The 46301-nt window shown below is 42.4% G+C and carries 49 protein-coding genes, 5 tRNA genes and 1 rRNA gene (1 of these 55 running past the window's edge); 42 read left to right on the forward strand and 13 right to left on the reverse strand.

The annotated features are described in order from the left end of the window. Together H9649_RS04850 and H9649_RS04855 are read left to right on the forward strand one after the other, a co-directional pair. Positions 1–438 carry the final stretch of a heavy metal translocating P-type ATPase gene (locus H9649_RS04850; protein WP_191693590.1) on the forward strand. Its footprint begins 1662 nt before the window's first position, so the window shows 438 of its 2100 coding nt (coding positions 1663–2100); the start codon falls outside the window, past its left edge; it ends in the stop codon at positions 436–438. A 28-nt stretch (positions 439–466) separates the two neighbouring features. After that, the gene (locus H9649_RS04855) at positions 467–1576 is read left to right on the forward strand and encodes a GNAT family N-acetyltransferase (RefSeq protein ID WP_191693591.1); all 1110 of its coding nucleotides are present in this window, start codon (positions 467–469) and stop codon (positions 1574–1576) included. A gap of 103 nt (positions 1577–1679) precedes the next feature. Here the strand turns inward: H9649_RS04855 and H9649_RS04860 are convergent, their stop codons facing one another. After that, positions 1680–1835 carry a lmo0937 family membrane protein gene (locus H9649_RS04860; RefSeq protein WP_191693592.1) on the reverse strand — a complete coding sequence of 52 codons (156 nt, stop codon included), beginning with the start codon at positions 1833–1835 and terminating at the stop codon, positions 1680–1682. Positions 1836–1951: 116 nt separating this feature from the next. Here H9649_RS04860 and mntR point away from each other — a divergent pair, with 116 nt between their 5' ends. The 5 genes from mntR to H9649_RS04885 all read left to right on the forward strand — a co-directional run bounded on the left by mntR (position 1952) and on the right by H9649_RS04885 (position 5435). After that, positions 1952–2362, forward strand: coding sequence for a transcriptional regulator MntR (gene mntR / locus H9649_RS04865; RefSeq protein WP_191693593.1), 411 nt, complete (start codon positions 1952–1954; stop codon positions 2360–2362). Between the two features lie 18 nt (positions 2363–2380). Then, the gene (locus H9649_RS04870) at positions 2381–3241 is read left to right on the forward strand and encodes a CvfB family protein (RefSeq protein ID WP_191693594.1); all 861 of its coding nucleotides are present in this window, start codon (positions 2381–2383) and stop codon (positions 3239–3241) included. An 87-nt stretch (positions 3242–3328) separates the two neighbouring features. Beyond that, on the forward strand, positions 3329–4216 hold the full coding sequence (locus tag H9649_RS04875) for a DUF1002 domain-containing protein (protein ID WP_191693595.1): 888 nt from the start codon (positions 3329–3331) through the stop codon (positions 4214–4216). A gap of 45 nt (positions 4217–4261) precedes the next feature. Continuing rightward, positions 4262–4543, forward strand: a complete 282-nt coding sequence (locus tag H9649_RS04880; RefSeq protein ID WP_191693596.1) for a GNAT family N-acetyltransferase — start codon at positions 4262–4264, stop codon at positions 4541–4543. A gap of 418 nt (positions 4544–4961) precedes the next feature. Beyond that, positions 4962–5435 carry a DUF4064 domain-containing protein gene (locus tag H9649_RS04885; RefSeq protein WP_191693597.1) on the forward strand — a complete coding sequence of 158 codons (474 nt, stop codon included), beginning with the start codon at positions 4962–4964 and terminating at the stop codon, positions 5433–5435. 53 nt (positions 5436–5488) lie between these two features. Here the strand turns inward: H9649_RS04885 and H9649_RS04890 are convergent, their stop codons facing one another. Continuing rightward, the gene (locus tag H9649_RS04890) at positions 5489–5989 is read right to left on the reverse strand and encodes a GNAT family N-acetyltransferase (protein ID WP_191693598.1); all 501 of its coding nucleotides are present in this window, start codon (positions 5987–5989) and stop codon (positions 5489–5491) included. A gap of 313 nt (positions 5990–6302) precedes the next feature. Here H9649_RS04890 and H9649_RS04895 point away from each other — a divergent pair, with 313 nt between their 5' ends. From H9649_RS04895 to H9649_RS04905, 3 genes are all read left to right on the forward strand, one after another. Continuing rightward, positions 6303–6701, forward strand: a complete 399-nt coding sequence (locus tag H9649_RS04895; RefSeq protein ID WP_191693599.1) for a hypothetical protein — start codon at positions 6303–6305, stop codon at positions 6699–6701. A gap of 200 nt (positions 6702–6901) precedes the next feature. Continuing rightward, positions 6902–7693, forward strand: a complete 792-nt coding sequence (yidC, locus tag H9649_RS04900; protein ID WP_225229668.1) for a membrane protein insertase YidC — start codon at positions 6902–6904, stop codon at positions 7691–7693. Positions 7694–7759: 66 nt separating this feature from the next. Beyond that, positions 7760–8008, forward strand: coding sequence for a hypothetical protein (locus tag H9649_RS04905; RefSeq protein ID WP_191693600.1), 249 nt, complete (start codon positions 7760–7762; stop codon positions 8006–8008). Positions 8009–8064: 56 nt separating this feature from the next. On the opposite strand, the gene H9649_RS04910 is transcribed toward H9649_RS04905, so the two are convergent. Continuing rightward, positions 8065–9219, reverse strand: coding sequence for an MFS transporter (locus H9649_RS04910; RefSeq protein WP_191693601.1), 1155 nt, complete (start codon positions 9217–9219; stop codon positions 8065–8067). Between the two features lie 152 nt (positions 9220–9371). Between H9649_RS04910 and H9649_RS04915 the strand changes: the two genes are divergently transcribed. Then, positions 9372–10361 (forward strand): M15 family metallopeptidase, encoded by a 990-nt coding sequence (locus H9649_RS04915; RefSeq protein WP_225229669.1) that lies wholly within the window; start codon positions 9372–9374, stop codon positions 10359–10361. A 270-nt stretch (positions 10362–10631) separates the two neighbouring features. On the opposite strand, the gene cls is transcribed toward H9649_RS04915, so the two are convergent. After that, a complete protein-coding gene (gene cls / locus H9649_RS04920) occupies positions 10632–12083 on the reverse strand; it encodes a cardiolipin synthase (RefSeq protein ID WP_191693602.1) in 1452 nt (483 codons plus the stop codon). Between the two features lie 155 nt (positions 12084–12238). Between cls and H9649_RS04925 the strand changes: the two genes are divergently transcribed. Further along, a complete protein-coding gene (locus tag H9649_RS04925; RefSeq protein ID WP_191693603.1) occupies positions 12239–13633 on the forward strand; it encodes an L-cystine transporter in 1395 nt (464 codons plus the stop codon). Positions 13634–13673: 40 nt separating this feature from the next. On the opposite strand, the gene H9649_RS04930 is transcribed toward H9649_RS04925, so the two are convergent. Next, positions 13674–14906, reverse strand: coding sequence for a helix-turn-helix transcriptional regulator (locus H9649_RS04930; protein WP_191693604.1), 1233 nt, complete (start codon positions 14904–14906; stop codon positions 13674–13676). Positions 14907–15018: 112 nt separating this feature from the next. Here H9649_RS04930 and H9649_RS04935 point away from each other — a divergent pair, with 112 nt between their 5' ends. Next, positions 15019–16326 carry an MFS transporter gene (locus tag H9649_RS04935; RefSeq protein WP_404828703.1) on the forward strand — a complete coding sequence of 436 codons (1308 nt, stop codon included), beginning with the start codon at positions 15019–15021 and terminating at the stop codon, positions 16324–16326. A gap of 18 nt (positions 16327–16344) precedes the next feature. Further along, positions 16345–17613: a S41 family peptidase gene (locus H9649_RS04940; RefSeq protein WP_191693606.1), complete on the forward strand. Its 1269-nt coding sequence runs from the start codon at positions 16345–16347 to the stop codon at positions 17611–17613. Positions 17614–17668: 55 nt separating this feature from the next. Here the strand turns inward: H9649_RS04940 and H9649_RS04945 are convergent, their stop codons facing one another. The 5 genes from H9649_RS04945 to H9649_RS04965 all read right to left on the reverse strand — a co-directional run bounded on the left by H9649_RS04945 (position 17669) and on the right by H9649_RS04965 (position 22550). Beyond that, positions 17669–18829: an MFS transporter gene (locus H9649_RS04945; RefSeq protein WP_191693607.1), complete on the reverse strand. Its 1161-nt coding sequence runs from the start codon at positions 18827–18829 to the stop codon at positions 17669–17671. A gap of 105 nt (positions 18830–18934) precedes the next feature. Then, the gene (locus H9649_RS04950) at positions 18935–19279 is read right to left on the reverse strand and encodes a DUF6176 family protein (protein WP_191693608.1); all 345 of its coding nucleotides are present in this window, start codon (positions 19277–19279) and stop codon (positions 18935–18937) included. Positions 19280–19516: 237 nt separating this feature from the next. Next, positions 19517–21916, reverse strand: coding sequence for a heavy metal translocating P-type ATPase (locus tag H9649_RS04955; protein WP_191693609.1), 2400 nt, complete (start codon positions 21914–21916; stop codon positions 19517–19519). A 75-nt stretch (positions 21917–21991) separates the two neighbouring features. Then, positions 21992–22201 carry a copper chaperone CopZ gene (gene copZ, locus H9649_RS04960; protein WP_191693610.1) on the reverse strand — a complete coding sequence of 70 codons (210 nt, stop codon included), beginning with the start codon at positions 22199–22201 and terminating at the stop codon, positions 21992–21994. Positions 22202–22214: 13 nt separating this feature from the next. Next, entirely contained in the window at positions 22215–22550 is a 336-nt protein-coding gene (locus tag H9649_RS04965) for a metal-sensitive transcriptional regulator (RefSeq protein WP_318241647.1), read from the reverse strand. A gap of 365 nt (positions 22551–22915) precedes the next feature. Here H9649_RS04965 and H9649_RS04970 point away from each other — a divergent pair, with 365 nt between their 5' ends. Continuing rightward, entirely contained in the window at positions 22916–23056 is a 141-nt protein-coding gene (locus tag H9649_RS04970) for an Lmo0850 family protein (protein WP_191693611.1), read from the forward strand. Positions 23057–23089: 33 nt separating this feature from the next. Here H9649_RS04970 and H9649_RS04975 read toward each other — a convergent pair whose 3' ends face one another. After that, on the reverse strand, positions 23090–24271 hold the full coding sequence (locus H9649_RS04975) for an FtsW/RodA/SpoVE family cell cycle protein (RefSeq protein ID WP_191693612.1): 1182 nt from the start codon (positions 24269–24271) through the stop codon (positions 23090–23092). A 342-nt stretch (positions 24272–24613) separates the two neighbouring features. After that, entirely contained in the window at positions 24614–25804 is a 1191-nt protein-coding gene (locus tag H9649_RS04980; RefSeq protein ID WP_225229670.1) for an FtsW/RodA/SpoVE family cell cycle protein, read from the reverse strand. Positions 25805–25987: 183 nt separating this feature from the next. On the opposite strand from H9649_RS04980, the gene H9649_RS04985 reads away from it, so the two are divergent. From H9649_RS04985 to H9649_RS05010, 6 genes are all read left to right on the forward strand, one after another. Continuing rightward, positions 25988–27052, forward strand: a complete 1065-nt coding sequence (locus H9649_RS04985; RefSeq protein WP_191693614.1) for a D-alanine--D-alanine ligase — start codon at positions 25988–25990, stop codon at positions 27050–27052. Between the two features lie 12 nt (positions 27053–27064). Further along, the gene (locus H9649_RS04990) at positions 27065–28438 is read left to right on the forward strand and encodes a UDP-N-acetylmuramoyl-tripeptide--D-alanyl-D-alanine ligase (protein WP_191693615.1); all 1374 of its coding nucleotides are present in this window, start codon (positions 27065–27067) and stop codon (positions 28436–28438) included. Further along, positions 28435–29127 carry an alpha/beta hydrolase gene (locus H9649_RS04995; protein ID WP_191693616.1) on the forward strand — a complete coding sequence of 231 codons (693 nt, stop codon included), beginning with the start codon at positions 28435–28437 and terminating at the stop codon, positions 29125–29127. The genes H9649_RS04990 and H9649_RS04995 overlap by 4 nt, the downstream gene beginning before the upstream one ends. Positions 29128–29499: 372 nt before the next feature. After that, positions 29500–31017, forward strand: coding sequence for a DEAD/DEAH box helicase (locus H9649_RS05000; RefSeq protein WP_191693617.1), 1518 nt, complete (start codon positions 29500–29502; stop codon positions 31015–31017). A gap of 106 nt (positions 31018–31123) precedes the next feature. Beyond that, positions 31124–31603, forward strand: a complete 480-nt coding sequence (locus H9649_RS05005; RefSeq protein ID WP_191693618.1) for a PH domain-containing protein — start codon at positions 31124–31126, stop codon at positions 31601–31603. Next, entirely contained in the window at positions 31596–33140 is a 1545-nt protein-coding gene (locus H9649_RS05010; protein ID WP_318241648.1) for a PH domain-containing protein, read from the forward strand. The genes H9649_RS05005 and H9649_RS05010 overlap by 8 nt, the downstream gene beginning before the upstream one ends. A gap of 52 nt (positions 33141–33192) precedes the next feature. Here H9649_RS05010 and H9649_RS05015 read toward each other — a convergent pair whose 3' ends face one another. Further along, positions 33193–33801 carry a rhomboid family intramembrane serine protease gene (locus tag H9649_RS05015; RefSeq protein ID WP_191693620.1) on the reverse strand — a complete coding sequence of 203 codons (609 nt, stop codon included), beginning with the start codon at positions 33799–33801 and terminating at the stop codon, positions 33193–33195. Between the two features lie 83 nt (positions 33802–33884). On the opposite strand from H9649_RS05015, the gene acpS reads away from it, so the two are divergent. The 21 genes from acpS to H9649_RS05120 form a co-directional block, all read left to right on the forward strand. Beyond that, positions 33885–34238, forward strand: a complete 354-nt coding sequence (gene acpS / locus H9649_RS05020) for a holo-ACP synthase (RefSeq protein ID WP_191693621.1) — start codon at positions 33885–33887, stop codon at positions 34236–34238. Positions 34239–34324: 86 nt separating this feature from the next. Then, complete coding sequence (locus tag H9649_RS05025) at positions 34325–35332, forward strand: LolA family protein (protein ID WP_191693622.1); 1008 nt, start codon at positions 34325–34327, stop codon at positions 35330–35332. Positions 35333–35400: 68 nt separating this feature from the next. Continuing rightward, positions 35401–36531 carry an alanine racemase gene (gene alr, locus H9649_RS05030; protein WP_191693623.1) on the forward strand — a complete coding sequence of 377 codons (1131 nt, stop codon included), beginning with the start codon at positions 35401–35403 and terminating at the stop codon, positions 36529–36531. 135 nt (positions 36532–36666) lie between these two features. Next, on the forward strand, positions 36667–36954 hold the full coding sequence (locus H9649_RS05035) for a transcriptional regulator (RefSeq protein ID WP_318241649.1): 288 nt from the start codon (positions 36667–36669) through the stop codon (positions 36952–36954). A 4-nt stretch (positions 36955–36958) separates the two neighbouring features. After that, on the forward strand, positions 36959–37309 hold the full coding sequence (locus H9649_RS05040) for a type II toxin-antitoxin system PemK/MazF family toxin (RefSeq protein WP_191693624.1): 351 nt from the start codon (positions 36959–36961) through the stop codon (positions 37307–37309). A 143-nt stretch (positions 37310–37452) separates the two neighbouring features. Continuing rightward, complete coding sequence (locus H9649_RS05045; RefSeq protein ID WP_191693625.1) at positions 37453–38283, forward strand: RsbT co-antagonist protein RsbRA; 831 nt, start codon at positions 37453–37455, stop codon at positions 38281–38283. Continuing rightward, positions 38280–38642, forward strand: a complete 363-nt coding sequence (locus H9649_RS05050) for an STAS domain-containing protein (protein ID WP_191693626.1) — start codon at positions 38280–38282, stop codon at positions 38640–38642. The genes H9649_RS05045 and H9649_RS05050 overlap by 4 nt, the downstream gene beginning before the upstream one ends. Positions 38643–38644: 2 nt before the next feature. After that, positions 38645–39046 (forward strand): anti-sigma regulatory factor, encoded by a 402-nt coding sequence (locus H9649_RS05055; protein ID WP_191693627.1) that lies wholly within the window; start codon positions 38645–38647, stop codon positions 39044–39046. Positions 39047–39061: 15 nt separating this feature from the next. Continuing rightward, entirely contained in the window at positions 39062–40066 is a 1005-nt protein-coding gene (locus tag H9649_RS05060) for a PP2C family protein-serine/threonine phosphatase (protein WP_191693628.1), read from the forward strand. Positions 40067–40145: 79 nt separating this feature from the next. Then, positions 40146–40487, forward strand: a complete 342-nt coding sequence (locus H9649_RS05065; RefSeq protein WP_191693629.1) for an anti-sigma factor antagonist — start codon at positions 40146–40148, stop codon at positions 40485–40487. Beyond that, complete coding sequence (gene rsbW, locus H9649_RS05070) at positions 40474–40950, forward strand: anti-sigma B factor RsbW (protein ID WP_191693630.1); 477 nt, start codon at positions 40474–40476, stop codon at positions 40948–40950. Before H9649_RS05065 ends, rsbW begins: the two co-directional genes overlap by 14 nt. Further along, positions 40925–41710: an RNA polymerase sigma factor SigB gene (gene sigB, locus H9649_RS05075; RefSeq protein ID WP_191693631.1), complete on the forward strand. Its 786-nt coding sequence runs from the start codon at positions 40925–40927 to the stop codon at positions 41708–41710. The genes rsbW and sigB overlap by 26 nt, the downstream gene beginning before the upstream one ends. Then, the gene (locus H9649_RS05080; RefSeq protein WP_191693632.1) at positions 41710–42306 is read left to right on the forward strand and encodes a PP2C family serine/threonine-protein phosphatase; all 597 of its coding nucleotides are present in this window, start codon (positions 41710–41712) and stop codon (positions 42304–42306) included. Before sigB ends, H9649_RS05080 begins: the two co-directional genes overlap by 1 nt. 132 nt (positions 42307–42438) lie before the next feature. Further along, the gene (locus H9649_RS05085; RefSeq protein WP_191693633.1) at positions 42439–44598 is read left to right on the forward strand and encodes a Tex family protein; all 2160 of its coding nucleotides are present in this window, start codon (positions 42439–42441) and stop codon (positions 44596–44598) included. Between the two features lie 11 nt (positions 44599–44609). After that, on the forward strand, positions 44610–45062 hold the full coding sequence (locus H9649_RS05090) for a SprT family protein (RefSeq protein WP_191693634.1): 453 nt from the start codon (positions 44610–44612) through the stop codon (positions 45060–45062). Positions 45063–45223: 161 nt separating this feature from the next. After that, positions 45224–45298: transfer RNA gene (locus H9649_RS05095), tRNA-Glu, on the forward strand. A gap of 111 nt (positions 45299–45409) precedes the next feature. Then, a tRNA-Gln gene (locus H9649_RS05100) sits at positions 45410–45484 on the forward strand. A gap of 161 nt (positions 45485–45645) precedes the next feature. Beyond that, positions 45646–45721, forward strand: a tRNA-Lys gene (locus H9649_RS05105). Positions 45722–45787: 66 nt separating this feature from the next. Next, a tRNA-Leu gene (locus H9649_RS05110) sits at positions 45788–45874 on the forward strand. 56 nt (positions 45875–45930) lie between these two features. Further along, a tRNA-Gly gene (locus H9649_RS05115) sits at positions 45931–46004 on the forward strand. A 221-nt stretch (positions 46005–46225) separates the two neighbouring features. Continuing rightward, positions 46226–46301 (forward strand): 16S ribosomal RNA (locus H9649_RS05120); the annotation flags it as partial.

The following is a 46301-nucleotide window of genomic DNA, read 5'->3' on the forward strand; positions in this document are numbered from 1 at the left end:
GCGATCGCCAGACAAGTAGGTGTGACGGATGTTCGTGCAGGTCTCATGCCTGAAGATAAGTTGACAGCCGTTAAAGGGCTCATCGGCCAATATGGTCGTGTCGCAATGGTTGGGGACGGCATTAACGATGCTCCAGCACTTGCTGCTTCTTCCATTGGAATTGCGATGGGTGGAGCTGGAACGGATGCAGCACTTGAAACGGCGGATATCGCTTTAATGGCAGATGATCTAAGACAATTGCCTTATACAATGAAATTAAGTCGAAAAACGTTGCAGATTATTAAAGAAAATATTATGTTTGCATTAGGAATAAAAATTGTGGCGCTGCTGTTGATCATCCCGGGATGGTTAACATTATGGATTGCGATTTTCGCGGATATGGGCGCAACATTGCTAGTCGTGTTGAATTCATTGCGGTTAATGCGCATTCATAAATGAATGAGGTAGCTCGAACGGGGGAAAAATAATGAAGTTACGTGAATGGACAATGGAAGAGCAGGAACAGCTAATTCACTTTTTGACGACAAATACATGGCCGTTCCACGGGAATTCAAACCCGGAACGTGCCTTGCTTGAGAAGACGATTGAAGAAGGCGGCTATGAATCGGACGAAGTGAAAACGTTCTGGGTGCAAAATGAAGAGGAAGAAATCGTCGGTATCGTAAAAATTTACGATCTGCAGGATGAAATTCCGCTCTTCGATTTGCGTATCGCAGACGAATATAGAGGATTCGGATATGGCCCAAAAGCTTTAAAACTCATTACAGAGTTCGTGTTCGGATTGCCAGAAGGTAAAATCCGCTTGGAAGGCCATACACGTCAAGACAACTTGGCAATGCGTAAGACATTTGAACGCGCTGGTTTTGTCAAGGAAGGTCATATGCGGAATGCATGGTTTTCACCGAAAGAGAACTCTTACTATGATGCCGTCACGTATGGAATGACACGTGAGGATTTCTTGGCAGGCACTACGACACCTGTCATATGGGAAGATGCAAGTTACGGAGGGAAACCGAAGAAAAAACGCATCCCGAACTTCCCTACTCAATTTGAATCAGAGCGGCTTATTATACGTATGCCTGAAATGGGTGACGCGCTTGATGTGTTTGAAGCACTTCGCAATTCATTGCCTGCTTTAAAGCCTTGGTTGCCATTTGCACAAGAAGAACCGGAACTTTACAAGACGGAAGACAACCTTCGTGAATCAATCGCAGATTTCATTACTAGGAAAGACCTTAGACTCCATATTTTCTTAAAGGAAACAGGTGAATTCATAGGTTCCACCGGTCTCCATCGCATCAATTGGACGATTCCTAAATTTGAAATCGGTTATTGGCTAGATACGAAATTTGAAGGGAACGGCTACATGACAGAAGCTGTCCAGAGATTGACACGCTTCACGTTCGAAGAGCTCGGAGCAAACCGGGTAGAAATACGCTGTGATGAAGAAAATGGAAAAAGTCGGGCCATTCCTGTGAAATTAGGATTTGAACTTGAAGGTATTTTGAAATTGGATTCTCTATCAGGGGATGGAAAACATTTACGGAATACGTGTGTATATGCGAAAATAAAGTAAGGACGACATAAAAAGGGTGCCATGTAGGAATGGCACCCTTTCAAAGCGTATTGGTTTAACTGAATTTAACTAGCGTAAATAATGTTGTAAGTGTCAAATTCAGTTAAACCGATCGTCTTCCCGTCAAGAGCTGGATGACGAAAACGATACCTGCGATAACTAGTAGAAGGTGGATAAGGCCGCCTCCTATTTTCATAGCAAAACCTATTAACCAGAATGCAATTAGTGCGACAATGATGATCCATAGTAGTTTACCCATTTTTTTCACCTCTTTGTAGTGGTATAGTGAATTTACCCGCTCATGTAGTTTTATAAACAAATAGAAATAAAACAAAGCTTGAAAGAATTGAAAAACGCATACTGGAGGTGGAAAAGTTGGCAACACCAAGTATGGAAGATTATATTGAACAAATTTATTTGCAACTTGAAGCGAGAGGCGAAGCGAGAGTATCTGACGTCGCAGAAGCATTATCCGTATTGCCATCATCTGTTACAAAAATGGCGCAACGTCTTGACCGTGAAGGCTATGTCTCGTATGAGCGCTACCGTGGCCTTGAACTGACTGACAGAGGATTGAAATTTGGTAAGAAACTCGTGCGCAGACATGACATGCTTGAGCAATTTTTACGTATAATCGGTGTCGAAGAGAATCTGATTTACAATGATGTCGAAGGAATAGAACACCATCTTAGCTGGAACGCGATGGACCGAATAACAGATCTCGTTGAGGCAATGGAAGAGGACGAGGAATTTGTACGGAAATTAAAAGAACGACAAGATTTTTAAATGGAAGAGGTAGATGAAATGACTGAAGAGTACAAACCGGGCCATATCGCACGTTTGACAGTACAAGGCAAGGAAGGTTCCAGATGGATTCTAGATGGCGGAGACGAAGAAATTATGGTCAATGCATCTGAATTTGAAACGGAACTAGCTGAAGGGGATACAGTAGAGGTATTCCTTTATATGAATAGACGTGGTGAGTTGGCGGCAAGCTCGAAACTACCGAATATGACATGTGATTCATTTGGTTGGGCACGTGTCATTCGGATTGACGACAAAGAAGGGGCTTATGTCGATATAGGTTCCGCATTTGAAGTGCTCGTTAATAAAGCGGATTTACCTAGAGTGAAAGAATTATGGCCGAAAACGGACGACGAGCTTTATATGACATTACGTACAGACTTAGGCGGCAATATTTTCGGCCGTCTCGCAACAGAGGAAAGAGTTCAGGAATTAATTCTCGAAGCCCCTTCCACATTATTTAACCAGACATTAAAAGCACGGGCATATCGATTATTACCTGTTGGCTCGTTTTTCCTAAGTATCCCGGAAAACTACCGGATCTTTGTTCATCATACTGAACGGGAGCATGAGCCTCGACTAGGACAGGAAGTTGAAGTGCGTATCATTGATATTAAAGACGATGCTTCATTGAACGGTTCATTGCTTCCGCGAAAACAGGAACGTCTTGGAGACGATGCAGAAACAGTATTCCGCTATCTATCTGATGTAGGTGGTAAAATGCCGTTTTCTGATAAATCGACGCCGGATGAAATTGATGAAATGTTCGGCATGAGTAAAGCCGCTTTCAAACGTGCACTTGGTAAGTTGATGAAAGAAGGTAAAGTGTCACAAAGTGATGGTTGGACAATGTTAAAATAATCCTTATCGGGAACTTTATCCATAGTTCATCGTACTACTTCATAAGATGATACGTTTACTAGGTCATCGCACAAGGAGGAAGAGCTTATGAAAAAATGGTTGGTAGCAGCAAGTGCGTTTCTGCTGCTCATTGGAGGCTTGTTCCCAAGTATTACGCAAGCCGATTCGGTTATTGATGAGAAATTGGGTGTACCGATTGTTGTACTAGGTGCAAACTTGACGGATGCTGAGAAAGAAACGGTTAAAAAGAGTTTGAAGGTTGATCAAGAAGCTGAAGTCGAAGAGATTACGGTCGATGGAACGGATCTTGTTAACTATATTAAGGATGGCAATAGCCAAGCTAGAATGTACTCATCCGCTAAAATTACACGTCAGGATGAAGGTGAAGGCCTCGTCATCAAAATTGTTACACCTGAAAACATCACACAAGTAACGAACGAAATGTATGCGACAGCAATGCTTACAGCAGGTATTGAAGATGCAATCGTCGAAGTGGCGGCACCGAAACCGGTCACTGGACATTCCGCGTTAGTCGGTATTTACAAAGCATATGAAGTAACTGGTGAAACGTTAGATACAGAACGAACGGATGTAGCAAACGATGAATTAAACTTGGCGACAAGGTTTGCGAAAGATTCGGGTATCGATCAAGACAAAGTGGCGGAACTTCTTACGGAAATTAAGAAAGCAATAGCCGATAACAAACCCGTGACAAAAGAAGAAGTCGAGCAGATTGTTAATGAACAATTGAAGAAGTTGAATATCGAACTGAGTGAAGCCGATCGCCAACTATTGATTGAGCTTATGGACAGAATCCGGTCTTTAGATATTGACTTCAGCAAATTATCAAGCCAACTCTCTGACATGGCGTCAACGATTAAAGAGAAGCTTGGTGAAATAGATCCCGGCTTTTGGGATAAAGTAAAAACGTTTTTTGAAGGTTTAATGGATTCCGTTAAGTCTTGGTTCAACTAATCAGATACATTGATATGTTAGAATAGTGTAAAAGGAGAGGATTTCATGGAGTTCGAATTTGTTGATCTTGGTGGAGATGCATTTGCGTTCCGACAAGAAGAAGATGGCAAGATGCAAGCTGAAATTACATGGACACTTCTAGCCGATGTTATGGTTATGGATCATACGTATGTATCTGAAGATTTACGTGGACAAGGAGTTGCGAAAAAATTGCTTGACCGCGCAGCAGACTATGCCCGTGAAAATGACTACAAGATGGATGCAGTCTGTTCATATGTTGTGACAGCTTTCAATCGTTACAAAGAATATGAAGACGTAAAAGTGTAAATTGAAGAAGGCGATTCCGCATACATATGCGGAATCGCCTTTTTAATCGTATATATAATTGTTAAAAGCCAATTGCCAAAGTGACTGCATAGACTATACCAGTTAAGATTCCAGCTCCTGCGACGGTGTAAAGCATGTCCGAAGATGTGTATAATACGTTTTTAGCCATGATTCATGCTCTCCTTTCGCTCAATGTAATAATTGCTTGTAGTCTTTAATTACCCGTATTTAAAAAAACAAAACTTTCCAAATGGATTTAGCGAATTATTAGATGTGCATTTTGGAGCAGGTGAATAGGTGTTAAGATTCAAGTTTAGGGTAATGAGTGAAAGAATCAAATGGAAAGTGAAACTATTTTGTTCATTCTCCGTATTATTTGGTATGCTAGAAAAATAGCTTAAACAGAAAGGGTGTTACAATGAACAGAACAGCTGAAAGAGTACTATCAATTATCGCTGTTGTTTTGACGGGAATCGGTACGATTTTAGGATTTGCTGGTATTGCATTTTTTAATTTGATTAAGAATGATCCTTCCGTCAGACAGGAAATAGAAATGGAAATGATGACAGACCCTACGTTATCGCCATCTGATATGGATGCTGTATTTGCTGCATTTGATGTATTCGGTGGATTTCTATGGGTGATCATCATCTTCATGATTCTCAGCGTTATCTTGAATATTATCGGCATCGTTAATATCTGGAATAACAAAAATGCGAAACTTGCTGGTATTATGTTCATTATTGCAGGATTAATGGGTGGAATTTTAACATTGCCGTCCATCTTGCTCTATATTGCAGCAATTCTTTGTTTCACAAAGAAACCACCACTAGAAGATGAACTACAGTTTGTCGACCAACCGTATAACGACGATTCAATGAGACCGTTGTAAACGATAAAAGACGCTTACCCGTTATGGGATAAGCGTCTTTTCTTATGTGGTTGTTAGTAAGCGAGCGCATGCTCATGAATGTAATAGACGTATTGGACCGTCTCCACTAGACTGCCTTCAAAGTTCTCTTCGAAAATATCGAGTTGGGTAAAACCTTGTTTTTCATAGAAAGCTCGTCCACCCGTATTGCGGCTGTCTACGTATACGAATAGCTGCTTTGCGGTTCCAAGGAAGTTGATTGCGTAATCGATTAGTTTTTTGCCGTAACCCGAGTGTTGATAAGACGGTAGGATATACATTGCAGTCAATTCCGAGTCGCCATCTTCGTCTTCCCTTGTGAAGTTGAGAAATCCGATAGGGATGCCCTTTTCGTTTTCAGCAACGAGCAAGTGGGTTTTTTCCATGCGTTTTTCCATCATGGCATTAGAAAAAGAACGGTTGAGGTAGTCTGTTTGAATGTCTTCGGGAATGATTCCGGCATATGTATCATTCCAAGTATCGTGCGCGATATGTTGTATGTAGCCAATATCCTCGGCAGTCATAGGTCTGATCAAATTGCTCTCACCTCCGCTATCCTTTTTCCTATCATAACAAATAATAGTCCGATAAACTATGATTGTAACCATAATGAAATATAAAAATGTTAATTATCTTAAAAATCCGCAAATTAAAGTGTTTCAGGCTAGTATTTATTTGAAATGAATCATTTTGTATGAGATGCTATGTAAGAGATGCCTAACCAAAGCAATAATTGGGGGCAATCGTCAACTTCTTTTCATAGGTAAGTTTTTAAATTTCTGCAAAGGGTATACTATAAGCATAATACGATTTACGATTTGAGAAAAGTTTAATGGAGGATTGATAGTTATGGCACGTAAACGTGGAAATGGACTACTCGTAGCAACATTGGCTGCAGGTGCATATGCGTATTTCAGTAAAAAAGAAAACCGTGATAAAGCAATGGTAGCGGTAAACAATATGAAAACAAAAGTCGATTCTTTCGTTACTTCACAGAAATTGAATCGTTCAGACGAAACGAAAAAAGGTTTCTCAGATCCGTATGATTTACAGGATAACGGAATGGTAAGTGAAGGCGCCCAAACGAGCGTACATTATTATAACCAAGAAGTTGAAGACAAATCAAAAGAGTCAAAAGAAGATGGGTTGTATAAAAAGAAAGAGAATCCTGAAGATGCACCGCCGACGAATAGCAGTGATAAAAAGAGTACTACTGGCGAAGACAAAGACAACAAAGACAACAAATGATTTTAACGCCTCATCACTTGAGGCGTTTTTTTTTAGCGGTGAGCAAAAGTTTTTTTAAAGTCTATCAGTCAATTTATACAAAAAGTCAGAAGTTTGAACAGTTTTAAATACAAATACGGTATTTTGACGAACAATAATTGTAATTGGATAGTGATTTGAGGTATACTTTTCAGTAGTTTGAAATAGTGAAGGTGAGTCTATTGAAGAAGAAAATCGGTTTATTTTCCATATTGATGACCGCTACGATATTTTTGAGCGGGTGTTCTGGCGTACAGAACAAAGAAGGCACGTTTTATAGTATTTTCGTTAAGCCGATGGAATGGCTGCTTCATTATCTTGGGGAAACCTTTAATGGAAGCTATGGTCTGGCAATCATCTTGATTACAGTCGCAATCCGGTTAGTTTTAATGCCGCTTATGTTGAAGAACTATAAGTCGCAACAGGATATGAAAGTTAAAATGGATGCGCTCCGTCCAGAGATGGAAGACATTCAGAAGAAGATGAAGGAAGCAAAAGAAAAGAACGAAAAAGAAGAGCAAATGAAGCTTCAGCAGGAAATGATGGGCTTATATTCAAAACATGGTGTTAACCCGTTGAATATGGGTTGTCTACCGCTCATTATCCAAATGCCGATTATTATGGGTCTTTATTTCGCAATCCTTTATGCTCCACCAGAAGTGAAAGAGCACCAATTCCTGTGGTTTAACCTCGGAGAACCTGATAAGATTATGATGCTTGTCGCAGGTGCGGTTTATTTTGTCCAGGCACGTGTATCACTATGGACAATGCCAGAACAACAGAAGAAGCAAATGAAAATGTTCATTTACATGTCGCCGATTATGATTATGTTCATCTCATTCTCAGTTATGGCTGCATTGCCGCTCTACTGGGCAGTCGGCGGTTTGTTGCTCATATTCCAAACGTATTTAGGACGCAAATTCTACTACAAGGAAACTGAGCCTGTCCCTGTAACAGAAGCAGAGAAGAAATAAGCCGATTATATCGGATGGTAAGAGGCTGGAGAGCGATCTCCAGCCTTTTTTTGGAGGGAATTAAGTATGAATCAGAAAAAAATGTTCTTATCAGGAATTGGTTTATTGGCAGTAATCGCTTTGGTTTTTGTCGTCCTTGGCAAATTTGACTTGGCGATTCTTGCGATGATGGCACTTTTTACACTAACGAATGCAATGCGCGCCAAGTCGTTTAAAGACCAAGGGCATGTGCGGGAATCAACTTGGATGCGCTATTTGTCAATTTTATTTGCAGTTGCATTCGTTGTTGTGTTTGTGTTGATTTTCTTTGTTTGATTATAAAAACGCTTGTAAGGAAACTACTCTTTCCTCACAAGCGTCCTATAAATGTATTAATAAGCAAAGCGTTTGCGTGTTGCCAATACGATAATGACGGCAGGAATGGTGCACACGGTCATTCCTAAAAATGCGACACTTGGAGAAATCTCATATAAGTATCCAGCTGGGAATGTCAGTACTGCTGTGCTTAGACTCATTGCGAAAGCTGCATAAAATCCTTGAGCGGCCGCAATTTTCGAGTGTGGCAATTGTTTTGAAATGTATTGAATGAACGCGTAGTGTGCAATGCCGAATGATACCGCGTGCAACACTTGAGACAAGATGAACACGGCTGTTGTCGGAAATAGGAATATCATAATCCATCGTACAGTCGAACCGATACCTGCGATGAGAAACATTGTGGAAACCCGAACATCCGATAGAAAACGATCTGCTTGTGTGAAAAATAGTATTTCAAATAAAACCGCGATATTTAAAATGACGCCAATATAAAAACCGTTAACATTCAAATCATCAAGAAACAGGAATCCGTAATTATAATACGATGCATGCGCACCTTGTAAAAGAATGGCGAGTAGCATGATAATCGGAAAACCTTTTGTTTCAAACAGCGTTTTCGCACCTTGTTTTTCAGAGTGTTTTTCTGCCTTCTCAGGAATTCTTTCCAGAACTGAAGGTGCAGGACGCATGAAAAACAAAAGCATCATCGCAAGTCCACCGATCATCATATAGAGGATGACTTGTTCATCCCAAATAGCTGTTGCAGCCCCTACGAGCAACAGTGCAACTGTATAACCGATTGAACCGAATGACCTACTTTTCCCGTAGTGTATACGCTCTTTTTGCATGAGCACGGACGCACCGCTCTCAACAGCAGGCAGTATGATTGGGTACACAGCACTGAATAACATCGTAATGATCAGCAATGCGATGAAGGGTGAAGATGGTATATATAAAATTGCTGCGAACAGTGAGAGTACTGTGGACCATTTAATGACTCGGATGTAAGATGTACGTTGCGTCAAATAAGGGAAAATGACGAACGTTGAGAAAGACCGCATTAACATGCCAGCCCCCATTATAATACTCGCTTTCGTAACGGACATTCCTTTTTCTAATGTCAGGTAGCCTGTCCAATAGGGGACAAAAACTCCCCATGTAAAGAAGAAAGCCAAAAAACTTATCGATAGCCATCTTTGATTATTCATTCACTGATCCTCGCAATCTTTCATTTACACATATAACAATAAATGATAGCATACATAGATTGGAAAGAAAATGATATATAGTCACGGATGCTTTGCCATTGATTTATTTACAATCAGCAAGTATTTTTGAAATGAAGGAAGGCCACGAATAAATGAACCGAAAAAATAAGAAAAATCAACATGCGAAATCTAATAAAGCGCTACCCATCACATTACTGATCGTCGGCATACTCATGACGGCAATCGTTGTCTGGTTCGGATTTAATAATTGGGATGTTAATAAAAGCCTTACACAGATCGGTTTAGGCAATGAAGAGCCTAGAGAAGTTGAAATTGATCCGGAAGAAGTGACGGAACCTGAAGAGGAGCCTGCTATTGAAGAGGAAGATTCTGAGATTGAGGAACCCGATGTCGAAGAAGAACCTGTCATTGAAGAGCCACCTGCAGAAGTAGAAGAGCCGGTGACGGAAACACCTGTGCCGGAGAAGAAACCGGAAATAAAACCGGAAACGAAACCTGAAAAACCGTCTCCACCCAAAGACACTAAGCCTCCAGTGACGGTCAAACCACCGGGTACTCCGAACAAAAGCGGCTATATTGAAGGGCAGAAACTTCCCGACAAGCCGACATACGTTAACGGTATTTTGATTGCAAATAAAAAATATCCGCTGCCAAGTACATACGCACCTGGGGAAAGTAAGGGAGCGCGAGCGGCTTTCGATGAAATGGCAGCAGAAGCTAAGCTGTCCGGATTTAATCTGAAAGCTTTCAGCACATATCGTCCATACGATTATCAAGTCGGCCTCTACGAACGGTATGTTAAAAAAGATGGCGTCGAAGCTGCAGATCGCTACAGCGCAAGACCGGGTTATTCTGAACACCAAACAGGTCTCGCATTTGATATTGGTGAAGTAAACTTTGAACAGCACTGGGCATCCTCATCATTTGGTGGTACTGAGGCCGGCAAGTGGGTCGCTGCAAACGCACATCGTTACGGTTTCATATTGCGATACCCGAAAGGCAAAGAGGAAATCACCGGCTACATGCATGAGTCATGGCACTTCCGCTACGTCGGGACAGAAGTTGCGAGTGACATTTACAACCGTAATATTACGTTGGAAGAATATCTAGGATTGAAATAATAGAAATCCACCTATCTTGTAATCTGGATAGGTGGATTTTTTTGATGAAGGATTGATTTGACGAATGACTGCTCAATACAGAGGAGGAACCGCTCAATGTAGTGCGAGAACCGCTCAATACAGAGGATGAACCGCTCAATGTAGTGCGAGAACCGCTCAATACAGAGGATGAACCGCTCAATGTAGGACGGAATCCACCCTCAAGCCCAAACGACCACACCCAAATCGAAAAAAGCGCAAGAGGATCCCCCGCGCTCATTCATATAAACCTTATAATATCGGCGACAGCAATCGTGACACCGACTCTTTAATCTTAATGCCACGCGTCCGATTCAAATACATATCGTACGTCAACTCAGTCGACAATTGCATATCCGATTCAAATAGCTCCGCCAATTCATGCGATTTCTCGCGGTCGTAGATGAAGGCGTTGATTTCAAAGTTAAGTTTGAAACTACGCACGTCGATATTTGCTGTACCAACCGTTGACACTTCATCGTCCACAACAATCTGCTTCGAGTGAATGAAGCCGTTTTCGTAAATATACACTTTTGCCCCAGCTTTCAACAGCTTTCCAACATTCGAATAGGTCGCCCAGTAAACGAACATATGATCAGGCTTATTCGGAATCATAATGCGCACATCAACGCCAGACAAACAGGCAATCCGCAAGGCATCAAGGAAACTGACATCCGGAATGAAGTATGGTGTCTGAATATAGATATACTCCTTCGCAAGAAAAATCATCTTCAAATAGCCGTCTTTAATCTGTTCCCATTCTGCGTCAGGTCCGCTTGACACAATTTGCAAGCCGACTGAACCTTTCATTGGGATAGCAGGGAAGTAACGTTCTGCATAATCGATATCTTCCAATGCAGACGCTTGGTTCCAATCCAACAAGAAGCGAGTCTGCAAAGGATGTATAGCACTGCCTTCAATCCGTAGATGCGTATCACGCCAATAGCCGAATTTCTTATCGAGCCCTAGATATTCGTCACCTACGTTAAAGCCGCCGACATAGCCAATGCGTCCGTCAATGACAACGATTTTTCGGTGATTTCGGTAATTGAGTCGTGGATTAATGAGTGGGAGGATGGCTGGGAAGAAAGCGGCGACTTCACCACCAGCGTCCGACAATTCTTTCAAATGCTTGATGCGTAAGCCTCGCGAACCTATATCATCATAGAGGACACGCACTTTGACACCTTGTTTTGCTTTCTTGATTAACACGTTCAGGATTTTCGTGCCTAATGAATCTAAACGCAAAATATAATATTGGAAATGAATGTGATCTTTTGCCTGCTCCAAGTCGTTCAACAAAGCCTCGAATTTTGCAGCTCCGTCATTAAAAACTTGCACATCATTATCCTGCGTTAAAACAGCGTGGTTGTTTCGTAAATGGAGATAAATCATATCGTGATAATGAGCAGTATCGTCTAATCTGAATTCGAATCTATTTTCTTCGATGGCTTCAATCTGATAATCAATTAGCGTTTCAATTCCAATTCGGTTTTTACCGGACCAGCGGAAAGAGTGCTTATCTCTTAATTTCCTGCCAAAAAGAAGGTAGATGACGAACCCTGCCAATGGAATGAAAAATAAGACAAGGAGCCAAGCCCAAGTTGAAGTGGGGTCTCTACGTTCGAGAAAAATAAGCGCAATCGCAAGTAATGTGTTTAAAATGTAAATGATCGTAATAGAAACCGTTATAAATCCTGCCATATACGCCCTCCTTAGTTGGTTCTCATACTAGTATACAGAAAAGCACTGTAAAAAGTAGAATATATCATGCTGATTTTAAAACCTACTTGACCGATATGAATTAGGGGTATATAGTTTGCATATGTTATTAAAAGAATTGAAATGGGGGATGACAAATGAATACATTTTTATTGTTCGTAAATATTCTAGGTTTATTGCTCTTGATCGGTGTGCTTTATACTATGCACAGGAAAGGGATTTCGTTTTCTAAAAGGGTATTTACCGGTCTTGGACTAGGAATTCTTTTTGGTTTTATTTTGCATATCGCTTACGGTGCTGAGTCAGAGGTGTTGGCTAAATCGGTCAGCTGGTTCAATATCGTTGGAACAGGCTATGTGAAACTTCTTCAAATGATTGTGGTACCACTTGTTTTCATTTCAATTCTTGGTGCTTTCACGAAAGTGACGATTGGAAAGAACTTCGGGAAAATGGCGGGAATGATTTTGGGTATACTTGTCGGTACGACAGCGATTGCCGCGATCATCGGAATTTCTTCGTCATTGTTGTTCGGCTTGGATGCTTCAGAAATTATCCAAGGGGAAGCGGAAGCGGCCAGAGGTCTCTCCCTTGAAGAGCGATCTGCAACAATGGCTGACAAGGCTTTGCCAGATCAAATCCTTGATCTGTTACCAGCAAATCCATTTCTGGACTTTACAGGTGCCCGTCCGACGTCGACGATTGGTGTCGTTATCTTCGCAGCATTTCTCGGTTTTGCCTATTTAGCATTAACAAGACGTGACAAAGAAAATGCGGACAGGGTAAAAAAGGGGATAGACGCTATTTATTCACTCATCATGGGTGTTGTGAGAATTGTATTACGATTAACGCCTTACGGTATCTTGGCGATCATTTCAAAAACTGTTGCAACCTCTGACTTTGCGGCAATTTATAGCTTAGGGAAATTTGTTCTTGCTTCCTATGTTGCGCTACTCGTCATGTTCATTATCCACTTGGTCATCATTACGATTTCGGGACTTAACCCGCTGACCTATGTAAAGAAGACAGCGGAAGCCTTGCTATTCGCCTTTTCTTCAAGATCGAGTGCGGGTACATTGCCACTTACCATCAAAACACAAACTGACCGACTCGGCGTCCCTGATGGAATCGCTAACTTCTCGGGTTCGTTTGGCTTATCAATTGGACAGAATGGCTGTGCAGGCGTATATCCAGCGATGCTTGCTGTCATGATTGCGCCAACCGTTGGACAAAATCCATTGGAACCGACATTCCTGATTACGTTGATAGCCATTGTCGCTGTCAGTTCGTTCGGTGTTGCAGGAGTCGGTGGAGGAGCGACATTCGCAGCGATTCTTGTGCTATCTGCCCTCAATTTACCAATTGCTCTGGCAGGTTTATTAATTTCCGTCGAACCGCTTATCGATATGGGGCGGACAGCATTGAATGTCAGTGGTTCCATGACTGCAGGTGTTGCAACTGCTCGTGTGACAGGGGAGTTAAACCAAGATATATACAACGACTCAATTGAAAAACAATCAATAGAAGCTTCCTAATGAAAAAGCCGCAAAAGTATCCAAACTTTTGCGGCTTTTATCATGAAGTTGTTTGTATCAATTTAAGCGTGTCCATAATGAAGTCTTTATATGGTGATGCGGGCATCGGTGTAATAGCAGTAACCGCTTCCTCTATGGCGATGAATGCTTTCGTCTTTTCTCCCAGAGCCAAGTGACAAAGTGCAATATACGCATCTTTCGCATAAAAAAGAGACAAATCGAAAGGATGGTGCAAGAAGTCAGGAATTTTGACCTTTTTCAAGTGGACGATCGCTTCAGCATACTTTTCTAAACCGAATTTTGCTTTTCCTATCTCTAAAGAAATGTATGGGGAAAAGTGGCTAGGAAACTGCTTTTTCTCATCCCTAAATTTCTGAATGGAATCGAGCGCTTCTTGATAGGACTTTTTATAAGTTGTAAGGTAATGGACATTTGAAAATCTATTAAAAAAACGTGGGTCCTCATCATCTGAAAACTCGGCATATAACTCAAGCTTCCGATTATAGTAAATTCGCGATTCCTCATCACCTGTCATCATTGCGTTGAATGAAGCCATTCGATATAAATGATCAATGCGGTAAAATACCCGCTTTTTCCGTGAAAACTCAATACCTTTGTTCATGACACGAATTGCTTCATCAGGATTTCCAACAGCGAAATGGAGAACGGCCTCTAAATAATCAAAGTCAAGTCGGGTTAGCGAATCAATGAATACGTTACGCGCTTCAATCGCTTTACGTTCTTTCAATAAAATCTCAAGTGAACTTTCGTAGTCGTATTCCGTGAATTTCACCATTGCCCTGAACATCCCGATTGCAGCAAGTCGGGGAATGAGATTCAATTGATGGAAAATCTCGGCTGCTTTATCGGAAGAATTCTGCCAACCTTCTTTCTTTTCGGTATGTAATGCCTGACTATAGATTTCCAATAATCGTCCCGCTTCATACCCCTGATTCAATTTATCGGCAAAAGGCTCGATCAATGCGATGATCTGTACATTTTCATCAGTAAGATCATCAAAATCGGTATGATAAAGTTTTTCCACTTCCATGAGAAGTTTTCGTAACTCATGGATATTCACTTCCTCCAATAGTTCAGAAACTTCAACTCCAAGACGTTCGGCTATATAAGACAAGCTCTCCATCGATGGATTCGCTTTATTGTTTTCAATTAAACTGAGCATCCCTTTTGTAAGGTGATCTCCAGCTAACGCTTCCAATGTAAGCTTCTGTTGTTTGCGTAAAGTTCTAATCCGTTCGCCTAGCGTATACATAAAGAACACCTCCATTGCTTTCGTGGTAGTTTAATTATATTAAACTTTTGCTTGCATTGGAAGAGTTAAGCGTGTTATTATTTGTTTAACTAAATTAAACTTATTGAAAGGAATGAATATTTTGAGTGAAGCATTAAAGTTAAAGAGAGCGACGTACCACTTGTGGACGTTTACAATAAGCAAGCTTATTTCGTCGTTTGGAGCACAAGTTTATGCGCTTGCAATCAGCTTTTATATTTTACAAATGACAGGCTCGGCTACGAGTTTTGCGGCGAACCTCATCTGTAGCATTTTACCAAGGACGCTTATAGCCCCATTTGCTGGATATGTGGCAGATAAGTATCCCAGAAAGACGATTGTTATTACAGCTCAGATTGCAACGACAATTGCAATTGGCGGATTGTTGACGGTAAGTGTCATTTCGGGTCTATCGCTCATTTCGATTTATGCAACGACTGTTGTAATTGCGATTACTTCATCATTTTCAGGAGTTGCCTTCACATCATCGATTACGGGTCTTGTCGATGAAGCTCGTATTCAGAAAGCGATGTCAATGAACCAAATGTCCATTTCATTCGCCGCCATCGCAGGTCCGGCATTAGGTGGTGTATTATATGGAGCGGTGACAATGCCGATATTTCTAGTAATTTATATGTCTGCATCCGGTATTGCAGTTTTGTTGGAGTCAACGATGAACTTTAAGTTATTTGCGAAGCGCAAAGAGATTGTTGAAGGGGAACCAAAAGAATCGATGCTTCAAAGTATGAAAGCTGGTCTCTCCTACTTGAGACTACAGCCGGTCCTCATGACGATCATTTGGATCTCGTTAGTTATCAACTTCTTGTTTGGTGCATTCCAAGTTGGTTATTCCTTTATCCTGATCGAAAAGATGAAAATGGTCTCCACACACTTTGGGTTGACTGAAGGGGCATCTGCTGTCGGAATGATACTAATGTCTATTTACTTATCTGTGCGAAAAGAATTGAAGTACCCGCTGAGAGTCGGCAAGTGGGGAATCATTGGAATGGGGCTAGCGATGGGAGCAGTAATTTTGCCACTGATTACTCAATTCCCGTATAACGGAATGTTTGCCTTTTATGCAACGGTCATGTTCAGCTTTGGTATACTAGTGATCCTCGTCAATACACCAATACAAGTCATGATGCAAAAAATGATTGATGACGATTACAAAGGACGTGTCTTCTCTATTTTGGAAACGATGGCAATGGCATTGATGCCACTGGGAATGGTCCTATTCGGATTCCTTTACGATGTTTTTCCACCACAATGGATCCTTGGCACTTCAAGTGCAGTGTTGATCATCGTCGTACTAATTATGGCTCGGCCATCCGTAGTGCGTAAAGCGCATCCAGAATTGGATAAATCAAAAACAGTTAAAGCAGAAACGGTGCAAGAATAAATAAAACGGGGTGTAGAATTGAAAAATATATTTAACGAAATTGTGCACATCATGAACAATGATTATGCAGGTTGGAAAGATAAAAAAGGTTGCGATCAGCCTGAGAAGTACTTGCGCAAAATCGAAGCTGATGAACAACTATCTAAAGAAGCCTTCAAGCAAATCGTCGAGGACTATTTACTGGACTTCAATGACAGCCATATTCACTTTCTGATGAAGAATACGCAAGATGGAAAAGCGAAAAGCCTTGGTTTCAACATCCGTCGCTTTGAAGATCGGCTCTATGTAACGGAAGTGAATGGAGAATCACGGTTGCAAAAGGGAATGAGTTTCGTTTCCGTAGGTGGGTTAAAGATTCCTGAGTTGAAGGAAAAACATCATCGTTTATTAAACGAAAACCATCCTGAACGTGAAAAGTGGATACCAATTTTAATGCAGTATGCAGAAGGCGAACTCGATGATGGGAATGAAATAAAAAACTTCACATTCAATTCTTATGATAAAAAGCAATACGTCCCGACATACACTGTCAAGGAAGTGGGCAAGGATATACTACTGATGACGATGACTGATTTTATGAATCCTGATGCAATCAGTCAAATGGTCGAGGAAAATAAAGCGCTTCTTGACAGCACGGATAAGTGGATCATCGACGTCCGTGTGAATAACGGTGGTAGTGATTCAAGTTTCCATTCACTGTTCCCGTATTTATTGCCAGAGGAAGGTTTGGAACTTGCAGATCCGGAAGACAAGATGCTGATGAATTGTACGGAAGCAAGCGCAAGACGGGTTATACCCGAACTTGAAGAAGCGCTTGCACAAACGGAAGATGAGCATTCGCGTTTTGTATTGAACATATTCAAACGCGAATGGGATCGTAATAGAGGGAAAGGTTTTGTGGAATTCGATTTCAGTGAGCTTGCAGGCGGCGACACATTTCTGAAAGGGTTGAAACATCCTTCGCGGATTATTGTCATGACGGATGTAATGTGCGGAAGTGCGGGGGATTCGTTTGTTGAGCTTGTTAAGAAATCAAACAAAGTGACAGTCATCGGCAGGGCAACGCTTGGTTTGAATGATTATGCCAACTTGGTCAGCGCAAAATGGGATGAAGGATTTGAACTCATGTATCCGTCATCTCGGCTATCTCGAATCGACAGAGGGGAAGGGATGACGGGTGTTGGTATCACGCCACATATTCATATTCCTTGGACGCCGGAACATCTAACGGAAGACGTTGATTTGAAAAAGGCATTTGAGTTTTTGGCTAATCCCGAGAAGATTTAAATGAAAAAGCGAAGTTCCAAGCCGTTCATTCGAACGTAGGAACTTCGCTTTTTACTTACGCATTTCTTAAAGTTTTCGATGAACTGCGGTACATGAACACGAACATGATTGATAAAATCGCAAGTACGGCGGAGATATAATAAATCTGACCATCCATTTTCGTAATAAGGAATGTAAACAATAAAGGCGCCAAGATGCGGCCCATATTATCCATGGAATATGTCATGCCTGCAGCCGTACCGTATTTCCCTCCGGACTCTTTCGATGTCAATGACACAAGAATTGTTCGTGCGAGTGCGTTACCTGCTGTGAAGACGCTAAGTGCGAATCCCGCCCAGAAAATATTCGTCGTGAACGGTATTAGTAGGAGGCCAATCGCCGTAATGATTTGTGCACCGATAATCCATTTCGTTTCGGAGCCGTTTTTCACACGTCGGACGACTCCACCTTGGATGGCTGCGTCTACGAATCCACTTGCCATGAACAGATAACCGACTTGCTTGATCGTAATGTCGATCTGGTTAATCTGGAACAGCTGGAACGTCGATTCAATCCCCGATAAGATGAACGTCACCATGAACGAAAGGAGGAACAAGTTGCGGATGCGATAACTCCACATCATCGCGCCGCCTTTTGGAAGGAGTGCGCGTTTAGTCGCTTCGCCTGTACGTTTAGGTTCCTTCAGGATGATGCTGGCATACACAAGGATGAGCAGTGTCAAAATACCTGAGCCGATGAAGGGAACTTGCAAACCGTAATGACCGAGTACGCCGCCGAGTGCCGGTCCGAATATGAATCCGAGTCCAATCGACATACCGAGAAAGCCCATATACTTATTGCGGTTTTCTTCAGTCGTCATATCCCCAACAAACCCCGTCACTGCTGTGTATAAAGCACCAGAGAAAACACCACCGACGATACGTGAAATATATAGCATGGGCAAATTATCAATGAATAAAGCAAAAAGGAAAAAGCTTAGACTGAATCCAATAAGTCCAATCATAATCAGTTTTTTACGGCCTGTTCGATCTGATAATGCTCCCCAAAGAGGTGCCGTGAAGAATGAAGCAAGCGCGTATATCGTCAACAGTCCGCCGACGTGTACTTCAGAAAGATTCTGTTGCACAATGACTTCAGGGAGAATTGGAATGATAATCCCGAATCCGAGATAGACAAAAAATTGCACGGACATTAATAGTATTATCGATTTTTTCATAAGAAGACCTGCTTTCTATAACCATTCATATCGTTAGTTTACTCTGTGCGTCAAATGCTTACAAAGAATATGTATATCTCAGCGAGGGGATGAATAAGATTGAATTCATCTCATTGAGTTGCGGACCTTCTCAGGAATCATAACGACTTCTGTTTTTAAATCGATACCAGGAAAAGTTTCGTCAATGCATTCCGCCCAAAACGCCATATGCTTCTCGTCAATCCAATGTTCCGATTGCTCGACTTCCTGCCCACCTTCCCCTTGAATCGAATACCAGTATAAATACTCGTCGCCGTTCAAGTGTTCACGGAAAATGGTCTCCACATACATTTTCTCGCCGTCTAAGGTAACGAGCACATCTTGCATATTGTCTTTCAGGAATTGCATCCATTCGTCCACTTTTTCTGATTTGCCTTGTTTCACTTTGAATCTGGTAAGTTCGATATTCATCATTTTCCTCCTAAAGAAAGTTATTTTCTTTCGTTAAATTTATCACTTTTTCACATAAAATTCATCTGCTTAGGTACTCTGAAAAGGGGAGTCGGTGATAACACCAGGAGAGTCGGTGATAACCTAAGGGGAGTCGGTGATAACTCCAGGAGAGTCGGTGATAACCTCTGAAGAGTCGGTGATAATGCGAAAATCCCCTCGCCCGTTTCTAGGAGGCGAAGGGGATTCGAAGAAGCATTATCTCAACTTCACACGCTGCAATCGTAGCGCGTTCAACACAACGGATACCGAACTGAATGCCATCGCTGCACCTGCAACCCACGGCGCCAACAGTCCAGCGGCGGCGATTGGAATACCGATAGAATTATAGGCGAGTGCCCAGAATAGGTTCTGTTTAATATTTCTCACAGTCAATCGGCTCATTCGAATTGTATCGGCTACACGTAACAAATCACCGTGCATCAATGTAACATCCGCTGCTTCCATCGCTACAGCCGTTCCCGTACCCATCGCCATTCCGATATCCGCGACAGCCAGTGCAGGTGCGTCATTAATACCGTCACCAACCATCGCCACGCGCTTGCCTTCAGCTTGTAAGGAAGCGATGACTTCCGCTTTGCGCTCGGGTAATACGCCTGCATAAACGTTTTCGACACCAGCATTTGCGGCGATAGCACGAGCCGTTCGTTCTTGGTCGCCTGTTAGCATAATTACAGTAAGTCCTAGGTCGTGAAGTTCTTGAATCGCTTGCTTAGATGTGGCTTTTATTGTATCTGCAACAGCGATTGTAGCAACGTGAACGCCATTCATCGCCATATACATGACAGTCTTTCCTTCGTTCTCAAGAGGTTCAGCATCACCAATCGCATCATTCAGTCCGATCTTTTGATCAGCTAGCAATTTCCGAGTGCCCATGAATATCGTCGAGCCGCGCACAGTGGAGCGTATTCCGTGGCCTGGGATTGCTTCGAATTTCTCGTCATTTGGAATCGTACCAACTGTATCGAGTCCGAACGATGTGATTGCTTTAGCGACAGGGTGCTCTGAATCACTTTCTGCCGCAGCCGCCAATCCAATAAGAACATTTCGGTCCCTTCCTTCAGCAACTAGAAAATCCGTTACAACAGGAACGCCGTTCGTGATCGTACCGGTTTTATCGAGGACAACCGTATCGATTGACCGCGTCTGTTCCATCGCTTCTGCCGTTTTGAATAAAACCCCTTGCTCCGCAGCACGTCCTGAGCCTGCCATAATCGATGTCGGGGTCGCAAGTCCGAGTGCGCAAGGACAAGCGATTACAAGAACGGCGATCATCGAAGTCAAGCTTTGAGCAAAGTCGCCAGACGTTACAACGAAATACCATACAAGGAAAGTGATTACAGCAATTCCAACGACAACTGGGACGAATACACCAGAAATCTGGTCAGCAAGCCGTTGTATAGGTGCTTTGGAACCCTGTGCTTCTTCAACGATACGAATAATATTGGAAAGCATTGTATCTTTACCGATTTTATTTGCCCGAACGCGCAATGAGCCATTTGAATTGACGGTCGCTGCAAAAACAGAGTCATTCACTTTTTTATCAACGGGCAAGCTTTCGCCAGTAAGCATCGATTCATCTACAGCGGATTCGCCTGAAACGACTTCCGCATCGACCGGAATCGATGCACCGGGACGGATGACGAGAATATCGCCAATCTGTACATCTGCAATCGGGATTTCAGAAATAACACCGTTCTTCTCAACAGACGCCATCGTCGGTTGCAAGCCCATCAGTTTCTTAATAGCATCCGATGAGCGTCCTTTTGCGCGGGCTTCAAATACTTTTCCGAGCAAAATAAGCGTAATTAAAACAGCACTCGTTTCAAAGTATAGGCCGTGATTTGAATCTATTAACACTAAATAGACAGAATAGAAATAGGCCGCTGACGTTCCGAGTGCAACGAGCACATCCATATTCGCGCTTTTATTGCGAAGTGCAAAATACGCACCTTCATAAAATATCCACCCGATTGCAAACTGGACAGGTGTGGCGAGGAACCATTGTACGTAAGGATGCATGAATAGGTCTGGTACAGGCATCCACGATGTAAATGAAAAATGAGCGAACATTGTCCATAGAAGCGGGAAGGAGAGAGCTGCTGAAATGAAGAATAACTTTGTCTTATAGCGTATTTCCTTCTGACGGTGATCCTCTGCTCCATCAGGTATATCACTTTTTAGTTCAGCGCCGTAACCCATTGTTTTTATTTTTGAAATGACATCTGTTGCGCTCATGACAGCTGGATCATATTGAACTTTACCGGTTTCAAGTGCTAGATTGACGGTTGCCGACTGGACACCTTCTGTACGTGATAATACTTTCTCGATACGAGCGGAACAAGCAGAACAGGTCATGCCTGTAATTTGAAAATCGACTTCTTCCTTTACAGTATCAAAACCGAGAGAACGGATTTTTTCTTCGATTGTTCGTATGTCAGTCTGGTCTTTATCATAGGTTACAACCGCTTTTTCAGTTGCAAAATTGACGGCAGCTGATTCGATGCCATCTAGACGACTCAGTCCTTTTTCTATCCGATTTGCACATGCGCTACAAGTCATGCCTGTGATAGCGATATCTTTTTTTGTGTTAGTCATATGACCACCTTCTTTCATTTTGAAGTACCCTCAGGGGGTATGTTTGAGAGCGAAAGAAACTGCGGAAATCCGCAGTTATGCAACGTCAAAGCCCTGATCTTCAATTGTATCGGAGATTTTCTTCACATCAACTTGGTTGCTTTCAAAATCCACATCGACTGTGCCGGCTTCCAGATTTACTTGTACGGAATTTACACCGTCTAATTTACCTACGTTGTCTTCAATCGTTTTTACACAATGTCCACAAGACATACCTGTTACGTTTAATGTTGTTTTTTCTGTCATAATTAATCTCTCCTTATTTTCGCATCAGTTTTGTTATCGTAACTAGTAGTTCATCGAGTACTTCTACATCGCCTTCTGCAAGTCGGTCTTTCACACAGCCTTTTAAGTGGCCGTCCAACAAAACTTTGGCAACGCTATTTAGAGCGGATTGTGTAGCAGATAATTGGGTGATAATATCATCACAATACACATCCGTTTCTACCATTCCTTTAATACCACGGATTTGCCCTTCGATACGATTGAGCCGGTGGATTAAATTTGTCTTAACGCTATCAGGATGATGACTTTTTCTGCAAGTCGTCGCTTCAATATGCAACTCAGTTACATCGTTCAAGTAGTCATTTGTCAAGATTGTACCTCCTTCTCTTCTTTTATGATATTATACCCTATTGGGGTATGTCAATCATTTGGCTTTACTTCCTTCTTTCCTAATTAACGAGTTCGTTGAAAGGTTTCAAATACCCTTTATTTAAAATGAAAATGGTGTTTAATCTATGGGAAAAGGTGGAATAGCTGTTATGTATGAGAAAATCTCAATATGATGTATAGAAAATTTACAAAAAGCCTACAATTGTAACATAAATGAAAGATTTAAAAGTGGACTTTAGTGGTATAATCTGTATAGAAGATTATTAATATGGATTTTATATCGGTATTGAAACTTTCCATGCAGTAGATACGTCAACAACATATAGAAAGGTCGAGGTGGAAAAGATGGCGAAAGAAAAGGTTGATTTAAAGAAAATCATCTCCAACTTGGCGAAGTTGGGTGTTTCGGCAACCGCAACGAAATCCCGTCTAGATATGCTGAAAGCCCTCGCGCCACCTGTAAATGACCCGCAAATACAGTCATAAAAAAAGCTCCCACATTTTAATGTGGGAGCTTTTTTATTCTTCATCTTTACTAAACATATACGTCCGATGGTGGAATTTCATGCTGAAGATCAGGCCGATGGCGAGCATGTTGCCCATGAGGGAACTGCCGCCGTAGCTGATGAACGGTAAGGGAATTCCGGTGATCGGGAGCAGTTGGATGGTCATGCCGATGTTTTCGAAGACGTGGAATGTAATCATGGCGATGATCCCTGCGCAAATATACGTACTGAACGGGTCTTTTAGTTCAAGCGTAATTTTCGTCATATGATAGATGAGAAGAAAGTATAGGCAAATGACGAGGCTTGCGCCGACGAATCCCCATTCTTCTCCGATAGTGCTGAAGATGAAATCGGTATGGCTTTCGGGTACATACACTTCACGTCCTTGGAATCCTTTGCCGAATACTTGGCCGGATCCGATGGCGTTCAGTGAAGTGATCAAGTTATGTCCTTCATTTGAAGCGTATGAGTATGGGTCTATCCATGAATAGATCCGCTCGAAATGATAGGGTCTGAATCCGAACTTTGCAAGGAACTCTTGTGCATATAGCGCCATCCAAAGTAGCATTGCACCGAGTGTTGCAGTGCCTAGGAAAATGGGGAGAATAATGCGCCAAGTAATTCCCGCTACAATAATCAGTGCTGCAGTTATGGCGATGAAAACTAGGCCCGTTCCTAAGTCAGGTTGTTTCATGATGAAAGCGAGTGGCAACAAGAGAATGGCGAAGATTTTACCGAGTAACATGAAATCGGTCTGCAACGTCTTCTCCAAATACTTCTCATGGTGTTTCGTTATGGCGCGTGCAAGTCCGATAATGAAGAACGTCTTCATAAACTCTGCGGGTTGGATGCTTCCGACACCAAAAGGTAAGTGGAACCAACTTTTCGCTCCGTTACGTGGAGCAACGAGTGACATGCCGTCTGGGAGGATGAACAGCAGGAAGAGCATGAATATCCCGCCGCCATATATAATCCAAGCTGCTTTTTTATATTGTTCAGGCTCCAAGTACATCGTAACCGCAATGATGATTGAGCCGACGACATACCATTGGATTTGGGACGGGATGAAATTTTTCGTATACTGGCCTGTTGTTTGTGCAGAGGCGATTGCAATAATGCTTATGACGCCGAATAGCAAAAGGATGAATGCGAGTGGCCAGTCGAAACGATCCTCGGGTTTTTTAGTTGGATTCATATGTTCACCTTATAAGTAGTCAGGATAGGTTTGTGCTAGATGTTCATTATACCTGTAAAATCTGTTGGAATCATACGTTTTTTGTTGTTAATTATTTCATTCAATCCAGCTTCAGGCGCCAGAGGCTCGGGTCATAAGTCAAAAATGCTAAGCGGGAAGGGCGCCGCTTTTCATTTCCGCCTTATGCCTGTCGCCTCTAGGCAGGCGCCTTCCGCTTTTTCATACAATCCAGCTTCAGGCGCCAGAGGCTCGGGTCATAAGTCAAAAATGCTAAGCGGAAAGGACGCCGCTTTTCATTTCCGCCTTATGCCTGTCGCCTCTAGGCAGGCGCCTTCCGCTTTTTCATTCATCCTCATCAGACTCAAACATGTACGTTCGATGATGGAATTTCATGCTGAAGATGAGCCCTATGGCGAGCATGTTGCTAAATAACGAACTGCCTCCGTAGCTGATGAACGGCAGCGGGATTCCGGTGATCGGCAACAGCTGTATATTCATACCGATGTTTTCAAATACATGAAAAGCGATCATCGCGATGACGCCTGTGCATACATATACACTAAAAGGATCTTTCAAACTTAAAGCGACTTTCGTCAAGTGATACATGAGGATGAAATACAGCGAGATGACTACACAAGCGCCGATGAAGCCGTATTCCTCCCCGATGACGCTGAAGATGAAATCGGTATGGTTTTCAGGTATGTACACTTCACGCCCGTGAAACCCTTTCCCCGACAGTTCACCTGAACCGATCGCAGTCATCGCTTGAATTAGATTATACCCTTCATCAGAAGGGTAAGAGTAAGGGTCAAGCCAAGAATAAACCCGTCTGAACTGATAGCGGTCAAAACCGAGGACGTTTTCCATAAAGTCTTGTGCATACAGCGCCATCCATAATAATCCGACACCAAGAATTGCGCCTCCTGAAAACAGTGGAACAATGATTTTCCATGAGATGCCTGCGACGAGTATAATGGCAATTGTAATTGCGATAAATACTAATGAAGTACCTAAATCTGGCTGCTTTGCGATGAAAAACAGCGGGAGGATAAGTGTGATACCGATTTTACCAAGTAGCCAGAAGTCGCTCTTCATGTTGCGCACTAAGTGCTCTTCCTGATGTTTGCTTACTACCCGCGCCATGCCAAGGATGAAGAACGTCTTAATGAACTCAGAAGGTTGAATCGTTCCAATCACAGGCAAATGCAACCATCTTTTCGCGCCAAGACGGATTTCGGCGATCTGATCTTTACCGCCAGGAGCGAACATGAGGAAAAGTAATAATAAAATACCGAATCCATATAACGGCCATGAGATTTTCTTGTATTGTTCAGGGTCTAAGTACATCGCACAGGCGACAATGATCATACCGAGTCCGTACCATCTTATTTGGAGCAAGACAAAATTGATCGGACCGTATTGTTCAGCAGTCTGTGCGGAAGCGATCGCGAAGAAACTCACAATGGCAAGTAACATTAATATGAAAGCGAGCGTCCAATCAAAACGGTCGGACGACTTATTTTGGAGATTCAATGACATTCACCTTTTCTCAAAAACTAGTAGTTCGAGTATAACCTAACTAGCGCAATATATCATATCCTTGTACTGACGTCGCCTAGCGCACGAGGTTGCAAATGGAAAGGTGAAAAATGTTATGAGACAGTCTGTTTCATGCTAAACTATATGAATGAAATCTAAAGCGAGCGAGGGATTCAGATGAAAAGAAAATTAGGGTTAGTCTATGGTGGAAAGTCCGCGGAGCATGAAGTATCGCTCTCCACAGCAAGAGCAGTGACGCATGCAGTAGATTTCGATAAATACGAAGTGATACCAGTATATATAACGTACAGCGGCGAATGGAGAAAAGGCGATGCATTACTTGCACCGGCAGAAACGATTGAACAATTGCGTCTTGAACGAGACATGGAACGACCAGATTGCATCCGGGATTTCTTGAACGGCACCGGAACTCCTGATATTATTTTACCTTTATTGCACGGAACGAACGGTGAAGATGGCACGGTCCAAGGGTTATTTGAAGTGATGAATATTCCGTACGCAGGAAATGGTGTCCTTGCTTCATCCGCAGGCATGGATAAAGTCGTTATGAAGCAACTGTTTCAACATGTCGGTTTAAAACAAGTCCCTTACGTCTATTTCATCCGCAATCAATGGAAGGAAGATCGTCAGTATTGGATCGACAAGATGGAGCGAGAACTCAATTTCCCGATGTTTGTCAAACCTGCTAATCTAGGTTCAAGCGTCGGCATCAGCAAAGCGGTCGATCACGAAACGTTAGTGAAAGCGGTCGAATTCGCTCTCAAATTTGACCGTAAAATTATCGTTGAACAAGGCATTACGGCGCGTGAAGTGGAAGTGAGTGTTCTCGGCAATGACAATCCGGTCTGCTCCGTACTTGGGGAGATTAAACCTGTAGCGACTTTCTATGATTATGAAGCGAAATACCAGGATGGTAGTACCGAACTCCTTATTCCTGCGCCAGTGACGGATGAAGTGCAAACGACGCTCAAGGATATGGCGATTCGTGCATTTAAAGTATTGGATTGTGCAGGACTTGTCCGCGCAGACTTTTTCGTCACAGCTAATGACGAAGTGCTTATCAATGAAGTGAACACAATGCCAGGTTTCACACCGACGAGCATGTTCCCGTTGTTATGGCAAAACACCGGCAAGTCATATCCGGAATTGATTGATGATTTGATTGAACTTGCACTAGAACGTCATGAAGAAAAAAAGAAGATACAATATACGATGGATTGAGTGTGATACGTAATGAAAAGGAAATTGACTGAACTGGCTACATGGCTTGGTGCGAATGGGCAACATATGGAGAATGTCACCGTGAGTGGCGCATCGATTGACTCACGGACAATTGCTGCGGGAGATCTGTTCATACCGTTTCGCGGTGAACAAGTGAACGGTCATAAATATGTGGAGCAGGCGATCCAAAAGGGTGCAGCCGCTTCTTTGTGGATGAAAGACGAACCGGATGCGCCGGAAGATATTCCGCTTATTTTTGTCGAAGATCCTGAACTTGCGCTACAGCAACTTGCTCGCGCTTATCGCGATGAGCTCAAATGCAAATTTATCGGTATCACGGGTTCAAACGGGAAGACATCGACGAAAGATTTGATTGCAAGTGTTTTACGTCCTTACTTCAACGTCCAAAAGACGGAAGGGAATTTTAACAACGAACTTGGAATGCCGTTGACGATTCTTTCATTACAAGAAGACTGTGAAGTGGCAGTTCTTGAAATGGGGATGAGTGGGTATGGCGAAATTTCCTTTTTGTCGAAATTAGCAAAACCGGATTATGCGGTCATTACAAATATCGGCGAAGCGCATATGCAAGATCTTGGTTCACGTGAAGGGATTGCGAAGGCCAAATTTGAAATTATTGATGGATTAAAAGCGGATGGCAAATTCTTTTATGATGGTGATGAACCGCTTTTACACGACCTTGTTAACAAGCATCCGGAGTTGAACAGTGAATCGTTTGGACATAGCGATAATAACGATTTAGCTTTAGTTTCCATTACTTCAGGTGATGAAGGTAGTGAGTTCAAAGTTTCTGGTATCGTCAATGGTGATTTTACAATCCCGGTCTTCGGTGCACATCAGGTTAAAAATACGCTCGCCGCGATTTTAATCGCCCATGAACTTGGATTGGATGAGTCCCGTATTGACAAAGCTCTCAGGCAGTCCAAACTGACAGATATGCGTATGCAACCAGTCGTCGCTTCTAGTGGTGCTTTATTCATTAATGACGCTTATAATGCTGCTCCTACATCGATGCAAGCGGCGCTATCGTTTTTAAAAGAGACGGAATTGCGTACGAAAAAGTGGGTTGTCCTGGGTGATATGTTGGAACTTGGTGACAATGAACGAAACTACCATGAATCCATAGCGACACAACTAAGCACAATACAGTTAGAGGGAATCCTCTTATATGGTCCGCGAATGAAATGGCTGCGAGACGAGCTTGAACAGGTTGGGAACAATAGTAAAATTATCTGGTCGGAAAGTGCGTATGAGCCTTTAATTGAAACGTTGCGAAAATCAATCGGAAAAGATTCAATCGTGTTGTTGAAAGGTTCGAGAGGGATGGCGCTTGAAACGGTCATGAAAGCTGTTCTGGAAGGATGAGTACGGGTGTGCTTTTCCTTCACGGATTTACAGGAGGTCCCTTTGAAGTCCGTCCGTTCATGAATTATATACAGGAACAGACGGACTGGGCCGTTTCCGTACCTGTGCTACCCGGGCATGATTTTCCGCTAAATCTTAAAAATGTATCTGCAGATTCTTGGCTTATGGAAGCGGAACTGGCACTCGGCCGCTTGAGGAAAGAAGTCGACGAGGTCATTATTGTAGGTTTCTCGATGGGTGGACTGATCGCCATGTATTTAGCATTACGCTACCCGATTGCGAAATTAGTGTTGCTTAGTGCTGCTGCGAAGTATATTAGTCCCCGTGTTCTCATTGAAGATGCTGCGGTTATGCTCTCGGAATCCATTACGAAAACGTATCCGCCAAATACGTTTTATCATTTGTATGACTATAAATTACGCCATACGCCATTTGCTGCAACGAGAGAATTTTTGCGCGTTGTAAAAATGGTGGAACCGTATTACGGGAAAATTACTGTTCCGGTTTGTATTGTACAAGGGAAAAAAGATGGCATCGTTCCTTTTGCAACGGCTGATTACTTGTTGAAAAGTTTAGGGTCAGAAAAGAAACAGCTCATCGTATCTGAGCAAGGTAAGCATCATATTTGTTATAGCGATGATTGCAATGAGTGGTACGAAAAAGTGTTGGAATTTATGAATCGCGAATAGCGCAGGATTCTGATTACACTTTTAATGTCGAATCATTTGCGGTTGACGCTTCGTCGTGGTAAACTACTATGAGTATTGGATACATTTACGCGAGACTCTTCCATTGGTGAAGAGTACTTTTTTTTGAATAAAACGGTTTGAAGCCCATGGAACAGCAATCCATCGGGGTGAAGGACCGATCGGCAGAGACCGGCTTCCTTTTCAACTATAGCCTCTGAAACCTATTGAAGTTCATCAATGGACTTCTGTCCACTCCAGAGTATACAAAAATAACGGAAACGTTCCCATAGAAGTTAAAAGCTCGAATTTGCCGTGCTTTCATTTGCAAATGTAACCAATTGCTAAATGAGAAACCAAAGGAGATTGAGAAGTTTGACAAAATTTTCAGAACTTAATATCAGTGAATCCACACAAAATGCATTATCACGTATGGGATTCGAAGAGGCAACACCAATCCAGGAGAGCACAATTACATTCGGTATGGAAGGCAAGGATGTAATCGGACAAGCACAAACGGGTACAGGTAAAACTGCGGCATTTGGTATTCCTCTAATCGAGAAAATCGATATGAACGACACATCCGTACAAGCGCTAGTCATCGCACCAACACGTGAACTTGCAATCCAAGTATCCGAAGAAATCTACAAAATCGGTTACGGAAGACGCGCTCGCGTATTGACTGTTTATGGCGGCCAAGAAATCGGACGTCAGATCCGTGCATTGCGCAACAATCCACAAATCGTCGTTGGAACACCAGGTCGTATACTTGACCATATTAACCGTAAAACGTTGAAATTGGATAAAGTACAGACACTTGTTCTTGACGAAGCTGATGAAATGTTGAACATGGGCTTCATCGAAGACATCAATACAATTTTGGCAGCAGTACCAGCTGAACGCCAAACACTATTGTTCTCTGCGACAATGCCTCCAGCAATTCGTAAAATTGCTGAAACATTCATGAAGAACCCTGAAATCGTGAAAATTAAATCGAAGGAAATGACAGTCGAGAACATCGACCAGTACTTCGTTAAATCACAAGAAAGAGAAAAGTTCGATATCCTATCACGTCTATTGAATGTACACCAACCGGAACTTGCAATTATCTTCGGTCGTACGAAACGTCGTGTTGATGAACTATCTCATGCACTTAATATCCGCGGATACCTTGCAGAAGGAATTCACGGTGATTTGACACAAGCGAAGCGTATGTCAGTACTTCGCCAGTTCAAAGAAAACAAAATCGATATCTTAGTTGCAACTGATGTAGCTGCGCGTGGACTTGATATTTCAGGCGTAACACACGTATATAACTTTGATATTCCACAAGATCCAGAAAGCTATGTACACCGTATCGGACGTACAGGCCGTGCTGGTAAGAGTGGTATGGCAATTACATTTGTCACTCCACGTGAAATGGGTTACTTGCGTACCGTTGAAGAAACTACTAAAAAGCGCATGAATCCACTTCAGCCACCAACAGAAGACGAAGCGTTGATCGGTCAACAACGTGTAGCGATGGATCAGTTAAAAGAAATCGTTGCGAAAAACGAGTTGAATGATTATATGCCATTAGCGGCAGAACTTCTTCAAGGTATGGATGCTCAAGAAGTTGTTGCAGCGGCAATTAGATCATTAACGAACGAGCCGGACGATACACCAATCAAGATTACTGAAGAGCGTCCTTTACCAAGCCGTAAACCACAATCATCACGCAGTGGTGGAGGATATAAAGGTAACCGTAGTGGCGGAGGCCGTTCATCTGGCGGCAACCGTGGCGGCGGATATGGCGGCGGAAGCGGCGGTTCACGTCGTAGTAGTGGAAGTCGTGAAGGCCGCGAAGGCGGAGCACGCAGAGATCGTCCAAGAGGCGGCAAGTCAGAAAGATAATTACAAAAATTCCTGGGAGACGATTTATCGTCTTTTGGGAGTTTTTTATTTCCGAAACATTTTCGGGTGTCATTCGTATACAATAGAAAGAAAGGAGTGTGTTTTTATGAGGGCTCAACCTGCAAACAGGATTTCCCGTAAAGGGCTAAAAGTATGGCGTTTATACGGCATCATTCAAACGAGCATACTTACATTGCTTGCAATTGGTATCGGTGTCCTCGTATACATATTTGAATGGCCAACGTGGATCTATCTGATTGAAGTCGGCGTCATTGTTCTGTTCGCTTATTTCATCATCGCTCTTTTCCCGAAAATTAGGTGGATGAGATGGAGATATGAAGTGCGTGAATCTGAAATTGAGTTGCAACACGGGTTATTCATCGTTAAGCGGACTCTCATCCCGATGGTGCGAGTTCAACATGTCGATACATCTCAAGGGCCGATTCTTAGGAAGTATGGATTGGCTGAAATTTCAATATCGACTGCTGCTACAGTTCATACAATTCCAGCATTAGTAATGGGGGAAGCGGATGATATGAGAAATAGAATTTCCGTACTTGCAAGGGTGGCGGAAGATGATGTCTGAACATAAACGGTATAAGTTACACTGGATTACGGCGATACTCGAAATGGTAAAGACATTGAAAGAGGCGATTCTACCGCTTGTTGTGCTGCTTTTTGCGAATGGCTGGCGCGGAAGTGGGAATGCCCCGTGGTATGTGGAATATTGGACATTCATTGTGTTCGGTGTGCTCATTATTTTCTTGCTAATTAGCGGTATCATTAAATGGGTACGATTCGTCTATTGGTTTGAAGATGATGAGTTGCGCATTGAGTCTGGACTGTTCGTGAAAAAGAAACGTTATATCCCTTTTGATCGAATCCAAAGCTTGGACTATACCGAAGGCATTTTTCACAGGCCGTTCGGGTTAGTAAAAGTGAAGGTTGAAACGGCTGGAAGTTCCTCGTCAAAACAAGCTGAAGGTGAGTTAACCGCCATTTCAAAAGAGGCGGCTAAACGAGTTGAAATTGAACTGGCTGAAGCGAAAAAACGCAAAAGAAACAACGTAGTTATTGATGAAGAAGAACATATGCTTGAAGAAGGTTTTATTCCGCAAGGGCATCATGAAGAAACACCAATACTTACAAATATCTTCACCATGACGAATAAAGATTTGCTGATCCTTGCAACGACTTCGGGAGGAATTGGCGTTATCTTATCGGGTGTGGCGATTTTCGCTTCTCAGTTCGGTGACCTTATACCATATGAATGGATGTACGAGGAGATTTCTGCATTTATCAAGTTCGGCGTCTTAATTGTCGCGATAGCGGTATTCTTTGGGGTACTTGGCGTTTGGCTGTTGTCAGTTGCGATGACGTTTCTGTCCAATTTCAATTTCAACGTTACGCTAGGTGAAGAGGATATCGTCATTACGAGAGGATTACTTGAGAAAAAACGGGCTACAGTGCCACTCAAGCGAATCCAAAGTATTGTCGTCGTGGAAAACCCACTTCGGAAGCTGTTCGGTTATGCATCCGTTACAATCCATAGTGCAGGTGGGGGGATTTCTGATAGCTCTAAAATCAATCTCTTCCCTTTAGTGAAGAGGAAGATGGTGGAACGATATTTACTGGAAGTGTTTCCTGACATGCATGTCGATGAGCCTGCAAATAAGCTGACTGTTAGAGGAAAACCGTTCTATTACCGAATCGATTTTCTTTGGATGGTACCTGTAATTGGAGCATTAATATATTTCTTTTTCCCGTATGGACTTTTTTCGCTCGCAATTATTCCTGTAATTATGGCACTTGGCATGTGGCAACATCGTTCGGCGGCCTTTGATATTAGCGGCAATCAGCTGACGATGCGTTTTAGGGGGATCAGTCTCCAGACGGCTTATATGATGCGGAAAAGAATTCAATCTATGGAAATGAAACAAAGTTATTTCCATAGACGTAAAGGTGTCGCAACAATCGTTGCTAGCGTCAAGTCAGGTATGGGGACGTATCATGCTACTGTGCAACATATGGAAGTAGAAAAAGCTGAAGAGATTTTTGATTGGTACGAAAAAGATCGAGTGCCTTCTGCAAAACAAGTTACCGGAAACCCGGTGACAGAATAGGAAGCATATAAAAAGGTGGAGCGGGATGATTAATTCCCACTCCACCTTCTATTTACCGCTTTCGCCAGCTGACAATTCGTTTCGGATGAAAATAACTGAGACCGACGATGAAACCGACTATCAGACCTGCGATATGACCGATAATATTGACGCCTGGTTGGAGGAACGTCATGATTACGCTAAGCACGATAATCGGCAACATGATTTGACGGAGCTGAGGAAATGCATTTTTTGTGTAGTAAATCAGTGCGCCAAATGCACCGAAAATCCCGAAAATCGCTCCGCTTGCTCCGGCATGTGCTGTTTCGATTCCGCCGAGGAAGTATGTGGCGATATTTGCAAAAATTCCAGCGAGCATATAGATGGTAAGGAATCTCGCTTTGCCTGCAAACTTTTCAAGTTCGGGTCCGAAGATGAACAACGAAAACATGTTAAATAGCAAGTGCATAAACCCGAGATGCATGAACATCGGTGTAAAAAGCCGCCACCATTCACCGTCTGCAATGAGGTAATTGACGCCTAAACCAAAGTGATAAAGTTCGAGATTCCATTGAAATGGCATAGACGTTAGAACGAAGACGATCGTATTAATAATAATTAGGGCAGTTACAAATGGGTAGGCCCGAATGTACTGAGAAAAGTTTTCTGTACGGATAAACAAATTTTTCACCTGACCTTTGGATTCATTATACAACGTTTTCGGTTGGATAAGAAGTGAGATAACCTCGTCAAGGAGTTGAAGAGATGATACAGGGAATCGGATTGGATATCGTAGAGTTGGATCGTATTGCCCGGTTGGATGGAAAGTCCGCAAAGTTCCGCATGCGTATATTATCAGATGCGGAATTGAAGCGCTATGAACAATTACCGCAGCATCGACGCATTGAGTTCCTAGCGGGACGCTTTGCTGGGAAGGAAGCGTTCGCGAAGGCAAGAGGGACGGGGATTGGTAACGGTTGCCGTTTCGAGCAGATCGAAATATTGCCGGATGTTGCAGGGAAACCGACGCTTTCTTTTGACGAAGAGCTAGTGGAAGGCTTCATTTCAATAACGCACACACAAACGGTTGCTGCGGCACAAGTCGTTTTAATGAAATAAATATTTTGATGTAAACAAGCTCGCATAATTGACTATCTCCTCTCATAAGATGACCTACCCGATTGAAATGAGAAAGGATGAACTGTATGCGCAGCCGAATTTTTGTTTTAATGCTAGTTGCAGTCATGACACTTCTTGCAGCTTGTGGAGCACCATCGAAAGAGGATGTCATGAAAAAGCTCAGTGGTAAGTGGAACGAAGCAAAAGGGTACGAATTGCAAGCGACGATGGAAATCAAGACAGGTTCGGAGCCGAGACTATACGATGTAACTGTATGGCATACTAAACCTGAGTTCTACAAAGTGAATGTTAAGCAAGGCGGTACCGAAGATTCCCAGATGATTGTACGTAATAATGATGGGGTGTTTGTTATAACGCCATCTCTAGGAAAAACGTATAAGTTCCAAAGTGATTGGCCGACACAAAACAGTATGCCGTATCTAATCGGCACATTGTCTGATGACATCAAGGCGGATAAAAATGCAACAATGGTCGAGAAGGATAAGACGTATGTGTTTGAGACAGCATCACGTAATAACCACAAAAAAGTTCTTCCTACACAACAAATTCATATTGATAAGAAAACGTTACTGCCTAAGTACGTCTCAGTCATGGATGAAAACAATGAAGAGAAAATTCGTGTGACATTCAATAAAATCACAATGGGCGTCGAACATAAGCAATCTGATTACGATGTGAAAATGGAAGACATCCAGAAAGATAAGAAGCCACAATCCAATGAAGGTGCAGATGAAACAGGCATGATGAAATTTTATCCAAATCTAAGTTGGGATGGAACAGTAATCGATGAAGGGTCTGTAGAAACTGAGAATGGAACAAGATCCTTCATGACATATGGCGGGGGAGACAAAGAGTTTGTAGTCGTTCAGGAACCTGCGGGACCGGCTAACGAATTAGTGGCGGTATCTGTAGAAGGAGATCCTGTAGATTTAGGATTTACGGTTGCAGCGTTAACGGATAACTCCATTCGTTGGGAGCAGGACGGTGTAGCGTTCTTTGTAGCATCTTCCACTTTGACACCCGATGAATTGATAGAAGTCGCTTCATCAATGGTTGCTGAAGATAGTAAATGACAATTGTTGACATAGCATAGCCCTTAGATTGATAATGTAAGAATCTATTACACAATCGAGGGATCACTATGGAAAATGAAATGGAATTTCGGCCGACAAAAGCGGTTATAGATTTACAGGCGATTCAACAAAATGTCAGGAACCTCACAGCTTATCTACCTCGTGAGACAGCAGTCATAGCCGTCGTCAAAGCAGACGGCTATGGTCATGGTGAAGTGGAGGTCGCTAAAGCGGCGATTAAAGCAGGTGCATCCATGGTAGCGGTTGCTACTCCTGATGAAGCAGTTAGGTTAAAGGAGGGAGGCGTCACTAGTGATGTACTAGTGATGGGTCCTTCACCTGTTTTGTTTGCAAAAAAAGCAATTGATCTTGGCATACATGTCACGGTTACTGATGCGGAATGGATTCGTCAAGCGACTCGGGTAGTTGACGAATTCGTAAAACCGCTTAACGTGCATGTTAAAATTGACACAGGAATGGGTAGGATAGGAGTAAGGACTGCTGACGCTTTACAAGAAGTCGTGCAAGTGCTTAATTCTTCTGATGTTGTGAAATTGGTCGGTGCTTTTACGCATTTTGCTTGCGCAGATGAAGACGATTCACTTACGACAAAAAGGCAATTCGACAAATTCATGGAACTTGTCGAAAATTTCCCGGAAAGACCTTCAATTGTGCATGCTGCGAACAGTGCGGCGACATTTTTATATCCTGATTACGCACTTGATGCTGTTCGGTTTGGTATTAGTCTTTACGGTATCGCTCCGTCTGCTTATGTCGGGAGTCGTTTGCCATTTACGTTGCAAAGAGCATTTTGTCTTGAAACGGAACTTGCTTACGTCAAACAAGTTGAAAAAGGCAACCGGATCAGTTACGGAGGTACGTATGAAACCTTGGAGGATGAATGGATCGGAACGATTCCGATCGGCTATGCTGACGGTTTGAAACGCGGACTCCGCGGACAGGAAGTACTCATTGCAGGTGAACGTATGCCGATTGTCGGAACAATTTGTATGGATCAGTGTATGGTGAAACTGCCAAGGGAAATGCACGTTGGTGAAAAGGTGACACTTATCGGGAAGCAAGCTGACGAAGAGATAACGATGGAAGAATGGGCGGAACGTCTCGGTACAATTCCTTATGAAATCGCAGTTACTATTTCCAAACGTGTACAGAGGGTATACGGAACAACCAATGGGTAATTATCACAATTCGACAAAGACCACGTTATTTGAAGATTCTTGTCAATAAAAACCTTACTATGTCTTCTCATTGTCGAACTTCAATGGTAAGATAGAGTGGAATAGAATCGATCGAGGGAACGGGGTCTGTCGGAGGTGCTAGAATTGCGGGAGAAAAACGTCAGAAAAGTCATTGGTAAAATGCCTAAAGAACTGTTGAACGAAATTAAACATACGGCCGTCCATCATGCGCCGGAGCGCGGAGAATTCGTTTATGTTTCAACAAAGCGGTATATGACTGGCCATGAAGCGGATACGATCCGTGAAGCCATGATGGTCGGCTACGTTGAAATGTCGCAAATCAACTTAAGAATTGCAAAGGAATGTTTGCATGCGGAGCTCGAAGCCCAGCATACGATGGAACGTCTCGTAAGCGGAGGATGAAAAGTTGGCGATAAAACGTGGAGACGTCTTTTTTGCAGACCTGTCACCCGTCGTTGGATCCGAACAGGGAGGGACTAGACCGGTACTTGTCATACAAAATGATATAGGCAACCGATTCAGCCCTACAGTTATTGTCGCGGCAATCACTGCACAGATCCAAAAGGCGAAACTGCCGACACATGTTGAAATTGATGCAGATCGTTATGGATTCGAGCGGGATTCTGTCATCCTGCTCGAACAGATCCGCACAATCGACAAGTCAAGGCTAACCGATAAGATCACCCATTTGGATGAATTATTGATGGAACAGGTTGATGAAGCTATAGAAATCAGTTTTGGTCTAGTTAAATTCTAGAATACATAGTGAGAAAACACTTCAGATTATATAATCTGAAGTGTTTTTTGCATTAATTGACTTTAAAAGATGTATCATTTGTCTTTTTTAGGTACAATGTAAATAAGGAAATTTTTTATTTTTATGAGGAGGCGCACTTACGGATGAACAAACTTATGGTAGAGAGCATCAATGAGTATATGGACGAAATCATAGAGCGATGGACTACAAGGATGAAAGAAGAAAAAGGCGAACGGTTCTTCCATTTTATGCCTGACCATCTTGTTGATAAGACAAGCAGGGAATTCGCAGAGTTAATGACGTCCAATATTAGGGAGACTTCATCAATCGACTCTGATAAAATCAATGAATTTACAGAGAAGATTGTTCGTTTCGGTTGGGCAATTAAGTTTGTCAATAAAGCAATTGACAATTTCTCAAATGTAGTCTTTGAACTGTTGGAAGAGAAAGATGTTATAACTGACGAAAACTTGAGACGATTTATTGTGTTATTTAGTAGTTGGATTAACCCTTTACGAGAAAGTATCATTGATGCTTATTCAACGGAATGGGAAAGAACGGTCAGTTTGCAGAAAATCGCTTTACAGGAGCTATCTGCTTCTTTAATACCTGTATTTGAGAAAATTTCCGTCATGCCTCTAGTCGGAACGATTGATACTGAACGTGCTAAACTGATTATGGAAAATCTACTCGAAGGCGTTGTTAGTCAACGTGCTGAAGTTGTATTACTTGATATTACAGGAGTGCCTGTCGTAGATACAATGGTCGCTCACCATATTATACAAGCTGCTGATGCAGTGCGATTGGTAGGTGCGAAATGTATGCTCGTCGGTATTCGTCCTGAAATCGCTCAAACAATTGTTGCGTTAGGTATTAACTTGAACGAATTTACTACGAAAAGTACATTGCAACGTGGAATGCAAGCTGCCTTGGGAATGACAAATCGAGAAATTGTGGAGGTGAATGGACAATGAAAACACGTATCCCGATTTTAAAATTGAACGAAGTACTCATCGTATCCATTCAATGGGAACTGGATGACCAGACGGCCATTCAATTTCAGGAAGATCTGTTGAACAAGATGCATGAAACGTCCGCTCTCGGAGTAGTGATCGATTTAACACCAATCGATTTTATCGATTCATTTATCGCCAAAGTACTTGGAGATGTTATTAATATGACAGGGTTGATGGGAGCGAAGGTTGTCATAACGGGAATTCAACCGGCTGTCGCAATCACATTGATTGAACTGGGTATCCGTTTAAACAATGTAATGACGGCACTGGATTTGGAAAACGGTTTGGATAAACTTACTAAAGAATTGGAGGCCTGACAATGAATCTTGGGTCTTCTGTAGAGATAATTACGGAATGGGATATTGTTGCTGCTAGACAACTAGGTCGGAATGAAGCGAAGCAAGTGGGATTTGGTACAGTTGACCAAGCTAGAATCACGACAGCTATTAGCGAATTGGCACGGAACATTTACTTATATGCCGGAAAAGGGAAGATTGAGATTGAACGTATCAGCGAAGCAGGGCTTGTTGGTATAAAAATCATTGCTTCCGATGAAGGTCCAGGTATCCCTGATTTACGTAAAGTAATGGAAGACGGTTTTACGACGTCAGGAGGACTAGGTGCCGGAATGCCTGGTGTTAAGAGATTGATGGACGAATTCAAAGTCATCTCTGAAGTAGGGGAAGGAACTACAATCATTACAACTAAATGGCTCCACTAAGGAGGGGGTTAAAAAATGCCTCAAGAAGTTACTAAACAGTATAAGGAAATAATGAGCAAATATCTAGAAAGTCAAAGTGAAGAGGATCTATATGTAGGGCAACAATTCAGTCGGCGTTTCATAGAAAAGGATATCGCGCCGGAAGATGTCATTAGCATACATAAGAGCGCCCTATTTGAATTGCATCCTAATTTGCGAAAGCAAGTATGGGATTCTTTGGACTTCTTAATAGAAATGATGATCCATTACGGATTGACAATGCGCGAGCATCAAAGTCTTGTTCGCAAGCAAGAAGCGATTCAGATGGAGATGAACGTAGCGACGAAAGTCCAAGATACGCTTCTTAAAACAGTGGAACCAGATGCGGAAGGGTTGGATGTCGGTTGGATTTCCCAACCTGCACACCAAATGAACGGCGACTATATCTACTTCTTAAACCAAGAAAACGCTTCCAGTGTCGCTGTTGCCGATGTGATAGGTAAAGGCATTCCGGCTGCGCTCTGCATGTCCATGATCAAATTCGGAATGGATGGATTGCAGAACGAAAATTCGAGCCCGGACAATGTACTTGGAATCATTAACCGGATCGTGGAAAAAAGTGTAGACGATTCAATGTTCATTTCTATGTTTTATGGTAAATATAACTCCATAACATCCACTTTTTCTTATGCTTCAGCAGGGCACGAGCCAGCTTTGCATTTCTCTAGTGGAACAAGCGCTTTCACGGAACTTGACGCGAGAGGGCTTTTGCTTGGAGTGAAAAAGGAAGCAATCTATGATGAGCATTCCGTTGTCCTTGAAGAAGGGGACTTTGTCGTTATGATGACCGACGGCGTGACTGAGAGTAGAACGGAAAATGGATTTATAGAAATGTCCGCCATTAAAAGTCTTCTAGCAGAAAAGAAAGATGAATCCGCGCAGGAAATCGCCGATTACGTCTATTCTGAGCTAAGCAGGATGCAAGACTACCAACTAAGCGACGATTTTACAATTGTTATCTTCAAAAAGAAAACAGTATAGGTTTACGTTTTTGAGGAATGGGTATTCATTTAGATAGCGAGTTATCCATAACGAAAATAAGAGAGTCGGGGTGCAAGACATGAATTTACAAGTAGAATTATTAGAGAAAAACAGTGTTCAATGTTTTAAAGTGGTTGGTGAAATAGATGCTTACACAGCGCCTGTGCTAAAGGAACGGTTGGCGGCTGTTGAAAAGGTTGAAGGACTTCATGCAGAACTTGATCTATCCGAAGTAGACTATATGGACAGTACAGGTCTTGGTGTATGTGTAGGATTTTATAAAGCGGTGTCGAATAATGGTGGTCATGTTAAAATCACTGGATTGAACAGACGACTAAGTCGCCTATTTGAAATTACAGGCTTAAATGAAATCATAGACATTGAACTGAAAGAAAGTGAGGACGACAATGCAACATTATGATTATATTGAGATCAAGATACCGGCGAAAACACAGTACATTGGAGTAGCAAGACTTATGATTTCGGGTATTGCCAGCCGTCTTGGTTTTACATACGATGATATTGAGGACTTGAAAATAGCTTCAAGTGAAGCAATCACAAATGCTGTACAACATGCTTACGCAGATAATGAGCAAGGTGAAGTAGTCGTTGGATGCGCAATGTATGAAGATAAATTGGAAATTATGATTGCAGATCATGGTTCTAGTTTTGATTTTGAAGAAACAAAAAAACATATAGGACCTTATAAGGATGCAACTGAAGAGCGCTTCCTCCGCGAAGGTGGCCTTGGTCTTTACTTGATGGAGACATTAATGGATGAAGTGAAATTCCATCAAGAGGAGGGCGTAACGGTCTTCATGACCAAACATCTCGGCGGAGAGCGAGGCGAACAAGAAGATGTCCAACGAACAGCCAACTCATAAACCAGATACGAAAGAAAAGGTATTAGATTGGATACGGAAATATCAGGATACGAATGATGATGAGGCGCAGACGAACTTAGTGCTTCATTATGAACGCCTCGTCCATTCAATTGCCCGTAAGTATTCCAATGGTAAACCGTATCATGAGGATATCGTACAAGTAGGAATGCTCGGACTGCTTGGTGCCATTCGACGGTATGATCCGGAGCTTGGTCGTAGTTTCGAAGCATTCGCTGTCCCGACGATTGTCGGGGAAATTAAACGATTCTTACGCGACAAGACATGGGCCGTTCACGTTCCAAGGCGCATAAAGGAACTTGGGCCAAAGATTAAAGGGGCAGTTGAAGCTCTGACAACTGAAATGCAACGCTCCCCTTTAGTGAGCGAAATTGCTGAATATCTCGAGACAGACGAAGAACTAGTACTAGAAGCGATGGAAATGGGTAGAAGCTACCAAGCATTATCTATGGACCATACGCTTGAAGCGGATTCTGAAGGTGGTACAGTAACGTTGTTCGATATTATTGGACAAGCGGACGACGGGTACGAGAAGACCGATCATCGCCTTATCGTCGCTGATGCACTCAGTGTGTTATCTGAACGTGAAAAACAAATCATCCAGTATACATACATCGATCAACTGAGTCAGAAAGAGGCCGGCGAGCGACTTGGCATTTCACAAATGCATGTATCCAGACTTCAACGTAAAGCTATTAAAAAATTGCAAGAAGCGATAACAGCAGCTGGTGGTGTGTCGTAGTGGAGGAAATTATAAACGATCATGTTGAGGCGTATGTATACAATACGGCAAAACACGGCAATGTAGAGTCGGGTGACGTTTACTATGTCCATGCTGGTGAAGATTATTTCATGTGTGCAATCGCGGATGGTTTAGGGAATGGAGTGGTTGCACGGCAATCAGCCGAAATCATTCCTCAAGTACTTGCCGAACACCATCATGAGTCCCTTGATGAACTACTGAGCCGCTGCAATGAACATATGGTGCAAAAACGTGGAGCAGCCGTAGCGATTGTACGTGTAAATTATAAAGAAAGTACAATTGAATATAGTTGCATCGGAAATGTCAGATTATACATCCTTCATGGTAGGGAGAAAATGATCTATCCCTTGCCGGTCATGGGGTATTTATCGGGAAGACCGCAAAAAATGAATACCCAAAAATATGATTATTCAATCGGTGATCTTTTCTTCCTTCATTCAGATGGTGTCGAGTTGAACAATCCAAAGGCTAGTTTAAAACAAAGTACCAATGCTATGGAATTGTATAATATCATTAAAGAATCAGCTAATCCTGGCGATGACGCCACATTTATAGCTGGATGCCTGCTTCAGTAACTTGGAGCAGGTTTTATTTTGCGTTCACAAGTCCGCGAGTTATGATGACACGTGTCGAAATAGGATGTTCATTGAGTAGGCAGGGAGGTAAGTGGTAAACTGTTCTTATGGAAAGAAAGGATGTAATCGTTCATGGCAAAGCAGATAATAGAATTCACAGCTAAAAGGGCAGGCGTCAGTACAAAACAAACAAGCAGCGTCATTGCACTTTTAGACGAGGGGAATACTGTTCCGTTTATTGCACGTTATCGTAAAGAAGCGACAGGATCACTCGATGAAGTGCAAATTAAATCAATCGAAGATGCGTACCAATATGAAAAAGGTCTCGAGCAACGAAAAGAAGAAGTGATTCGTTTAATAGAAGAACAAGGCAAGATGACTGATGAATTAAAACAGGATATCGAAAAAGCGACTGTCCTTCAACGACTAGAAGATTTGTATAGACCTTACAAACAGAAACGCAGAACACGTGCGATGATCGCAATTGAAAGTGGTCTTGAACAGTTGGCGGATCAGTTGGTTTTATTCAAAAGTGACGAACCTACAGTTCTCGCTGAACCATTCATTAATGAAGAAAAAAATGTCTCTTCTATAGAAGAAGCATTGGCAGGTGCACGCGACATCATTGCAGAACGAATTGCGGATGACGCGGCATTGCGTGAACTTGTTCGGAAACTGGCCTGGTCGGATGGGCAGATGGCGTCAACACTTCGTAAAGGGGCGGAAGACGAGCGTGCTGTCTACGAAATGTATTACGCCTACGAAGAACCGCTAAAAAAAGTAGTCCCTCATAGAGTGCTTGCGTTAAATCGTGGGGAAAAGGAAGACGTACTTCGTGTCGGTGTCATATTCCCAGCAGAAAGAATCGTTTCAGGGATTGAACGAGAAGTTATCAAAAAAGTGCATTCGCCAAGTACACCTCAAGTGAAAGAAGCGATTGAAGACGCATTTAAGCGGCTAATAGCTCCTTCCGTAGAAAGAGAGATTAGAACGGCTTTGACGGAAAAAGCTGAAGCGCAAGCAATACACGTTTTTTCAGAGAACCTTAAAAGTTTACTATTACAACCACCTTTAAAAGGGAAAATGGTGTTAGGCGTAGATCCGGCATTCCGTACAGGTTGTAAATTAGCAGTTATCGATGAGTCGGGCAAGATGCTAGAAGTGTCCGTCATCTATCCTCACCCGCCAAAACCGAGTAAAGAGGAATCCAAAAAGAAAATACTTGAAACGTTGAGTAACTATAAAATTCAAATCATTGCAATCGGTAACGGAACAGCTTCACGAGAAACAGAGCAATTTATCGCAGAGTGCATTAAAGAGTCAACGAACCCTGTTTCCTATGTCATTGTTAATGAAGCAGGGGCGAGTGTCTATTCCGCATCATCTCAAGCGCGAGAAGAGTTCCCCGATCTTCAAGTAGAACAAAGAAGTGCGGTTTCAATCGCACGCAGATTGCAAGATCCGCTGTCTGAACTTGTTAAAATTGACCCTGAATCGATAGGTGTAGGCCAGTACCAACATGACGTGGCGCGTAAAAAGTTATCGGAATCATTGTCATTCGTCGTTGAAACAGCCGTTAACCGAGTAGGCGTCAATGTGAATACAGCGTCTTCTTCGTTATTGCAATACGTAGCAGGACTTTCAAAGACTGTCGCTGAAAATATTGTAAAAGCACGTGAAGATCAAGGTTTGTTCCAAAAAAGAACACAGTTGAAAAAGATTCCGCGTCTCGGTGCGAAAACGTATGAACAGGCAATCGGGTTCTTGCGAATTTCTGAAGCGAAAGACGTTTTCGATTCGACAGGACTCCACCCAGAAAGCTATGCAACAGCTGAACACGTGTTAAAAGAAGCAGGGTTGGATAAAAATATGCTCGGAAAACCTGAAGCTGTCGAAGCTTTGTCAAAACTGGACATTCGTCAACTTGCTGAAAAACTGGAAGTCGGAGAAGTGACATTACGTGACATTATCGATACGCTACAACGCCCAAACCGCGATCCGCGTGACGATTATCCGCAGCCATTACTGAAAGCGGATGTATTAGATATTAAAGACTTATATGAAGGGATTGAAATGCAAGGAACTGTTAGAAACGTAGTAGACTTCGGAGCATTCGTAGACATCGGAGTATCAGAAGATGGACTCGTTCACATTTCTAAACTGAAAAAAGGCTTCGTCAAGCATCCTCTTGACGTTGTTGCGTCCGGCGATATCGTCACCGTATGGGTGCAAAGTGTGGACAAGAACAAAGGTAGAATATCACTCACAATGATTCCACCTGCAAAAAAGTAAGGAAGTTATAATTGGAAACCTTAACACTTCAACAATTAGTGGAACAACTGTCTACGGAATTCTTCGGGAAACCGTTTATGCATAAAGCACTCTTTAACAATCGGCTACGAACGACAGGTGGAAGATACAAACTTCGCGACGGTTCAATTGAAATAAACCCAGCAGTTCTCCAGTTACATGATTTGGATGAATTAAAGGGCATTATAAAACATGAGCTGTGTCATTATCATCTTCACCAAGAAGGAAAAGGCTATCGTCACGGAGATACGGATTTCAAAAAACTGCTGAAAGAAACAGGATCACCGAGATTTTGTAAACCGATGACAGACCAAATTCAAGCTTCTCAAAACATCCATTACTATAAATGCGCGTCATGCAATCTGGAATACAAAAGAAAAAGAAAAATGGATGTAAAGAAGTACAGATGCGGAAAATGTCGAGGAGAAATAGTATATCAGAAATAAATCAAGAGCTTGTCAGGCCTATTAAATCAACGCCTTGGCAAGCTCTTTACTATTTTTCAAAAAAGAATTCATTAAAACTGTTGACGAATAACAATTGTGTCTCTATAATAGGAAAAGTCGATTAGAAACAACGACAAACAACAAACGAAACACTTACTTAAGGCCCCTTGGTCAAGCGGTTAAGACACCGCCCTTTCACGGCGGTAACACGGGTTCGAATCCCGTAGGGGTCACCATTTCATTTTAAATGCATAACATTCGTGTTTACGAACATATTAGAAGGGAAGTACAATAGCATCCCTACAATGAACAGTATTCACTAGCATGGAAAATGATTATAAAATTAATGGGGTATAGCCAAGCGGTAAGGCAACGGACTTTGACTCCGTCATTCGTTGGTTCGAATCCAGCTACCCCAGCCAATCTTTTTAAACGAGAAGCGTTTAAAAAGATTTGCGAGAAATACCGAAAGGTATTTTGAGCACAAAGGTTTTAAATAACCACACAAAATAGTATTTGCCAAAACAACAATGGTTTAAAAGTAAAATCAAAACCATTAGCACTAGTTACATTCCATAAGCACGAGCCATTAGCTCAGTTGGTAGAGCATCTGACTTTTAATCAGAGGGTCGCAGGTTCGAATCCTGCATGGCTCACCATTTACCTTTAAAAAAGTTATTGACATTCTCACTGAGAACTGTATAATAAACTGTGTCGCAAATAATGCGGTAGTGGCGGAATGGCAGACGCGCTAGGTTGAGGGCCTAGTGGGGGTTAACCCCGTGGAGGTTCAAGTCCTCTTTACCGCACCAAATTCTATTCTGGTAATAGTAACTAACGCCAATGAAATAGAATATCAACTTTATACGCGGGTGTAGTTTAGTGGTAAAACCTCAGCCTTCCAAGCTGATGATGAGGGTTCGATTCCCTTCACCCGCTCCAATTACTTTTTAAAAATAACGCTTGACTCGAAAGAAGAGAGATGTTATACTAGAATAGTTGCTGAAAGAGAGCGACACAATGAACCTTGAAAACTGAACAGCAAAACGTCAACAATACAAGTTCTGAAACCGGCTTGCCGGTGAACGGACAAAACGAATCTTCGGATTCAAAATTGACATCTTAAATGATGCCAGCAAGAAATGAGCTATTCATTTTCTTCTATTATGGAGAGTTTGATCCTGGCTCAGGACGAACGCTGGCGGCGTGCCTAATACATGCAAGTCGAGCGGATTGAAG

Origin of the sequence: Sporosarcina quadrami, assembly GCF_014836615.1 — a bacterium.
In the GTDB taxonomy this organism is placed as follows: domain Bacteria; phylum Bacillota; class Bacilli; order Bacillales_A; family Planococcaceae; genus Sporosarcina; species Sporosarcina quadrami.

Bases quoted from the DNA above. Each gene is read 5' to 3' on its own strand.
- H9649_RS04855 (WP_191693591.1), top strand. From the start codon at position 467: ATGAAGTTACGTGAATGGACAATGGAAGAGCAGGAACAGCTAATTCAC.
- H9649_RS04860 (WP_191693592.1), bottom strand. From the start codon at position 1,835: ATGGGTAAACTACTATGGATCATCATTGTCGCACTAATTGCATTCTGG.
- H9649_RS04870 (WP_191693594.1), top strand. From the start codon at position 2,381: ATGACTGAAGAGTACAAACCGGGCCATATCGCACGTTTGACAGTACAA.
- H9649_RS04875 (WP_191693595.1), top strand. From the start codon at position 3,329: ATGAAAAAATGGTTGGTAGCAGCAAGTGCGTTTCTGCTGCTCATTGGA.
- H9649_RS04880 (WP_191693596.1), top strand. From the start codon at position 4,262: ATGGAGTTCGAATTTGTTGATCTTGGTGGAGATGCATTTGCGTTCCGA.
- H9649_RS04885 (WP_191693597.1), top strand. From the start codon at position 4,962: ATGAACAGAACAGCTGAAAGAGTACTATCAATTATCGCTGTTGTTTTG.
- H9649_RS04895 (WP_191693599.1), top strand. From the start codon at position 6,303: ATGGCACGTAAACGTGGAAATGGACTACTCGTAGCAACATTGGCTGCA.
- H9649_RS04905 (WP_191693600.1), top strand. From the start codon at position 7,760: ATGAATCAGAAAAAAATGTTCTTATCAGGAATTGGTTTATTGGCAGTA.
- H9649_RS04910 (WP_191693601.1), bottom strand. From the start codon at position 9,219: ATGAATAATCAAAGATGGCTATCGATAAGTTTTTTGGCTTTCTTCTTT.
- H9649_RS04915 (WP_225229669.1), top strand. From the start codon at position 9,372: ATGAACCGAAAAAATAAGAAAAATCAACATGCGAAATCTAATAAAGCG.
- cls (WP_191693602.1), bottom strand. From the start codon at position 12,083: ATGGCAGGATTTATAACGGTTTCTATTACGATCATTTACATTTTAAAC.
- H9649_RS04925 (WP_191693603.1), top strand. From the start codon at position 12,239: ATGAATACATTTTTATTGTTCGTAAATATTCTAGGTTTATTGCTCTTG.
- H9649_RS04930 (WP_191693604.1), bottom strand. From the start codon at position 14,906: ATGTATACGCTAGGCGAACGGATTAGAACTTTACGCAAACAACAGAAG.
- H9649_RS04935 (WP_404828703.1), top strand. From the start codon at position 15,019: ATGAATATTTTGAGTGAAGCATTAAAGTTAAAGAGAGCGACGTACCAC.
- H9649_RS04945 (WP_191693607.1), bottom strand. From the start codon at position 18,829: ATGAAAAAATCGATAATACTATTAATGTCCGTGCAATTTTTTGTCTAT.
- H9649_RS04950 (WP_191693608.1), bottom strand. From the start codon at position 19,279: ATGAATATCGAACTTACCAGATTCAAAGTGAAACAAGGCAAATCAGAA.
- H9649_RS04955 (WP_191693609.1), bottom strand. From the start codon at position 21,916: ATGACTAACACAAAAAAAGATATCGCTATCACAGGCATGACTTGTAGC.
- copZ (WP_191693610.1), bottom strand. From the start codon at position 22,201: ATGACAGAAAAAACAACATTAAACGTAACAGGTATGTCTTGTGGACAT.
- H9649_RS04970 (WP_191693611.1), top strand. From the start codon at position 22,916: ATGGCGAAAGAAAAGGTTGATTTAAAGAAAATCATCTCCAACTTGGCG.
- H9649_RS04975 (WP_191693612.1), bottom strand. From the start codon at position 24,271: ATGAATCCAACTAAAAAACCCGAGGATCGTTTCGACTGGCCACTCGCA.
- H9649_RS04985 (WP_191693614.1), top strand. From the start codon at position 25,988: ATGAAAAGAAAATTAGGGTTAGTCTATGGTGGAAAGTCCGCGGAGCAT.
- H9649_RS04990 (WP_191693615.1), top strand. From the start codon at position 27,065: ATGAAAAGGAAATTGACTGAACTGGCTACATGGCTTGGTGCGAATGGG.
- H9649_RS04995 (WP_191693616.1), top strand. From the start codon at position 28,435: ATGAGTACGGGTGTGCTTTTCCTTCACGGATTTACAGGAGGTCCCTTT.
- H9649_RS05005 (WP_191693618.1), top strand. From the start codon at position 31,124: ATGAGGGCTCAACCTGCAAACAGGATTTCCCGTAAAGGGCTAAAAGTA.
- H9649_RS05010 (WP_318241648.1), top strand. From the start codon at position 31,596: ATGTCTGAACATAAACGGTATAAGTTACACTGGATTACGGCGATACTC.
- acpS (WP_191693621.1), top strand. From the start codon at position 33,885: ATGATACAGGGAATCGGATTGGATATCGTAGAGTTGGATCGTATTGCC.
- H9649_RS05025 (WP_191693622.1), top strand. From the start codon at position 34,325: ATGCGCAGCCGAATTTTTGTTTTAATGCTAGTTGCAGTCATGACACTT.
- alr (WP_191693623.1), top strand. From the start codon at position 35,401: ATGGAAAATGAAATGGAATTTCGGCCGACAAAAGCGGTTATAGATTTA.
- H9649_RS05045 (WP_191693625.1), top strand. From the start codon at position 37,453: ATGAACAAACTTATGGTAGAGAGCATCAATGAGTATATGGACGAAATC.
- H9649_RS05050 (WP_191693626.1), top strand. From the start codon at position 38,280: ATGAAAACACGTATCCCGATTTTAAAATTGAACGAAGTACTCATCGTA.
- H9649_RS05055 (WP_191693627.1), top strand. From the start codon at position 38,645: ATGAATCTTGGGTCTTCTGTAGAGATAATTACGGAATGGGATATTGTT.
- H9649_RS05060 (WP_191693628.1), top strand. From the start codon at position 39,062: ATGCCTCAAGAAGTTACTAAACAGTATAAGGAAATAATGAGCAAATAT.
- H9649_RS05065 (WP_191693629.1), top strand. From the start codon at position 40,146: ATGAATTTACAAGTAGAATTATTAGAGAAAAACAGTGTTCAATGTTTT.
- rsbW (WP_191693630.1), top strand. From the start codon at position 40,474: ATGCAACATTATGATTATATTGAGATCAAGATACCGGCGAAAACACAG.
- sigB (WP_191693631.1), top strand. From the start codon at position 40,925: ATGTCCAACGAACAGCCAACTCATAAACCAGATACGAAAGAAAAGGTA.
- H9649_RS05085 (WP_191693633.1), top strand. From the start codon at position 42,439: ATGGCAAAGCAGATAATAGAATTCACAGCTAAAAGGGCAGGCGTCAGT.